Annotated in this window: 41 protein-coding genes (2 of these 41 cut by a window edge); 20 read left to right on the top strand and 21 right to left on the bottom strand. The window is 42.0% G+C overall.

Annotated elements, in window-relative coordinates:
* From OCU46_RS14380 to OCU46_RS14360, 5 genes are all read left to right on the top strand, one after another.
* Positions 1 to 2,034: the 3' portion of a heparinase II/III domain-containing protein gene (locus tag OCU46_RS14380; protein ID WP_141268847.1), read on the top strand. It extends 123 nt beyond the left edge of the window; the window shows 2,034 of its 2,157 coding nt (coding positions 124–2,157); the start codon falls outside the window, past its left edge; its stop codon occupies positions 2,032 to 2,034.
* Positions 2,034 to 4,175, top strand: coding sequence for a heparinase II/III domain-containing protein (locus OCU46_RS14375; protein WP_141268849.1), 2,142 nt, complete (start codon positions 2,034 to 2,036; stop codon positions 4,173 to 4,175). The genes OCU46_RS14380 and OCU46_RS14375 overlap by 1 nt, the downstream gene beginning before the upstream one ends.
* 257 nt (positions 4,176 to 4,432) lie before the next feature.
* Complete coding sequence (locus tag OCU46_RS14370) at positions 4,433 to 6,172, top strand: sodium:solute symporter family transporter (RefSeq protein ID WP_141268851.1); 1,740 nt, start codon at positions 4,433 to 4,435, stop codon at positions 6,170 to 6,172.
* A gap of 186 nt (positions 6,173 to 6,358) precedes the next feature.
* Entirely contained in the window at positions 6,359 to 6,964 is a 606-nt protein-coding gene (locus OCU46_RS14365; protein ID WP_141268853.1) for a c-type cytochrome, read from the top strand.
* A 9-nt stretch (positions 6,965 to 6,973) separates the two neighbouring features.
* Positions 6,974 to 8,032 (top strand): c-type cytochrome, encoded by a 1,059-nt coding sequence (locus OCU46_RS14360; protein ID WP_141268855.1) that lies wholly within the window; start codon positions 6,974 to 6,976, stop codon positions 8,030 to 8,032.
* Positions 8,033 to 8,100: 68 nt separating this feature from the next.
* Here OCU46_RS14360 and OCU46_RS14355 read toward each other — a convergent pair whose 3' ends face one another.
* On the bottom strand, positions 8,101 to 9,390 hold the full coding sequence (locus OCU46_RS14355; RefSeq protein ID WP_244311338.1) for an MATE family efflux transporter: 1,290 nt from the start codon (positions 9,388 to 9,390) through the stop codon (positions 8,101 to 8,103).
* Positions 9,391 to 9,603: 213 nt separating this feature from the next.
* Positions 9,604 to 10,314: a FadR/GntR family transcriptional regulator gene (locus OCU46_RS14350; protein WP_141268859.1), complete on the bottom strand. Its 711-nt coding sequence runs from the start codon at positions 10,312 to 10,314 to the stop codon at positions 9,604 to 9,606.
* Positions 10,315 to 10,915: 601 nt separating this feature from the next.
* Between OCU46_RS14350 and OCU46_RS14345 the strand changes: the two genes are divergently transcribed.
* The 3 genes from OCU46_RS14345 to OCU46_RS14335 all read left to right on the top strand — a co-directional run bounded on the left by OCU46_RS14345 (position 10,916) and on the right by OCU46_RS14335 (position 14,394).
* Complete coding sequence (locus OCU46_RS14345; protein WP_141268861.1) at positions 10,916 to 11,635, top strand: FadR/GntR family transcriptional regulator; 720 nt, start codon at positions 10,916 to 10,918, stop codon at positions 11,633 to 11,635.
* 182 nt (positions 11,636 to 11,817) lie between these two features.
* On the top strand, positions 11,818 to 13,683 hold the full coding sequence (locus tag OCU46_RS14340) for a DUF294 nucleotidyltransferase-like domain-containing protein (protein ID WP_141268863.1): 1,866 nt from the start codon (positions 11,818 to 11,820) through the stop codon (positions 13,681 to 13,683).
* A gap of 3 nt (positions 13,684 to 13,686) precedes the next feature.
* Positions 13,687 to 14,394, top strand: a complete 708-nt coding sequence (locus OCU46_RS14335) for a 3'-5' exonuclease (RefSeq protein ID WP_141268865.1) — start codon at positions 13,687 to 13,689, stop codon at positions 14,392 to 14,394.
* An 84-nt stretch (positions 14,395 to 14,478) separates the two neighbouring features.
* On the opposite strand, the gene OCU46_RS14330 is transcribed toward OCU46_RS14335, so the two are convergent.
* The 11 genes from OCU46_RS14330 to OCU46_RS14280 all read right to left on the bottom strand — a co-directional run bounded on the left by OCU46_RS14330 (position 14,479) and on the right by OCU46_RS14280 (position 29,646).
* Positions 14,479 to 15,162, bottom strand: a complete 684-nt coding sequence (locus OCU46_RS14330) for an oligogalacturonate-specific porin KdgM family protein (protein ID WP_141268867.1) — start codon at positions 15,160 to 15,162, stop codon at positions 14,479 to 14,481.
* 384 nt (positions 15,163 to 15,546) lie between these two features.
* On the bottom strand, positions 15,547 to 16,227 hold the full coding sequence (locus tag OCU46_RS14325; protein WP_141268869.1) for an oligogalacturonate-specific porin KdgM family protein: 681 nt from the start codon (positions 16,225 to 16,227) through the stop codon (positions 15,547 to 15,549).
* A 462-nt stretch (positions 16,228 to 16,689) separates the two neighbouring features.
* A complete protein-coding gene (locus OCU46_RS14320) occupies positions 16,690 to 17,412 on the bottom strand; it encodes an oligogalacturonate-specific porin KdgM family protein (RefSeq protein WP_141268871.1) in 723 nt (240 codons plus the stop codon).
* A gap of 786 nt (positions 17,413 to 18,198) precedes the next feature.
* Complete coding sequence (locus tag OCU46_RS14315) at positions 18,199 to 19,461, bottom strand: hypothetical protein (protein WP_141268872.1); 1,263 nt, start codon at positions 19,459 to 19,461, stop codon at positions 18,199 to 18,201.
* Positions 19,462 to 19,550: 89 nt separating this feature from the next.
* Complete coding sequence (locus OCU46_RS14310) at positions 19,551 to 20,309, bottom strand: oligogalacturonate-specific porin KdgM family protein (protein WP_141268874.1); 759 nt, start codon at positions 20,307 to 20,309, stop codon at positions 19,551 to 19,553.
* A 423-nt stretch (positions 20,310 to 20,732) separates the two neighbouring features.
* Positions 20,733 to 21,716 carry a polysaccharide lyase family 7 protein gene (locus tag OCU46_RS14305; RefSeq protein WP_141268876.1) on the bottom strand — a complete coding sequence of 328 codons (984 nt, stop codon included), beginning with the start codon at positions 21,714 to 21,716 and terminating at the stop codon, positions 20,733 to 20,735.
* Between the two features lie 113 nt (positions 21,717 to 21,829).
* Positions 21,830 to 23,620: a hypothetical protein gene (locus OCU46_RS14300; RefSeq protein WP_141268878.1), complete on the bottom strand. Its 1,791-nt coding sequence runs from the start codon at positions 23,618 to 23,620 to the stop codon at positions 21,830 to 21,832.
* A gap of 80 nt (positions 23,621 to 23,700) precedes the next feature.
* Entirely contained in the window at positions 23,701 to 24,456 is a 756-nt protein-coding gene (locus OCU46_RS14295) for an oligogalacturonate-specific porin KdgM family protein (RefSeq protein WP_141268880.1), read from the bottom strand.
* Between the two features lie 1,289 nt (positions 24,457 to 25,745).
* Positions 25,746 to 27,542: a hypothetical protein gene (locus OCU46_RS14290; RefSeq protein WP_141268882.1), complete on the bottom strand. Its 1,797-nt coding sequence runs from the start codon at positions 27,540 to 27,542 to the stop codon at positions 25,746 to 25,748.
* A gap of 71 nt (positions 27,543 to 27,613) precedes the next feature.
* Complete coding sequence (locus OCU46_RS14285; protein WP_141268884.1) at positions 27,614 to 28,363, bottom strand: oligogalacturonate-specific porin KdgM family protein; 750 nt, start codon at positions 28,361 to 28,363, stop codon at positions 27,614 to 27,616.
* A gap of 515 nt (positions 28,364 to 28,878) precedes the next feature.
* Positions 28,879 to 29,646 carry a carbohydrate deacetylase gene (locus OCU46_RS14280; RefSeq protein WP_141268886.1) on the bottom strand — a complete coding sequence of 256 codons (768 nt, stop codon included), beginning with the start codon at positions 29,644 to 29,646 and terminating at the stop codon, positions 28,879 to 28,881.
* Positions 29,647 to 31,279: 1,633 nt separating this feature from the next.
* Between OCU46_RS14280 and OCU46_RS14275 the strand changes: the two genes are divergently transcribed.
* From OCU46_RS14275 to OCU46_RS14265, 3 genes are all read left to right on the top strand, one after another.
* Entirely contained in the window at positions 31,280 to 33,061 is a 1,782-nt protein-coding gene (locus OCU46_RS14275; protein WP_141268888.1) for a sodium:solute symporter family transporter, read from the top strand.
* Positions 33,062 to 33,817: 756 nt separating this feature from the next.
* Positions 33,818 to 35,593, top strand: a complete 1,776-nt coding sequence (locus OCU46_RS14270) for a sodium:solute symporter family transporter (RefSeq protein ID WP_141268890.1) — start codon at positions 33,818 to 33,820, stop codon at positions 35,591 to 35,593.
* A gap of 82 nt (positions 35,594 to 35,675) precedes the next feature.
* The gene (locus tag OCU46_RS14265) at positions 35,676 to 37,247 is read left to right on the top strand and encodes a polysaccharide lyase 6 family protein (protein ID WP_141268892.1); all 1,572 of its coding nucleotides are present in this window, start codon (positions 35,676 to 35,678) and stop codon (positions 37,245 to 37,247) included.
* Between the two features lie 119 nt (positions 37,248 to 37,366).
* Here OCU46_RS14265 and OCU46_RS14260 read toward each other — a convergent pair whose 3' ends face one another.
* Positions 37,367 to 38,173 (bottom strand): hypothetical protein, encoded by an 807-nt coding sequence (locus tag OCU46_RS14260; protein WP_141268894.1) that lies wholly within the window; start codon positions 38,171 to 38,173, stop codon positions 37,367 to 37,369.
* A gap of 264 nt (positions 38,174 to 38,437) precedes the next feature.
* On the opposite strand from OCU46_RS14260, the gene OCU46_RS14255 reads away from it, so the two are divergent.
* From OCU46_RS14255 to OCU46_RS14245, 3 genes are all read left to right on the top strand, one after another.
* A complete protein-coding gene (locus OCU46_RS14255) occupies positions 38,438 to 40,249 on the top strand; it encodes a cation:proton antiporter (RefSeq protein ID WP_141268896.1) in 1,812 nt (603 codons plus the stop codon).
* Positions 40,250 to 40,351: 102 nt separating this feature from the next.
* The gene (locus OCU46_RS14250) at positions 40,352 to 40,825 is read left to right on the top strand and encodes a YbaK/EbsC family protein (RefSeq protein ID WP_141268898.1); all 474 of its coding nucleotides are present in this window, start codon (positions 40,352 to 40,354) and stop codon (positions 40,823 to 40,825) included.
* A 111-nt stretch (positions 40,826 to 40,936) separates the two neighbouring features.
* Positions 40,937 to 41,596: an NAD(P)H-dependent oxidoreductase gene (locus OCU46_RS14245; RefSeq protein WP_141268900.1), complete on the top strand. Its 660-nt coding sequence runs from the start codon at positions 40,937 to 40,939 to the stop codon at positions 41,594 to 41,596.
* Between the two features lie 161 nt (positions 41,597 to 41,757).
* Here OCU46_RS14245 and OCU46_RS14240 read toward each other — a convergent pair whose 3' ends face one another.
* Positions 41,758 to 42,375, bottom strand: coding sequence for an NUDIX hydrolase (locus tag OCU46_RS14240; RefSeq protein WP_141268902.1), 618 nt, complete (start codon positions 42,373 to 42,375; stop codon positions 41,758 to 41,760).
* Positions 42,372 to 43,298 carry a LysR family transcriptional regulator gene (locus OCU46_RS14235; protein WP_141268904.1) on the bottom strand — a complete coding sequence of 309 codons (927 nt, stop codon included), beginning with the start codon at positions 43,296 to 43,298 and terminating at the stop codon, positions 42,372 to 42,374. Before OCU46_RS14235 ends, OCU46_RS14240 begins: the two co-directional genes overlap by 4 nt.
* A gap of 118 nt (positions 43,299 to 43,416) precedes the next feature.
* Here OCU46_RS14235 and OCU46_RS14230 point away from each other — a divergent pair, with 118 nt between their 5' ends.
* From OCU46_RS14230 to OCU46_RS14220, 3 genes are read left to right on the top strand one after another with little or no spacing between them, the layout of a single operon-like run.
* On the top strand, positions 43,417 to 44,718 hold the full coding sequence (locus OCU46_RS14230) for a purine-cytosine permease family protein (RefSeq protein ID WP_141268906.1): 1,302 nt from the start codon (positions 43,417 to 43,419) through the stop codon (positions 44,716 to 44,718).
* Positions 44,708 to 45,835, top strand: a complete 1,128-nt coding sequence (locus OCU46_RS14225; RefSeq protein WP_141268908.1) for a DUF917 domain-containing protein — start codon at positions 44,708 to 44,710, stop codon at positions 45,833 to 45,835. The genes OCU46_RS14230 and OCU46_RS14225 overlap by 11 nt, the downstream gene beginning before the upstream one ends.
* Before the next feature lies 1 nt (position 45,836).
* Positions 45,837 to 47,399: a hydantoinase/oxoprolinase family protein gene (locus OCU46_RS14220; protein ID WP_141268910.1), complete on the top strand. Its 1,563-nt coding sequence runs from the start codon at positions 45,837 to 45,839 to the stop codon at positions 47,397 to 47,399.
* 114 nt (positions 47,400 to 47,513) lie between these two features.
* Here the strand turns inward: OCU46_RS14220 and OCU46_RS14215 are convergent, their stop codons facing one another.
* Positions 47,514 to 48,452, bottom strand: coding sequence for a polysaccharide lyase family 7 protein (locus tag OCU46_RS14215; RefSeq protein ID WP_141268912.1), 939 nt, complete (start codon positions 48,450 to 48,452; stop codon positions 47,514 to 47,516).
* A 750-nt stretch (positions 48,453 to 49,202) separates the two neighbouring features.
* Between OCU46_RS14215 and OCU46_RS14210 the strand changes: the two genes are divergently transcribed.
* Complete coding sequence (locus OCU46_RS14210) at positions 49,203 to 49,958, top strand: SDR family NAD(P)-dependent oxidoreductase (protein WP_141268915.1); 756 nt, start codon at positions 49,203 to 49,205, stop codon at positions 49,956 to 49,958.
* Between the two features lie 152 nt (positions 49,959 to 50,110).
* Here the strand turns inward: OCU46_RS14210 and OCU46_RS14205 are convergent, their stop codons facing one another.
* Positions 50,111 to 50,746 (bottom strand): MarC family protein, encoded by a 636-nt coding sequence (locus tag OCU46_RS14205; protein WP_141268917.1) that lies wholly within the window; start codon positions 50,744 to 50,746, stop codon positions 50,111 to 50,113.
* Between the two features lie 365 nt (positions 50,747 to 51,111).
* Between OCU46_RS14205 and OCU46_RS14200 the strand changes: the two genes are divergently transcribed.
* Positions 51,112 to 51,759, top strand: a complete 648-nt coding sequence (locus OCU46_RS14200) for a mechanosensitive ion channel family protein (RefSeq protein WP_141268919.1) — start codon at positions 51,112 to 51,114, stop codon at positions 51,757 to 51,759.
* Here the strand turns inward: OCU46_RS14200 and OCU46_RS14195 are convergent.
* On the bottom strand, positions 51,756 to 53,240 hold the full coding sequence (locus tag OCU46_RS14195; RefSeq protein WP_141268921.1) for a winged helix-turn-helix domain-containing protein: 1,485 nt from the start codon (positions 53,238 to 53,240) through the stop codon (positions 51,756 to 51,758). The two genes, OCU46_RS14200 and OCU46_RS14195, sit on opposite strands and share 4 nt — an antisense overlap.
* Positions 53,241 to 53,704: 464 nt before the next feature.
* Between OCU46_RS14195 and OCU46_RS14190 the strand changes: the two genes are divergently transcribed.
* Positions 53,705 to 54,184: a porin gene (locus OCU46_RS14190; protein ID WP_141268923.1), complete on the top strand. Its 480-nt coding sequence runs from the start codon at positions 53,705 to 53,707 to the stop codon at positions 54,182 to 54,184.
* Between the two features lie 114 nt (positions 54,185 to 54,298).
* Here the strand turns inward: OCU46_RS14190 and OCU46_RS14185 are convergent, their stop codons facing one another.
* On the bottom strand, positions 54,299 to 55,327 hold the full coding sequence (locus OCU46_RS14185) for a response regulator (protein ID WP_141268925.1): 1,029 nt from the start codon (positions 55,325 to 55,327) through the stop codon (positions 54,299 to 54,301).
* Positions 55,317 to 57,671, bottom strand: the 3' portion of a protein-coding gene (locus OCU46_RS14180; protein ID WP_141268927.1) for an ATP-binding protein. It continues 1,527 nt past the right edge of the window; only the last 2,355 of its 3,882 coding nucleotides appear in the window; the start codon falls outside the window, past its right edge; the stop codon is at positions 55,317 to 55,319. The genes OCU46_RS14185 and OCU46_RS14180 overlap by 11 nt, the downstream gene beginning before the upstream one ends.

Here is a 57,671-nt window from a genome sequence, read left to right as displayed (position 1 = left end):
AGCTTACCATTAGAGGTGCCGGGTCACGGTGATGGCGGGAGCTATGAGCATAACCGTCACAAAGACAACTATACCTACATGAACATTGCTGGTCGTCTTTTCCTCATCACAGAAGATCAGAAATACGCTGACTTTGTTACTGCATTGCTTGAAGAGTATGCGGACAAATACTTAGAGCTAGGCTTCCAAGTTCAAAAAAATACTAACCCAACGGGTCGTATTTTCCATCAGATCCTTAACGAACATGGTTGGTTGCTATTCACCAGCATCGCGTACTCTTGCGTTGCATCAACCATGACTGAGGCGCAACGTCAGCGCATCATCGATCGCATCTTTATCCCTATGATTGAGATGAGCATTGATAAATACTCACATCGTTTTGACCACATTCATAACCATGGTGTTTGGGCTGTTGCCGCTGTTGGTGCGTGCGCCGTAGCGATTGGTAAGCCAGAATACCTGGAAATGGCGGTTTACGGTAAAGACCGTGAAGCATCAAGTGGCTTCCTAGACCAAGTGTCTAATCTGTTTGCTCCTTCTGGTTACTATCTAGAAGGTCCTTACTACTCTCGCTTTACGATTCGTCCATTGGTTCTACTGGCTGAAATCATTCATCGCCACATGCCAGAAGTGGATATCTACAATTACAAAAACGGCGTAGTGGGTAATACAGTACAAGCTCTATTGGCTTCGGCATATCCAAACGGTGTATTTCCGGCAATGAACGATGCGTCCCAAAGCATGAGCATTGCGGACATGGGGGTGCAGGTTGCTGTGAGCATTTACGGCGCACACTACTCATTAGACGACAATATTTTGGGTATGGCGAAGATTCAAGATGGTGTTTGGATGCACCCTTGCGGGCTTAAAGTGTCTCGCGCTTATGAAAAAGCATCCGCTGAGCGCACTATCGGCATGCCTTTCTGGCCAAGTGTAGAGTTAAACGAAGGCCCTGATGGCGACAAAGGCGCTCAAGGCTTTGTTCGTATGCAGGACAAAAATGGTGATGTTACTCAACTAGTGATGAACTACGGTCAGCACGGTATGGGTCACGGCCACTTCGACACACTAGGTATTACTCTGTTTAATCGTGGGCACGAAGTACTTCGCGAATACGGTTTTGCTCGTTGGATTAACGTTGAGCCTAAATTTGGCGGTCGTTACCTTCCAGAAAACCCGTCATACGCGCGTCAAACTATTGCACACAATAGCGTTACCATCGATGAAACTTGCCAGAACTACTTTGATGTAGATCGTGCAGATTCAGTTCATGGTTTACCGCACTTTTTCCAAGTGAATGACGATAACCTAAAGGGTATGAGTGCATTCGCAAATGATCACCATGATGGTTTTGGTCAGCAACGTAGTGTATTCCTGCTTAACTTGGATGAGCTAGAAGCGCCGCTTCTTATTGATTTGTATCGCGTAGTGGGTGAGGGTGAGCATCAATATGATTACTCTCATCAGTACAATGGCCAGATTATTCGTACCAACTTCGAATATGAAGCATACAAAGAACTGGAAACACTTGGTTCAGATCATGGCTACCAACACCTATGGAAAGTAGCAGCAGGTGAAGCCAAAGAAACTGCATTGGTTAGCTGGCTGCAAGATAACAGCTACCACACTTGGCTTGGCACCAGTTCTAACAACAATGGCGAAGTGATCTTCACTCGCTCTGGCGCTAACGATCCTAGCTTCAACTTACGCAGTGAGCCTTCATTCATTCTGCGTAGTCGTGGTGAATCCACTCTATTTGCTTCAGTTGTTGAAACTCACGGTTACTTCAACGAAGAGTTTGAACAATCAGTGAACGCTCGTGGCCGAGTTCAGGATATTCGCGTGCTTGCTCACAATGAGACTGGATCTGCTATCGAAATCACTACACAAGATTCTATCGTGACTATGCTTGTCTCAAATCAAGCAGACGTTACCGAAAATACAAGCAATCAAATTGCAATTAATGATAAGACCTTCAACTGGACAGGACACTATTCAGTCGAAGTTAAAACACAATCTCAGGAGACAATTTAATGAGCTACCAACCATTGCTGCTTAACTTTGAAGAAGCAGCTGAACTCCGTAAAGAACTTGGCAAGGATAGCCTATTAGGTAAAGCATTAACGCGTGACATCAAACAAACTGACGCGTACATGGCTGAAGTAGGCATTGAAGTACCAGGACACGGTGAAGGTGGTGGCTACGAGCACAACCGTCACAAGCAAAACTATATCCACATGGATCTAGCGGGTCGTTTGTTCCTGATCACTGAAGAAGAAAAATACCGTGATTACATCGCCGATATGCTAACTGCATACGCGAAGGTATACCCAACGCTTGAAAGCAATGTAAGTAAAGATACTAACCCTCCAGGTAAGATCTTTCACCAAACGCTAAACGAAAACATGTGGATGCTTTATGCTTCTTGTGCGTACTCTTGTATCTTCCACACGCTTTCTGATGAGCAAAAAGCACTGATTGAAAACGACCTTTTCAAGCAAATGATCGACCTGTTTGTTGTGACTTACGGTCATGACTTCGACATCGTTCACAACCACGGTCTTTGGGCTGTAGCTGCAGTAGGTATCTGTGGTTACGCAATCAACGATCAAGAGTCAGTAGACAAAGCACTTTACGGCCTGAAAATGGATAAAGTAAGCGGTGGTTTCCTAGCTCAGCTTGACCAACTGTTTTCGCCAGATGGCTACTACATGGAAGGTCCTTACTACCACCGTTTCTCTCTACGCCCGATTTACCTGTTCGCAGAAGCTATCGAGCGTCGTCAGCCTGAAATCGGTATCTATGAGTTCAATGACTCAGTAATTAAGACAACTTCTTACGCAGTATTCAAAACAGCGTTCCCAGACGGTTCTCTACCGGCATGTAACGATTCATCTAAGACGATTTCTATCAATGATGAAGGCGTTGTTATGGCAACATCTGTATGTTTCCAACGTTACGAGCAAGCTGAGACTCTACTTGCAATGGCTAACCATCAGCAAAATGTTTGGGTTCACACTTCAGGTCTGACTCTATCTAACGCAGTTGAAGCTGCTGACGAAATCAAGCCATTCAACTGGGGTAGCCTGTACATCACTGATGGCCCTCAAGGCGAGAAAGGCGGTCTAGGTATCCTACGTCACCGTGACGCTCAAGACGACGACACAATGGCGTTGATCTGGTTCGGTCAGCACGGTAGTGATCACCAATACCACTCTGCACTAGATCACGGCCACTACGACGGTCTGCACCTAAGTGTATTCAACCGTGGTATCGAAGTCCTTCACGACTACGGTTACGGTCGTTGGGTAAACGTTGAGCCTAAATTTGGTGGTCGTTACATCCCTGAGAACAAGTCTTACTGTAAACAAACTGTTGCGCACAACACAGTGACTGTTGATCAGAAAACTCAAAACAACTTTAACACAGCACTAGCTGAGTCTAAGTTTGGTGAGAAGCACTTCTTCAACGTAGAAAATAGCAAGCTACAAGGCATGAGTGGCCGTATCTCTGGCTACTACGAAGGCGTAGATATGCAACGTAGCATCATCCTTGCAGAGCTTGAAGAGTTTGAAAAGCCGCTAGTGATCGATGTGTACCGCATTCAATCAGAAGAAGAGCACCAGTACGACTTGCCAGTGCATTACACAGGCCAAATCATTCGCACTGATTTTGAATACGAAACTCAAAGCACGCTTAAGCCAGTAGGTGAGTCTGACGGTTACCAACACCTATGGAACCTAGGTTCTGGTAAAGTTGAAGGTAGTTCTCTTGTAAGCTGGTTGGTAAACAACAGCTACTACTCGCTAGTGACAAGTGCTCAAGCGGCAGACAGCGAAGTTATCTTTGCTCGCCTAGGTGCAAACGACCATGACTTCAACCTACGCAGCGAGCCAGCAATGATCATGCGTCAATCTGGTAAAGATCATGTATTTGCTTCTGTTCTTGAAACTCACGGTTACTTCAACGAAGAATTCGAGCAATCTGTAAATGCTCGTGGTCTAGTTGAATCTGTAAACGTTGTTGCTGATACAGCAGACGGTACAGTTGTTCGTATTCAAACGACTACGGGTAACACATACCACTTCGGTATCTCAAACCGTGCAGAGGCGGCTCAACAATCTGAGCACACTGTAGGTGAGTTCACTTGGACTGGTTCTTTCGCTCAAATCTAATATGAGTAACCAATCTTAAAGATTGGCAGAACATAAAAACAAACGGATGTAGGGCTTAGCCTTGCATCCGTTTTTTTGTATCCGCGGGATAATTAGACATATTTTGTTTCATATTACGTCTGAAACGAGGCTTACAAAATTGTGAATTCGGTCATGCGCAACAAAAATCATATAGTTGCAATGTTAAAATATGGACCACCATTTCAATATTAATCGTCTTCTTTATAGCTATTGGAAGTCATCGATCCAGGAGCCCCATGGAACTGTTAGATCTCGTCATAGTACTCGCCTACTTTGTTTTCATTATTTTTGCTGCTCTCGTGTTTAAGCGCTTTGCGAAAACCTCATCGGGTTATATACGAGGTGGGGGAGCGATGATGTGGTGGATGGCCGGAGCAACCGCGTTCATGACTCAGTTTTCAGCATGGACCTTTACTGGCGCTGCTGCGAAAGCCTATGAAGATGGTTTGACGGTGTTGTTCCTGTTTTGGGGCAATGCATTGGGATTCTTTGTTGCTTCCTATTACTTTGCGGAGCGTTATCGAAAGCTTCGTGTAGATACACCTATGGAAGTGATAAAGCTACGCTTTGGCCAAGTATCAGAGCAGTTTTATACTTGGCTAAGTTTTCCGTTGGGGATTGTTGCAGCGGCTATTTGGCTCAACGGTCTTGCGATTTTTGTCGCAGCGGTTTTCAACATCGACTTATACATTACTATATTGATCGTTGGTGCTGTGGTGACCTTTGTTGCGGTCAGTGGCGGTTCGTGGACGGTATCTGCTACCAATGTTATTCAACTTATCTTACTTGTCTCTATTACCATGACGGTCGGGGCGTTTGCCCTGTATGAAAGCGGAGGTCCGGTAAAGGTGATCGATCAGTTCCCTGGTGATTTCTTAATGGGGAATGGGATTGAATACTGGCATATATTTGCCTTGTGGGTGGTTATTATCATGAGTAAACAAACCATCAACACCAACAATGCGCTTACTTGTTATCGATTCTTGGTAACCACGAATGAAAAAGAAGCAAAAAAGGCCGCTTTTGTTGCGGGTGTGCTGTTTGTTATCGGGCCGGTAATGTGGTTCATCCCCCCTTGGGTAGCCGCTGGTATGGGGGTTGATCTTCAAGCTTACTATCCAAACCTTGCAGAGAGTGCCAACAACGCAGCCTATCTATTCTATATCGACCACTATATGCCAACGGGTGTGCTTGGTTTGGTATTGGCTGCCATGATAGCCGCGACTGTCGCACCTATGACCACTGCTTTGAACCGTAATGCTGGCATCTTTGTTCGCAACGTCTATCAGCCTTTAATTAATAAGCAGTCATCAGAGCGTCAACAGATGAAGGTAGGTAAGATTGCGACATTGATTTCTGGATTGTTGTCAGTTGGCGCTGCATTGATGTTCGCATCTATCCGCGAATACAGCTTTTTTGATCTAATGATGCTGTTTGGCGCTCTATTGCAGATGCCTATTTCTATCCCATCTCTGCTGGCACTAGTTATCGTTCGGACGCCAGATTGGTCGGGTTGGGCGACTATTATGGTTGGCTTGTGTGTGTCTGCGTTCATGCAGTTTGTCTTCGAAGTCAATTGGTTGCTGCCAGTGCTTGGCGCAGAGTCATTTACACATCGAGAGTACGTAGATTTAACTGTGGTGAGCGCGCTTCTTGCGCAGATAGTGATCACCGGTGGCTTCTTTGCCCTTACTAGCTTGTTTTATAAAGAGCGCACAGGAAAGAGAGCAACGGAAACCAATGGCATGCTCAAAAACCTAGCCACGCCAATCAGTCTTGGTGAGCAAGCCAAAGTGGATACTAGGCAAGGGGAATACTTGGGCAAAATGACCCAAATTCTTGGTGGTCTAATTATGGTGATTGGATTTACCTTTGATAGTTGGGCCGATATGCTCACTTTCTTCATTATCGGTGGCCTTATACTGTTATCAGGCTTCCATTTATATCGAACGAGAAAGGTTCCTCAACCAGCGTGACGAGGGCAGAACTAGGTTAAAAATGGATGCAGAGGCTTGCTTGTTGCTAAAGATAATGACGCCTTTTATGTATTGATGCTTTTATTTCTTATGTCGACTCTAATTGAGTCGACTTTCTTTATTGCGCGAGTGTGGCGACAATAGATTCTTTCATCTAGGCTAAAAAATAAACTGATAAGGATTGTCATGCCTAGATTACGCGCGCTGCTCTTGAGTAGTTCTGTCTTCGTTTTACCCTTTTCATTGTTCGCTTCCCAAAATGCCAAGGTCTGTGAGGCTTGCCACGGTGCTGATGGTAAGGGCTTGCCCAATATTGCTCCTATGTTGGCTGGCCTAAACGCTGATTACTTAGAGAATCAACTCATCCTTTACTCCAATGGCAGTCGGCATAATCAATTGATGAAGCCTATGGCCGATCAATTGTCTGATCCGACACAAAGAAGAGAGATCGCAGAATACTTTTCAAACCTACCTTCCTACACCTTTGATAGCTTAGAGCAGCGTGGTGCAAGCGTTAAAATGGAAAGCCCTTATCGAAAATTGGTCTATCAAGGTGATTGGGATCGGGATATTCCTGCATGCGCTACCTGCCATGGTCCGAGTGGAATGGGAGTAGGGATGTTTCCACGTTTAGCTAGCCAGCATGCTGATTACACCAAAGCTCAACTACTCGCGTGGAAGAATGGGACGCGCTCCGGAGACCCATTAAACATGATGGGCAATATTGCTAAGAAACTGACAGATGAAGAAATTACGCATCTTGCAGAATATTTTGCGTCTTACCGATACTAAGGAGTGAGTATGAGAATTTATATCCTGTTCCTGACGTTATCAGGACTGTCTAGTTTTGTATTTGCCGCAAATGAGTTGCCAGATAAACAAGCAGAGATACCGGCGGTAAGTAAAAGTGCATCAGCAGATTACATTAAGCCTCGCTCTCTTGACGCAATTCCTAATAGTGAATTTGGTAAGAAAGTCGAGCTTGGGTACTCCCTATTTGTGAATTCACAGCAAATGCGAGGAGAGTTTGTGGGAAATGAACTCAACTGCGTGAATTGCCATATGCAAGCAGGGATGAAGGCAAATGCAGCGCCACTGTGGGGCGCATTTATGGCCTATCCTGCTTATCGAAGTAAAAATGACAAAGTAAACAGCTATGCGGAACGTATTCAAGGGTGCTTTACCTATTCAATGAACGGCAAAGCCCCTCAAGCAGAAGACCCTGAGCTTGTTGCAATTGCGGCGTATTCTTATTGGCTTGCGATGGGGGGAATACTGGATAAACATGGGATGCAAGATATGCCCGTTCCAGAGTTGTCTGATCAAGAAATCTTGCAAGGTGGTAAAATTGAGTCGTTTAAGCTTCCCGCAGATATCGCTCACCTCTATCCTGTGGATCAAAGGGGGAACTTAACTGGTCGCGGATATCCTAAGCTGGAAGCACCAGCACAAGAACCCGATCTAGAACGGGGAGCACTAGTTTATCAAGACAACTGCTCTGTTTGTCACGGAGATGATGGATTAGGAATCAAAGGCGCAGACAAACGTGCTTATCTTCCACCTCTATGGGGAGCCGGTTCGTTTAATTGGGGAGCGGGCATGCATAGAATTAATACTGCTGCCTATTTTATCTATGAGAACATGCCACTAGGTAAAAGCGTGCAGCTTACTGAGCAGCAGGCATGGGATGTGGCAGCGTTTGTAAACAGTCATGAGCGACCTCAAGATCCTCGTTTTTCTGGAGATCTTGAAGCTAATGCCAAAACCTATCACAAGCATCAAGGATACTATGGCAAGTCTGTTTCAGGAGAGACTTTAGGTGCTCACTCATTTCCTACAGGAGATGAGATCATAAAGTGAGTTCGGATTAAGTAGTAAACGCCTAGTAGCATCGACCCTTTCGAGTTGTGGCTACTAGGCGTTTTTGTTTAGTCGTACATCAACTTCTTTGCTTTTTCAGCATTAAACTCTTTCAACGACTTTCTAGCTAAGTGCCTAAAAGGTAGCGCCTTAACGATCTCTTCAAAGGGCTGGATTGCAAAAGCCCAGAATATTGAACCGTCGAACACCATAATAATCAACGCACATAATGGAATGGAAATAACCCACTGGCCGGTAAAGTTAATTTTGAATACTGCTGTGGTTTTTCCTAGGGCACGTAATACGTGGCCATGAACGGTGTTATAGCCACGCACTATCGGCAAGAAGATATAAAGCGGCGCTATTGTGGCAAGAGCGACGTAAGTTGCTGGGTCGAGATGCGGATAGATATCGGCAATAAACAGGCTCAAAATACCAAAGAACACGGCGCAAATAATGGAGATGCATACTGCGATATCTATGCTTGTATCGACATTTTTAGCGAGGTCGTCCATTTTGTTTGAACCAATCGCTTGGCTAATGGATATGGCCGAGGAGTGTGCCCAGGCTGTAATAAACTGAGTACCAGAACGAAGCCATGGCATAACAAGCGTTATGGCTACATAGGCATTAATATTGAGCTGAGAATAGAGTAATTGGTATACCGTCGCGCCAATTGACAGAATGGTGACGTTCGCTGCAACCGGAAATATTTCAACGAAGTGGTTTTTGATACTATGTCTAATACCATCTAAGTGCTTCCTAAATGGCAGATTCACTTCGTTAGAGAAGTGCATACACATCAACAAGTATGCCATTCTTATCGTAATCGCAATAAGGGTACCTGTCGCTGCGCCTTTTACGCCCATACCTTCAAATCCCGCAAATCCGTAAATAAGAAAGTAAGAGGTAAACGCATTGATTGGCATCTCGATGAGATAGCCTTTAAATGGGACTTTGGTACGCCCAAGGCTGTTAAACAGAGCAATGATGACCTGAGTAATAGCGTTGAATAGAACTAAGTACTGCGAGACGGAGAGGTACTGATTAATCTCGGCATAGAGAGAAGTATCATCGGTGAGTGCCTCAATTAATTGATGGTCAAAGAATTGTAATAACGTAAGAAATAACGCAGCTACCGAAAAGTTGATGATCATTCCTGACCAGAAACCTTTTGCCAGCGATGCTTGTACACCCGAACCAACAGCGCGACTAAGTACCAATTGAGTACCGTTCGCCAGCGCCATTTGAATACCTATGATGAAGGCAACGATGGTGCTTGCGATACCCATAGCAGCAAGGGAGACTTCCCCAAGAGGGGATACTAGGAAAGTATCGATCATTAGCATTGACTGCATTAAGAGCGCATTCAATGCTAGTGGCCAAGCGATAGAAATGTTCTTTCTTACATATGATTGAGCGGGCACAACATTACCTTGGTATTAACGAACAAAAGCGAATCAAGCCAAAGCTTGATTCGCTGGGTTTTAAGTAATACTTAACTTCTACAATGGTGCCATTGACTGCCTTAGCAATCAATAATTGAAACGTTAGTTTATAATTTATAGTTCCTAAGAAGCTTTAGCTAACGTTTGGTTTTCATCGTCTAGCAAGCTTTGAGAGGCGTCTCGTGCTTGTTGAGAGTTGCCTGACATAATGCCATCGTAGATTGCTTTGTGTTCTTCTAAGCAGAAACGTCCACCAACAGCAGAGTAGTCGATAAATTGCTTAAAGATAGTCGACAAAATATTGCTGAAAGGTACGTAGAATTGGTTACCAGTCGCTAGGAATACGGTCTGATGGAACAGGTGATCATTAATCGTCCAGTTCTCATAATCAAATTCGTTAGCTGCAACAGTCATGCGTTGGAAGTACTTAGATAATTCTTTACGCTGTTCTGCTGTAGCATTAGTCGCCGCTAGCGCACATGCTTCAGGCTCTATTGCCTTACGTAGGCCTAAGAACTGAGCTAGGAATGGTTTGTTGTCTTCTAGGTCTTGAATCCAATCTAAGAATTGAGGGTCTAGGAAGTGCCATTGGCTACGAGGACAGATTCGAGTTCCCACCTTAGGCTTAGATTCGATTAGGCCTTTAGCTGATAAAAGCTTGGTTGACTCGCGAAGAGCAGTACGGCTAACGCCGAACGCTTCACAAAGCTCCGTTTCACACGGAATTTTTTGATTTTCTTTCAGCTCACCAGACAGAATTTTTCGTGCAATCTGTCTCGCTACTTGAACATGTATTCGGCGGTCTGAATTCTCCACCAACGCAAAAAGCGACATTTTTCTACCACCTGAGTTATATAAAAAGCCAGTTGTAACTGGTCTTAAGGTCACCGTTTTGATGACAAAAGGTCTTTAGACCTATTTATTGTGTTGAGAGTGCTAGCATTAGTTTCGCGGTCATTAATCGACAATCGTGCCCATACTGTCGTACATTCAGCGGCATCGTAAGAGAGCGTAATCATCATTATTTATTAGAGTTTGTAGCTCACAAATCATGGTCTAATGCTTGGTTAGTTTAGAGAGATTTAACAACTGCCTCGTGACAATCACTATTCTTCTCATATGCACTCATCATGAATTAAAATAATACAATAACATTTTACAACATCAACTAAATACGAGATATAAGTCAAATTGCAAGCTTAAATTCAGACTTTAGTCACGAAAAACTCGCAGAAGCACAAACACTGCTATTCTGTATGTTAACGGTTTGTATTATAAAAGTGTGCGAAAGAACTGTTAGGTAGGCGTTATGTTATGGCTATGATTCGCCCATTAAACGGGGCATGTCACGTTTAGAGTACAGCTCTGTAGCGCAATTGAATCAAAGTGATATATTTACCCTTAGATAATACATTATTAAAAAGTAAGTTAAATTATGTCAGGTTCGTTTAATTCAATCGCAGGCTCAAAACGCAGTTTGCACGTACAGGTTGCTCGTGAGATTGCTCGCGGCATCCTTTCTGGAGAATTAGCCCAAGGCTCAATTCTACCAGGAGAAATGACCTTGTGTGAGCAGTTCGGTATTAGCCGTACAGCACTTCGTGAGGCGGTAAAACTTCTAACTTCAAAAGGTCTTTTGGAGTCACGTCCAAAGGTCGGCACCAAAGTTGTCGATAGAGCATACTGGAACTTTTTAGATCCTCAGCTGATAGAATGGATGGACGGTCTAGCGGATGTCGATCAATTCTGTTTCCAATTCTTGGGTTTACGCCGTGCCATTGAGCCAGAAGCGTGTGCACTTGCTGCACAATTCGCGACAGCTGAGCAGCGCATTGAGCTTTCAGAAACCTTCCAAGAGATGGTAGAAGTTGCTTCGGAGCCAGAGCTTAATGTTGAGCGTTGGACAGACGTGGATACTCGCTTCCATAGCTTGATCTTTAACTCAACAGGCAACGACTTCTATTTACCGTTTGGTAATATTTTGACGACTATGTTTGTGAACTTTATTGTTCATTCGTCTGAAGAAGGTAGCACTTGTATCAACGAACATCGTGAAATATACAATGCGATAATGGCGGGCAACAGCGACAAAGCACGTCAAGCTTCAGCCGATCACTTACAAGCGACAAATCACCGTCTTCCGGAAGTCAGTTAACCAAATCTCGACTAATATTGTAGAAGCACGCTTATGCGTGCTTTTTTTATGTGAAAAATTAGCGATTTATAGAAATAAATCACAGTCACATTAGTTACAATTTCGTTACTAACCCGTAAGTTAGATATATAATAAGACTAATTAGCCATTTGGTTGTCTCACCATAGTTTACGAGAACTTCTATGCCTCAATCTCTATTACCCAATATCATTCAGTTTATCAGTCAGATTGACCCTTTTGACAAGATCCCTAAGGCAGCGTTAAGAGAGCTCGCGTCTCAGGTTAAAATCACCTATTTAAGTAAGGGAGAAGATGTTGATCTCTGTGTAGAGGGTGATGAGAAATACCTGTATATCGTGCGTACGGGTTCCATGGAACAGCGCAAATCCGATGGTGTACTTCGTGCTCGCCTAGGTTCTGAAGACCTGTTTGGTTTTACGTTTTTAGACTCAGAGATCGATAGTGACAAAGGCTATAAAGCAGTCGCTATTGAGCATACGCTACTGTATTTGATTCCTCATTCGGCACTGCAGCAGCTGTTTAAGTCCTCTCCTGAAAGTGCAGAACACTTTGCGTCTCAAGCGCAAGTTCGTCTGAAATCAGCTTTAGATGTCGTATGGTCAGATCGTGAAAAAGGCTTGTTCATTAAAAGGGTAAGTGAGGTTGCTAGTGGCCGAGTTGCGGTCATGCAGGCGCACCACACAATCCAAGAAGTTGCTCATGAGATGCGTATTGTTAAACGTACTTCTTGTGCCGTTATCTATGAAAATGATGAGATTGTGGGCTTGATTACGGATAGAGATATGACCAAGCGCGTAATCGCGTTAGGCGCGTCTATCGACCAGCCGATTTCATCGGTAATGACTTATTCGCCATTAACCATCGCACCAGATGATTTAGTCTTACACGCTGCTTCGGTAATGATGCAATTTAATATTCGTAATCTACCAATTGTTGAAAACAATAAAGTGATTGGCTTGTTGACTACGTCTCACCTTGTGCAGAACCACCGCGTTCAAGCCATCTTCTTGATAGAGAAAATCAAATACGCTACCAGTATTAAGTCGCTGTCGAGCTTTACCTCAGAAAGACAAGCTATCTTCGAAGCATTAGTAGAAGGCAAGGTGGCTCCAGAGGTCATTGGGCAGGTAATGACGATGATCATGGATGCGTATACTCGTCGAATTATTCAGATTTCTATTGATAAACTGGGTCCTCCGCCGTGTGAATTTGCTTGGATTGTCGCGGGCTCTCATGCAAGAAATGAAGTTCACATGTTGTCGGATCAAGATAGTGCAATCGTACTGACTGATGATGCCACTGATAACGATAAGATCTATTTCAAACACCTTGCTAGTCAAGTATGTAATGGACTTGCGAGCTGTAGCTATCCACTATGTCCGGGTAATTACATGGCCGCTAATCCTAAATGGTTGCAGCCGGTTAGCATGTGGAAACACTACTATAAAAAGTGGGTAGCAAACCCAGAATACGAGCGTCTGCTTAATATCAGTGTATTCTTAGAAATTCGCTCCGTGTACGGCAATAATGACTTTGAAAAGATACTGCGCGATGAAATGCATATGAACATTCGCAATAGCAGAGAGTTCTTGGTTTCATTGACCAACGATGCAGTAAATACCAGCCCGCCGTTAGGTATATTTAATAGCTTAGTTTTAGAAAAATCAGGTGAAAACAAGAAGACTCTGAACGTTAAGAAGTATGCCATAAACTTGATTATCGACTTGGCCCGAATTTATGGGTTAGCAGTAGAGAGTGATACCTCAGCGACGGACAAACGTTTCCAGATTGCTTATGAAAAGGGCTTACTATCTGAGGATTCGTACAAGAACATTCTTGGTGCGTACGAGTTTATTTTGTCGTTTAGATTCAGCCACCAGTTAACAGCGCTGAAAAATGGTGAAGAGCCAAACAACCATATCGATCCAAATAGCTTTGGCAGTTTTGAGCGCGGACATCTAAAGGATGCGTTTAGGATCATCGCAGATCTGCAAGAGGCTGCAAAAGTGAGATTCGGGACCCGATAAATTATGTTTAAATTTTTTCATCCTTTGGAAAGTACCAAGCGCGCAAGAAAGACACTGTTAGATAGTAAGACTACTCCAAGATTGTTTAAGAGATTGCTAGAAAATCCGTCACCTGAAATAGACACGTTGCATAACGATCTGGATTACATTGTTCTGGATCTTGAAACCACAGGCCTAGACAGTGAAAACGATCTGATTTTGTCTATGGGGTGGGTAGTGCTATCTAAGAGAAAGGTAGATCTGACGAGTGCGTGTCATTTTTACATTAACCAAGAATCTCAGGTAAAGCCGGAAACAGCGATAATCAATCACATCACACCACAAATGCTGGATGAAGGGGTATCGATACACGATGCGATGCGAGCATTTTATGATGCCGCTTTAGGCAAGGTTATCGTCGCGCACGGCTGTGTGGTTGAAACCAATTTCATCAATCAGTATTTGAAGTGCAACTACCATGTGTGGGATTTGCCATTGATTTGGCTAGACACATTGTGTATCGAGAAGAAGATGGCCAAAGCGCGTAATGATGTTGAAGATGTTGATCTAACGCTGTCTGGTACTCGAGCACGTTATAAGCTTCCAGAATATAACGGACACAACGCATTGAGTGATGCATTGGCGACGGCAGAGCTACTGATGGCTCAGGTTAAACGCCTCGAACCTAACCATGATATGAAGTTTGGTTATCTCTATAAGTTAGGAAATTAAAGCTTAAAGCCGTTAGCTATAAGAATCAAAGCCAGCTTAATGCTGGCTTTGTTGTCTTTGAATACCCTAGTTTAAATATTGGAACTAGAAGCTGTACGTTACACCAACTCGGCTACGCAGTTCACGAGTCGACTTTTCAGGGCCGGTATTTACATCACCAAATTCCACGTAAGGTGCCCAGTTGCCAATCATGCGACGTGCTGTAAGGTTAAGTTCGTAGTCTTCTTCCGTGTTGTTATACAGGTCGTATCCGTCAGCGTTGTAATAGTTTCCTTCAAAACCAAAGCGCCAATCTGCCACGGCATAGTTGATGTTGGCAGTAAGTCTATGACGCAGATCAGTGCTCTCTCCGGTACTATACGTCTTTATATCGTAGCGATAACGAGCACTTACATTCAAACCTTCAACGGATTCAAACTCATAAGTTGCACGAATTTGCGGCTTGTAAGTCATGCCACCTTCACGGCCTTCAATAGGCATACCTGGCTGAATTTTCCAGTTACTTCCTTCGATCAAGTAGTTGTAACCTAGGTCCAGCTCCCAACCGTTGTTTTTTAAGTCCTTCATAAAGTCGCCGTCAGCGCCTTTGAATTTAAGTTCACCGCTATAGTAAAAGTTACCAATACTATCGCCCATTTTGATGCGACTTGAGTGTTGCTTGGTGTGACTCTTGTACTCATGTCGAACATCAAATGATGCTGCTGCAACAGACATTGATGTTGCTGTGCTAGCAACAAGTAATAGGGTAGTAGGTTTAAAGGTTTTCATTATGTGACTCAAAGGAACTATCTACTGTCTTAATTTCGGGCGGGCATCATAGGTGTTTTAGAGGATATATTCATGTGATCCCCGTCACTAATATTCCCAGTTTTAGAACTAGCGATGTTATTGATGGATCAGATACGGGTAACATGCTGTATTAGTTGAATTTTTATTATTCTCGATGACTTGTAAAAACAAATCAAAACGGCATTTCAACTGACTTGGGCGGTGCGATTTTTGTTACATTTGTCCATAGAGGGAATGAATTACTCATTTTTGACGGCAAAAAGCATGATGAATTGAATTTTTGTTAAGAAGAATAGGGGAGCTTAAAACGAAAAAGGTCACCCGTTTATAGGGTGACCTTTGAGGAAATTATTACAAAAGTAATTAGAAGCTGTAAGTTAGACCTACACGGCTACGTAGTTCACGAGTTGCTTTAGAAGAACTTGTGCTCACATCACCGAACTCTACGTACGGGTACCAGTCACCAAACTTACGACCAGCAGTTAGGTTTAGCTCGTAGTTTTCTTCAGAGTTGTCGTAGATGTTGTAACCATCAGCGTTGTAGTAGTTAGCTTCGAAGCCAAATTTCCACTCTGCAACAGAGTAGTTTACGTTACCAGTAATACGGTGACGGTTCTCTGTGCTGTCGCCGTTGCTGTAAGTTTTGATATCGTAACGGTAACGAGCACTTAGGCTAAGACCATCAACGCTTTCTAGAGCGTAAGTAGCACGTAGTTGAGGCTTGTATGTCATACCGCTTTCACGGCCTTCGATTGGCATGCCTGGTTGGATTGTCCAGTTGGTGCCGTCAATCTTGTAACGGTAACCTAGATCTAGTTCCCAGCCGTTGTTTTTAAGGTCTTTCATAAAGTCGCCGTCAGCGCCTTTAAATTTAAGCTCACCACTAAAGTAGAAGTTACCAATGCTATCACCCATTTTTACACGAGTAGAGTGTTGTTCAGTGTGGCTCTTGTATTCGTGACGAATGTTTAGTGAAGCAGCGCTTACTGAAGTAGCTGCAACAGTAGTAAGTAGAGCAAGAGTAACTTTATTTAAAGCTTTCATGTATAACCCTTAGGAGTCATTAGTTGGTGTTAATGTATGACAAATATATTAAGGGTGTTTTTTTAGATCTGCATGTGACGGCTGTCACCTTAAGTGTGTGTTTTAGGTTTTATGGCTGTTACCGTTAGTTACAGGTAATTTTAAGTCATTGTTTTTATTTCATTAATGTGGAATCGAAATAGTTGCATAAAAAATCATGTTCACGTTGAAAGTGTGTAATACATCATTGTTTATTTATATATATTAATAATACAATTGATTTTAGGTGTGCACAAAAGGTGATCTAATTCACAAGAGGTTGTTCTTGATGGAGTAGTGTTAGATAAAAATTGAACTTTAAGAAAAGTCTGTATTTTGGGGCTGAGGGTTTAAACGTATGTAAACTAACTAGTTTCGTTCAGCAACTAGTGAAAAACTAGGCGACAGATACCCTATCGCCTAAATATACAGAGTGCTTATGGTTTAAAAGCTGTAAGTTATACCAACACGTGTGCGAAGCTGGCGATCAGACGTCGTTTTACCTTGATCACCTTTAATATTCCAAAGCTCGACATATGGGCGGAAATTGTCGATCTTGTATCCGATTTTAACACCTAGATCCCACTCCCAATTGTTGTTGTCAGAAAGAATTACGTCGTCGTAATTGTGGTTGTAGTTTGCCTCATAACTAAGTTGAAGATTTTTCCATGCTTCATCTGAAAATTTGTAAGAACCAGTTAGAGTAATCTTTCCTTGTTGGATAGTATCGCCATTATTTTTACTTGGAGTGTAATTTTGGAACTCATGACGGTAACGTAGCGCAGTAGTTAAACCAAAATCAGCCTTATAACCGATACGTAGCTGAGGTTTGTAAGTGGTTTTGTTATCACCAAAAGTAATCGGCATACCAGGTTGGATGTACCAGTTTTTATCAAGGCTATACGCAACACCCCAATCAAACTCTGAGTCGCCACGCTCTACTTGATTAAAGAAATCTGACTTATCTTCACTGTTAAACTTTTGTTCAACGCTGAAGTAAAGTTTCGCTGGATCAGATAGCTTAACTGAAGAGCCAATCTTAATGCGGTGCGCAAATTCCTCACTTTCGTGTTTGTATTCGCCACGGTAGTCAAGAGAGCCAGCGTTTACAGATGCTGCTGCAACTGTAGTAAGTAGTGCGATTGTTACTTTATTCATTGTCTTCATTGGTCATTAACCTTTGCTTACGTTTGGTAATAAGTCGTAATGTATGACAAGCATATTAAGTATTTGCAGTGATGCGTGATGTGACTTAGATCTCTATGAAGAGTGTATTTATGATTTTTTTGAGTCAGGAATAGTGTTGAAACTTGTTGCAAAGCAGTATTTTAGGGAGTTTTGGAAGTTCAGTTTATTTTTCTAAAATAATCGGTATGCCGTTTTATTGTGCGAAACTGAAGGATAGGTTATATATTTTTATAATACAAATGGTGGGTGAGTGTGATCTGGTTAAAAGAAAAGTGGCACAAGCCTCTTAGAGGTGGTTTTAAAAAGAGAGAGTTACAGATGAGTGAGCATGATTTCATTGGAACTTATGTCGAAGACTTCAAAACAATCGGCAGATTTAAATTGAGGATAAATACCAGCCTTAAAGTAAAAACTGTTGCGACTATTCCTCTAGATCTCCGAAAGCGTATTGGATTGACCAATCCAATAGACACGTCCTATCCATTCTATCCATTCTATCCATTCTATTAATTCTTGCTTGCTCGCGGCTTCAAGAAGAAGACCAATATCATGACTTAGAGCGTTAGGTTTGGTTGTTTAACTTAGTGAACTATTACATCCGAAGAGACCAATAACTACGGCTAGATAACCAATTTTTATGTGGTTCAAATTCCTTAATTCGTAATGTCAGGGCACATCCGTTATTCAACACAGAAAAAGCCATAGCGGACAGCTATGGCTTAGAGGGTAAAGTTCCAAATCATCTCTCTCGAGATAAGCTGATTCCTATTTTAGAATGTTTTCTTTACCTGAATCAGTTACTACAGCTTCTAACCAAGCGTGAATAGCAGTTTGCTGAAAGTCGTCACCGTTATCGTAACTTTGAAGGGTTTTGTAGCCGTTAAATGTATTTTGTTCGATTCTCATGTTGCAGTCTTGGTTGCTTCCAACTTTGATTTTACCACTAGAAGAATCACCAACTTTAATTCCGCCTACTTCACTTCCACCCGACGCTATTGTAAATTCGTTATTTGTAATAGAGCTGTTGTAGCGAGCATTAACACTACTACAGTTGATTCTAATAGCATTATTTTGGAAGCTACCACTTAAATTGATAAACTCACTATCGTTAAGGGTAAAGTACCCGCGGGAGAATAACCAACTCGCTTTTTTAGGACCTATGTCATCTTTAGTGATATTTGCGGCATTGAATGTTAAATTCTCTAGAACAACGGGTTTATCTTCATCTTTGCCAAATTGGCCGATAACAATCACGCCTGATTCGTTGTCTGAATTACCAGCCGCTGTTGTACCCGTCGGGTTTTCATCTGTGTTTCTATTTTCGTAACATGTAGTTATTTGTTCATTTTCAAATATAAGATTCTGCACTCCTGCACCTGCGACTTGTATATCAATACATGTGTCACCGGTTATTTTTGCTAACCCTGCTCCGTCAATTGTAACTTCTTTATTTAATTCAATAATTCCGGTATCAAACGTGCCACTTGCTGACAGACCGATAGTGTCACCGTCTTGAGCTGAGGCGATTGCTGCGTTCACTTCTTCGACTGTTGTCGGTTTCCCATCAGTGGCATTTTCCAAAGCCTCAATGACGTCTTCATCTTCAATCTCTGTCCCAGAGTAAGTGGTTGCAACGCCACCTTTAGTACAAAGCATATCTAGTACGCTATCCGCTACAGTATAGGTACATTGATTACCATCAAAGGATACTGAGCCTTCTTCCTCTGCAGAATATGAAGAGCTTTCGAAAGTGTAGCCGTTAGCTACATCACCTGTGTAGATGCTAAGAGCACGAGTACCTTCTTCATCGTTAGCAAAAAGATAAGGTTGCGTTCCACTTAAAGATAAAGCAGTGGTGTCACTGACCATATCCCAGTAAATATTTTCAATAGAGTAAACTTCAGATGGTGGTGGTGTCACCTCTGGTGGTGGGGTTGTTTCATTATTTTCATCACCAATATCGAAATCACAACCAAACAAAAATGCACTGGAAATAGCTACCGCAATAGCAGTCTTTGAAGCTTTCATAAATTTCTCTCTTTTATTTCTCGTTATGACTTATCTGAGACGAGGTTTAGTGCTCCGCTAAGTCATTATTATTATTCTTGTTTGCTTGATTAGAACGAGTAAGCAACGCCTATACGAGTTCTAAGCTGACGGTCGTCGCTAGTAGACCCGGCTCCTTTAACGTTCCAAAATTCCATGTATGGGCGGATGTCGCCAAATTGGTAACCGATGATCGCACCTAAGTCCCAGTTTTCATTGGTGTTGTTATAAAGGCGAACATCATCGTAGTTGTGCATGTAGTTTGCTTCATAGCTTAGACGAAGGTTCTTTAAGGATTCTTGTGAAAAACGGTACGAACCTGTCAACGTCCACTTACCTTCTTGGAAGGTTTTACCTGCAGAAGCTACGCCGGTGCCATCAACTAAAGCGCGGTCACCATTACTGTCGCTACTAGAGTATTCTCTAAATTCATGACGGTAACGAAGTGCCGTAGTTAGACCAAAACTCGACTTGTAGCCAACACGTAGTTGCGGTTTATAAGTTGTACGCTCGTCACCAAAGGTAATTGGCATACCTGGTTGAATGTACCATTGCTTGTTTATATCGTAACGAATACCCCAATCAAACTCGGAATCGCCACGTGTCATTTCATTCCAAAAATCTGTTGCATCGCTACTGTTGAATTTTTGCTCAACGCCAAAGTAAAGTTTTGTGTTATCAGCAATAGTAACCGAGTCGCCGATCTTGATACGTTGAGCGTAAGTTTTCTCATCGTGCTTGTATTCAGCACGGTAGTTAAGAGAACCTGCGCTAACTGAACCTGCGAATAGAGAAGCGATAACTGCCAATGCGATTTTATTGTTTTTCATGTAATTTCACTTTCCTTAGTGTGTTGCCTGTCTTGACTTAATGTATGACAAATAGATTAAGTGGTGTTGCCAAAACATGCATGTGACCGGCATCACTTCAAAGGTGTGTTTTATACTTTTTGGTGTAATGTGTTGTTACATAGTTGGCTAAGGTGCTGTTTAATATAGGGTTTAATTGTCATGATGATGTTTGCAAATAGAGCGCATGGAATCCAGAAGTGTGTAATGCGTCATTCATTCTTTATGATTATTGATAATTAAGATGCGAGCATGCAGTTCTGAAAAGTGATCTATTTCACGCATGTGATTGTTGAAAGAGGTAATAGCCTTTTAGGATAATGGCCATACAATTGAGAAGGGTATGCTAACAAGTAAAAAGAAAAGCGGCACGAGGCCGCTTCATTCAAGTGATAACTGTGACGATCAGTGGTGAGTAATTTTTATCTCACTGAAGCTTACGTCGAAGATTTGGCCAGACAATGAAGTACTTGGCTCTATCTGTGGGTAGATGCCAGCTTTGAAGTAGAAGCTATTTCCTGAGTCAGCCCATGCAGGGTCGAGTGAATAGCCTGTATTTTCAATTCTTTCACCCCAGGCAAACGACTTTTTGATGCCAGCAGCTTCCAATACTATCCCTTGCTCGTTTACTTCAATGTTGTATCTCCAGTCGGTGTTGGCGCTAGCCGTGCCGAGAGCAACACTGAACGACTTGCAATGATTGCAAGATTGGTCGTCAGGTAAGAAGGTATTGTTTAAGATAGCTCTGATTGGCGTATTTCCGCCTTCCCACTGCAACTTTATAAGAGCTTGTTTAATCTTATAGCCATGAACCTGACCAACTATGACCTGTGGTAACTTTCCAGAGATGTTTGGATGGTCTTCTATCTTTAGCTGTGCTTCAAGCTGGTGGTTATTGTTATCGTCAACTGTCCAGTTTTGTGTAGATGAAGAACAAATGCTTGAAGCGTTGTAGTTATATAGCTCGCGTAGTTCAGAGCGAGCATATTTAGTGTTGGTAGTAGTTGCTATTCCGCTATCGCCTAGATCAACAATGAAGTGCACATCTTCGTTGTCTGCAACGTAGAAATAAGGCAGAGAGGTACCCAGTGAGAACACATCTTTGCCACTGCATTTCTCTGGAAGCAGTTCAGTAGCGCTGTCGCGACTATTCAAACCTGAACTTACGCCGTGGTGTTCTCTGTAATATGACTCACTGACAGGAAGTGTGATTTTCCATTTATTGATGTTCCAACCATCTCCTGGTTCAGTGATATCGGGTGGAGTAGTTGGATTGCTCGGGTTAGTAGGGTTCGATGGAGTCGACGGTGAATTGCTACCGCTGGAATTCGAGTTACAGCCAACCAACAATATAGAAAGTAGACTGACAGCAAGTATGTTCTTTTTCATATTTGTTTGTGCCAAGTAGTGGTTTACCCAATTTGTGCATTGAAAAATTGGCTTAAAGCCATAGCATTTTTGCTATGGCTTTAGGTTATGTGATAATTAAACGTGTTGAAAAGTTACTCTTCAACAATCGCGTTGTATCCACTCTTGTCATAGATAGTAGTGCTTGGATCAGCACCTAAATCAGTTCCTAGTTCAAAGCTTTCAAAGTCATCTTTGTGCAGGGCAGTTGTACCAGCTGTATCTGAATAAAGAGCTAGATTATCTATATCAATAGTACCATATCCTTCACCAATCACATTGGAACTACCTGTACCAACTTGTACAGCAATATATCTTGTTGAAATGCCAGCTTTAGTAATACGACGCTCATATTCACCGATTAAATTACCATTAACAAATAACTTATAATCGTTTCCGGCATTTGTATCCCATTCAACACTTAGTTTGTTCCACTCTAAAGGATCGACTGTCGTTCCTGTTTCGATCCAACTTGACCCTGCCGATTCTGGACGGTGAACAATCTTGCCATTTTCTCTTAGTCGTACTTGAATAATTTCACCTTCATCCAAGCCATAAACATTCATTAAAGCTGTTTGGTCTGATTTGTTTTTTATATAAACTGAAGCTTTACCTTGCTCATGAATACGCTGGCTTGTAGGCAAAGAGTAACGAATCTCGCCTGCATCATTAGCATTATTGTCATAAAGAGCTACAAACTTACCAGATGGAGTGTCGACAATTTCGTTGTCGTCACCACCACCAGGAGGTGTTGAGCCACCTGACCCATCAACAACAATCGCTTCCTTACTATTATTGTTGTAAGGATTACCTGATAGATTGTGACCTAAAGAGTAACCATCAAAGTTATCTTCAAATACAAGTTCCTCATCTGCACCTTCAATGTTGTAAACTTTAAAGTTATCGGCAAGTAATTCAAAGTTTGTGGTATTTGTGGTGTCACCTATCTTAAGAGAGATAACTTGTACCGCTGATTCATCTGCAACAGGGAATGGGCCATAGGAGTTGCCATTAACAACAAATGAGAATGTAGTTTCGTCCCAGTTAGCTTCAACTGTTAGAGGCTCTCCTAGCTCGAATGTGTCCCCGGTTTCCTGCATGGTACCAGTGTTGTCGCGATACTTAATCTTACCGATGTCATTTCCGAAATCGTTTTCAAAGATCACCTCACCGTGTAGGTTCGAGTTTGAAGTGCCTGAGGCAAACAGAGAAATATATGCGTTTTCACCTTTACCGTCAGCGGCACCACCGGTGTCTCCATCTTGGTAGGTTAGATCAACAGTCAATTTACCTACCTGAATATCGCTTACAGCAGCATTGGTAGATGAGTCAGACAGTTTTAGTCTTAGCTCACCACGGGCTGAGTCAGATGTGTCACGAATTTGAACAAGGCGGTTAAAACCTGAAGCGTCATTAGCTGCTTTTACTGCTGCAGCGATATCCGCGTTGGTTGCTTCATCATTGCCAGTTAGTTTGCCAAATGAAGATGACTCTACCACTAATTTACCTGCTTCAACGGTATATGAACCGGTCACTTCAGTTTCAGCACCTTCGTTGTAGTAGGTGAAGGTAATAGTTCCGGCCTCAATATCATCGCTATAAGGGGTTGTAGTGATTTTATATGTGCCCGGAGTCGCGTCATCATCGTAATAATGAGAATTCTTACCATCAAAAATGTACACATTTGGCAGGTCGACTGTTTGAGTTGCGCTTGATGTATGGCCAATATCCCAATAAGGACCAACAAGCGCTGAAGTTGGGGTGCCGCCGTCATCGCCACCTGTACCTCCGCCAGTAGAGCTATTTTCACTACCAACATCAAAATCACAACCAAATAACAATGCACTAGATAGAGCTACTGCTACAGCTGATTTAGAAACTTTCATAATATTCTCTCTTTTGTTTCTTGATGTGACTTGGCTTGTTATCAGGCCAAGTCACTAATTATTATTTTTGGGTAAATCGATTAGAACGAGTAAGCAATACCTACACGAGTTCTTAGCTGACGGTCGTCGGTAGTAGAACCAGAATCTTTAACATTCCAAAATTCCATGTATGGACGAATCTTGCCAAATTGGTAACCAACGATTAAACCTAGATCCCAGTTTTCATTGGTGTTGTTGTAAAGACGAACATCATCGTAGTTGTGCATGTAGTTTGCTTCGTAGCTTAGGCGAAGGTTTTTCAAAGATTCTTGAGAAAAGCGGTATGAACCTGTTAGCGTCCACTTGCCCTCTTGGTATGTTTTACCGGCTGTAGTTGGTTGCGAACCGTCGACAAGAGTACGATCACTACCACTGTAGTTGCTCGAATATTCTCTAAACTCGTGGCGGTAACGAAGAGCTGTAGTTAAACCAAAGCTTGCTTTGTAGCCCACACGTAATTGTGGTTTATAAGTTGTTCTCTGATCACCAAAGGTAATTGGCATGCCTGGCTGAATGTACCATTTGTTTAGATCCCAACGAACGCCCCAGTCAAACTCAGAATCACCACGAGTCATTTCATTCCAAAAGTCTGTTGTGTCACTACTTTGGAATTTCTGTTCAACGCTGAAGTAAAGTTTTGTCTTATCGGCAATAGTTACTGACTCACCGATTTTGATGCGTTGAGCGTAAGTTTCTTCATTGTGCTTGTACTCTGCACGGTAGTTAAGAGAACCAGCGCTAACTGAGCCTGCGAATAGGGAGGCTACCACTGCTAATGCGATTTTATTATTTTTCATGGAATTTCACTTTCCTTGGGATGTCTTTGTAATTGACTTAATGTATGACAAATAGTTTATGGAATTGAAACGCTAGAAACTGTGACGAATGTACAGATTATTATTGAGATAGGTGTTTTCTAAAAAAAAATGAGAGCGAGATCTCTTAAAAATGTGCATTTTTGAGCAAAAAGCAGTCGACCTTCATGTTTTTTTGTGAGGATTATTGTCTGTTTTATGTTATTTGTTGGTTTGTTATGCCATCAGTATCACTGTACTTGGTGTTATTTACTACTAAATGAAGATGGAAATTATATGAGTGTGTAATTAGTGCATTTAGTGGCATATTTTGCAGCTAATTTTAGAGGGTTTTATGCCAAGCCGACCAGTTCTATTTGGTAGTTCGTTGCGCGGCTAGCTTTGATGCGTATAAGCTTGAACTTCGCAATAAATAGTATTTTTATGGTTACAATTGCTTACATATAAATCTGCTATTTGTATGACTAATTAGAAGGTTATTGTTAAGTTTTGCTTCATTTTGAATCTTCATGAGCTTGAAGTGTAAATAAACCTGGGTCAGATAGAGAATTAATGAAGTGTTGGTATCTAGATAGAACGACGCTTTATTGGGAGGCAAGAAGCCTAGTTAGCGGGCCTGTACTCTATTACATGAGCGATGGCTTTCAAATGGGGCGGATCATTTAGCTACTTAAGTGTTATTGCGTAGGAAATTAGCTGAGATTTTTTAAAGCCCATGGCGGGATGTTGCCTTTAAAGCAATCATAAAAGTGTAAGTAATTACGGCTGGGATTTCACCGGTTCCTTTGGCTTTAAAGACCGAGATAGCCTCATAACTCTAGTTTTTATCGCCATAAGTATTGAATATTAAGTGTCAAAAAATATAAATGACTGTGTTTTTCACTATTGGAGGGGAGGCCTTCAATGAAGCTTGTTTAAGATATACAGTTCGTAGGGTTTTTTGCTTTCGAAGGAGACTTCTGAAAGGCTAGATTGCAATTATGCGCGTAGGTTTATTTGTTCAGGTATAAAAACCATTAGCTTTGAACAGAACAAGAGTATTTTATTGTCTCTAAATAGCTAAAGTTTCGAATTGATGTAGATAAATTTTGAGCCTATCAAGCTGATATCGGAGGGATGATAAAGTTGCTTTGCAACGAGATTTTGGATCACTAACGAGCTATAAAACTGTAGGGTAGTGTTGACCTCGACGGGGAAGACTTGGTGGTGGTTAAAGTTATAAAAAAGCCATAGCTAATGCTATGGCTTAGATTTAAAGCAGCTGTTTTAGATTAGAACAAGTCTGAATCTAAGTTGTCAAAGTATGAATATGTACCTTCAGAGCTGTTATCACCCACGTAAACAGCGAATAATGATGGCCCTGCTGAATCTTTGTTTTCTGCAGTTAAACCAGTGTACTCTGTACCATCAATGTCTAAAGTAATCGCTGTTCCGCTCCATGAAATAGTAACGTCTACCCAAGTATCTTTAGTGTAGCTGTGACCTTCACCTAGCTCTACTTGACTTCCACTTTCATTTCTAAACTTCACTGTGTTTGCAGTGAATACAACTTCAGTGTATCGGTTACCTGAAGAAGCGCTGCTAGAAGAGCCTAAGTATAGGTAAGTAGATTTAATGTAGCCATCTGTAGGGATGTATACAGAAGTTGTCACAGATCCTGTATCTGCTGCACCAGCTGAGAACGCTCGTGATACTACTGGCTTAGCACCTTTGTAGTAATCTAAATCGGTAGAGATACCGTTTACTGGGCTATTATCAATCAAATATAACGAATTAGCGCCAGATTTAGCAAAGTCATCACTAACCGTAGCAATCAAAGGATCGCCATTGATATCAGAACCTGAAACACCATATGCATTATTTGCAGCGTCGATCTGAGTACCAACAGTGTAAGAGTCAAAATCGTCAGTGAATGCACCTGGTGCTGGTGGATCAACTGGATCTACAGGGTCTGTAGGCTCTGCTGGAGTATCACCTACAACTACAGCTTCAGAACTGTTGTTGTTGTACGGCTTGCTGTTAAGAACAGTACCTACAGCATAGCTGTCAAAGTTGTCTTCGAAGACTAACTGCTCAGCACCACTATCGTTTGAGTACACTTTAAGGTTGTCAGCAAGTACTTCATAGTTATTGGTACTTCCATTGTCACCAAGTCTGATAGAAATAATTTCTACAGGTGCATTTTCAGGGATTTCATTAGGTGCGTACGAGTGCTCTACATCGTTCACTTTGAAGTTAAAGACGCCATCGTCCCAATTAGCTTCGATGCTTAAGTCTTCACCCTCTTCATAAGAACCAATAACCTCAACCAATGCTTTGTTGTTGTCACGATATTTAATTTTGCCAGCTTCTAAAGCAATCTCACCGTGCATATTGATTGTTGAAGTGCCTGAAGCATAGAATGAAACGTAAGCGTTCTTACTGTTAGCATCTCCAATTGAATCTTCGTCTTCTTGATAAACAAGATCTACAGTTAACTTACCAGAGGTAATAGGCTCTAAATCATTGTCCGCAAGTTTTAGCCTTAGCTCACCAGTATCAGTATCCAATGTATCAATAATTTGCACATAGTTATTAAAGCCTGCATCAGCATTCGCTGCATCTACAGCTGCCTTGATATCTGCGTTGCTTGCATCATCGGCACCAATAAGAACGCCTTCAGATGCAGTGTCTACTGTGAGCACTCCGTTTTCTACTGTATATGTACCTGAAACTTCGCTACCAGTACCTGCTTCATCGTAGTACGTGAAAGTAATTTCACCAGCTTCAATATCATCTGTATAAGGAGTTAGTTTTATTTCGTAGGTGTTAGGGGTAGCATCATCGTCATAATACTTTAGATTTGTGCCATCGAAGACATACACATTCGGGAGGCCAATAGCCTGAGTTGAAGCGCCTGATGCGTCTTCAAAGTTCCATAGTGGACCAACAATTTCGGAAGTAGGGGTATTACCACCGTCACTACCACCTGGGGTGGTGGTGCTGCTATCCGCTGTTGTATCAAAATCACAACCAAAAAGTAAACCAGTAGATAGTGCTACTGCTAGAGCTGTTTTAGAAACTTCCATATTATTCTCTCACGTTTGCTTTGTTTTATTATCACCACCGTCTTATAGACGGTGGCTGTTTAAATTTCTTATTAGAACGAGTACTTAATACCAGCACGAGTTCTTAGCTGGCGGTCGCCAGATGTTGAACCATAGTCAACTGTCCAAAATTCCATGTAAGGTCGGAAGTTATCGATTTTATAACCGATAATTACACCTGCATCCCACTCCCAATCTTCTCCATCCGCAAGAACGATACCATCGTAGTTTTTGGCGTAGTTTGCTTCGTAGCTAAGTAGAAGGTTTTTCAAACTAGGATTTGAAAACTTGTATGAACCAGTAAGAGTCCATTTACCTTGTTGGAGTGTTTTTCCATCTCTAACTACAGTCTCGCCATCTGCACCAGTTTTATCAGTAGTCCCGTCTACGAAGTTTTGGAACTCATGGCGGTAACGAAGTGCAGTCGTCAAACCGAAATCTGCTTTATAGCCAACACGGAATTGTGGTTTGTAGGTTGTTTTTTCAGATGAAAACGTAATCGGCATACCAGGTTGTAACCACCAACCACCGTCTAATTGGTAACGCACACCCCAATCAAACTCTGAATCACCAGCAACAGTTTGTTTCCAGAAATCGCCAGCGTCAGCACTTTTCCATTTTTGCTCGATGCTGAAGTAGAGTTTTGCTGGGTCTGCAATCTTCACCGATGAACCAATTTTTGCGCGGTGTGCAAATGTTTCATCTTTATGTTTGTATTCGCCGCGGTAATCAAGAGTGCCTGCAGAAACCGTGCCTGCGAAAAGTGTGGCTACCACTGCCAGTGCAATTTTATTGTTTTTCATGGGGAGATTTACCCTTTTTGTCCGTTTGAGTAATTGACTTAATGTATGACAAATAGTTTATGGTAACACTTGGTTACAAACTGTGACGTAAGTACAATTTGATGCTCTGTGTGTATGCGCATAAAAAGAAATGAGGGTGATCTCTCAAAATTCACATCTAAACGACCAAAAAGTGAGCGTTTGGTTTGTGTTTTTAGGATTTTACAGCTTAAATTTTGCCTTTTTTGTGCTTTTAGAGGTGTTTTTAAGATGAAAAACAGGGTTTAAACTGCACTTGCAAGTCATGATTTGTAACTATGTATTGCCATTTGTGAGCAAAATGGCAATGGGAGATGGTGAGTTTGAGTATTGTTGATTAAGTGTTCTTGAGGAGTGTTTAGGTAACTGAAGAGTTATAAAACAATACAATTGGTGAATAATAATGGTGCAATTTGATTCATAGTAGTAATACAAGAGGGCAAAAAAGGGGTAGATGTGAGTGAAAGTAGCGTTGCTTTGCTAAGCAATAAGACGCTTTATTTAGTGAGATGATTAAAGCCAACCGGGTGTATATCGTTGTCACATAACCATTTTTCCAGCTCAATAGAGGTCAATATCTCTAATTCTTTCTCTCTAGAGGACACATAGCTAGAGAGTGTTTCTAAAGTTTTGTCTTGTTTATAGCCTGGGTGGCACATGAACTCGACGCTCTCTAATTGCTTGTTAGTTTTGTGCATCAGTAGCCGCCTTTTAAGCCACTCTATATTTACACCTTCATCATAAAAGCCAATATCAAATGCATCAGGGAAAGGAACTTTTAAATCTTGTTGACCTTCGCATATTACATCGGCACGTCTTACCGGTAGCGCAACTTCATTAGCAAAGCTGATAAAGGTACGCTTAAGCACAGGGTAGATAGCAGCAAAGTGATGGCTGTCTATGTGGTTGATCTTCAGGCCTGACTCTACAGCCAGTTGATACTGGGCGACAAACTCCCGCATGATTTGTTCAGAAGGTATATTCGGTTTTGCTGCTAGTTCCTTTCTAGTTAAGAAATAGCCGTTACTGTCGACTAGCTCGGGAATTAGCTTTGGATCAGAGATAGGTTTTCCACTCGTTAATGTGAGATGTAGTCCTACTTCAGGGATCTGTCCCTCTTTATATAGTTCTATAGCATGGGCAGTGCCGGGTTGATTCATCATTATGGTAGTTGAGCGCACAACCCCAAACGCCATTGCTTTTTGGATGGCTAAGTTTACTTGTTCAGTTAAGCCAAAGTCGTCGGCATTGAAGATCAATTTCATTAGTTGTTTACCCATTCTCATGCGATGCAGTTGTAGCGTAACAGCAAAATGTTCAATTAATTGTCCTGATAGAACGAGTTAGGGAAAGAAACTTGCCACTCTGTGATCTGTAATTGCTTTAAAGTGATCCGCTCAAAGCTCACTGCTATCAGAAAAATAAAAAGCAAAGAATATTAGGGTTTAGAAAAGGTGTTGTTTACTTATAACTTGCCTAGACTTTTTCAAACTAACTATAACGACATGAATTTGGGCGGGTAGGGGGGAAATAAGTAAGGACCCAAGCTTAGCGCGTTAATACTTCTATAGCTCATTGTTCCATTGAGCATGTTATGTCTTACAATTAGTAGGTGTTAAATCGAACGTTGAGTGTGAGTCTGATCTCATTTCTGGAACATTCAGTTCTCGTTATATTGTAAACAGTCCTGTTTATGTCTAATTGTATCGTATTGTTATATTTAGTTTTTCTGTCGTATCCATGATTGACAGGGAGCAAATTAATCAACTTTTATTGCCCAAACAGGGCATTTAAACTTGCTTTTCCTATTTGTAATACAATATACTTATTGGCATAGCAGGAAACGATAACCACATGCTTTTAAAGAGTTTGATAGGTTTGTAGCTAATGTTTCCGTGCGATTCAATAGAGCTTAATAGCCTTATTGAAGCAGAATACTAAAAGATGAGACTCAATGAGTGTCACCTTTGTAAACAATTACTAAAGAGAGTGGGTTCGTGGATGGAACCTGCTTTTAATAGTGAAGCTCCATAACTACTAATAATAGCCTAAGCATACCCTTCTAGTGTTTAGGCTCGGTACACCACCGATTTACCCATAGGCTATGCACTTGCCTATGGGTTTTTTTTTGCCTTAGATATTGCAGTTAACAGGGGACTTTTTCTAACAACTCAAAACTCAGCTATAAAGGTTTTTTACTGTTATTAGTTAAGTGTCGCAGTTAACACTTACTACAGGCGCCTCGCAATATCTTCTCAATTACTCATCTCTTAAAATGCGTAAATGTCTGTTCGGCTCCTAATCATCTTGAACTGCTTTGCTTGCCAATGTTTAGTAGAGCGGTTTCTTACTTACTTCCGGTTTGTAGTTTAAATGTCTTAAAAATGTGCCCTACCAAAACTTTATGCACCTCTGCAAAGCCTCAACAACAAATAGACAAGTAAGCTAATATAAGAGGCTATTTACTATTTCCCGCGCTTGTATTGCTCACTTTTACATTCTGAAAAGGACGTGGTTTTGAGTGATTATCGATAGATTTGAATGAAATGGCGGTTCAATTAAGTAGTATTAATTGTATGAATGTGTGTCATCTGCAACATGTTTGAGTTGTATTTTCCCCGACTCATTTGATCGAAACATTCGTTGTAATGGCCAACTAAGGGCGAAGCGCTGTTACTTCAGGCCTTATATAACGGGCTTGTAGAAGCTTTTAGTTACATTTGTGGTTATTTTGTAGCGATAAATGCCTCTTTTTGCTCTTGATCACTTGTATGATTTAATCTAGCGCTAGTCTTGAGTCATGTGTCACATTTATGAAGTATTGTAATACAAAAGATAGGGATATCTGTTTAGACTGAACTGGATTTGAAATAATTATTTACAGTTTAAGGTAATGCAATGGATCTCAATACTCTTATTGTTGGCATCTACTTCCTATTCTTGATTGCGATAGGTTGGATGTTTAGAACGTTTACAAGCACTACTAGTGATTACTTCCGTGGCGGCGGTAATATGCTTTGGTGGATGGTTGGTGCAACTGCGTTTATGACTCAGTTCTCAGCTTGGACATTTACTGGTGCTGCTGGTAAGGCATACAACGATGGTTTTGCAGTAGCAATCATCTTCTTAGCAAACGCTTTTGGCTACTTCATGAACTTCGCGTACTTTGCGCCTAAGTTCCGCCAGCTGCGCGTTGTAACTGTAATTGAAGCAATTCGTATGCGCTTTGGTGCAGCGAACGAGCAAGTATTTACTTGGTCTTCAATGCCTAACAGTGTTGTATCTGCGGGTGTTTGGCTAAACGCACTAGCAATCATCGCTTCTGGTATCTTCGGTTTCGACATGACAATGACCATCTGGATTACAGGTTTGGTTGTACTTGCTATGTCTGTAACGGGTGGCTCATGGGCGGTAATCGCATCTGACTTCATGCAGATGGTTATCATCATGGCGGTAACAGTTACGTGTGCTGTAGTTGCTGTTGTTCAAGGTGGCGGTGTTGGTGAAATCATCAATAACTTCCCTGTAGGTGACACAGGTTCTTTCGTAGCGGGTAACAACCTGAACTACCTAAGCATCTTCAGCATCTGGGCATTCTTCATCTTTGTTAAGCAGTTCTCTATTACTAACAACATGCTTAACTCATACCGTTACCTAGCGGCGAAAGATTCTAAGAACGCTAAGAAAGCTGCACTTCTTGCATGTGTACTTATGCTTGGTGGTGTATTCATTTGGTTCATGCCTTCTTGGTACATCGCTGGTCAAGGTGTAGACCTATCAGCTGCTTACCCAGATGCAGGTTCTAAAGCTGGTGACTTCGCTTACCTATACTTTGTACAAGAATACATGCCAGCCGGTATGGTTGGTCTACTTGTAGCGGCAATGTTCGCAGCAACAATGTCTTCAATGGACTCAGGCCTAAACCGTAACTCAGGTATCTTTGTTAAGAACTTCTACGAACCAATTGTTCGTAAGAACCAAGCTTCAGAAAAAGAGCTAGTAACAGTATCTAAGCTCACGTCTACAGTGTTCGGTATCCTGATCATTCTTATCGCACAGTTCATTAACTCACTTAAGGGTCTGAGCTTGTTCGATACAATGATGTACGTTGGTGCTCTAATCGGCTTCCCAATGACTATTCCTGCGTTCCTAGGTTTCTTCATCAAGAAGACTCCAGACTGGGCAGGTTGGGGTACACTGATTGTTGGTGGTATCGTTTCTTATGTTGTTGGTTTCGTTATCAACGCAGACATGGTATCTCACGCATTTGGTCTTGAAGAGCTAACTAAACGTGAATGGTCTGATGTTAAGGTTGCTATTGGTCTTATCGGTCACATCACACTAACTGGTGGTTTCTTCATCGCATCTACTCTGTTCTACAAGCCTCTAACTGCAGAGCGTCAAGCAGACGTAGACAAGTTCTTTGGTAACCTATCAACGCCTCTAGTTTCAGAGTCAGTAGCTCAGCAGAAACTAGATAACAAACAGCGTCAAATGCTAGGTAAACTAATCGCAGTAGCTGGTCTTGGTGTAATGCTAATGGCATTCCTACCTAACCCAATGTGGGGCCGCGGTGTGTTCATCCTTTGTGGTGCTATCGTAGGTGGTGTTGGCCTGCTTCTAGTTAAAGCGGTAGATGATTCTGTTGAAGACCTTCAAGAGAGTGTTGCGACTAAATAATCATTTAGATTAAAGCAAACGTAAATGATAAAGCGGGCCTAGTGCCCGCTTTTTGTGTGTATGGGGTTTATAAAGCTAGAAGCTTTGGAATAACAGCTAAAAAAGACGGTACTAGAGCTGACTTTGAAGGGGAGGGTTGAGGATTAACCTATCTCAAAAGGGCAACAGTTCTTAAGTAAAGAACACAGGGAGCGACGCAGTTTAGTTCGCGAGGCTAGGGAAAGGGGAATCTATGCTTTGAGCCCGTTGCGATGGCATGCTGTCTTCGAAGTGCCAAATAGAACATCTTCGATAAAAAGCCCTACATTTCAACTAGGTATGTATCGTGCCTAAAGTTCGATTTAGATTAATAGCCGAATCGATTTAAGAGATGTCACGAATAAATATGTTAAGCCATTTGAAATCACGTCAAACCCAAATAAGTAATACAAATCGCCTTGTTATTTAACTTTCTACTAAATGCATCCACATCCTCAGTTAAATGTTCATATCATTAAGTTGCATAGATAATGAGATGTAAATCAACCTATGGTGGCTGTAACGACAGATTTCAGTGTGTAACAGGGTGTTTCTAGTGCCATTTCTGCAAGTTTTCAAACGTTACTTAATGTTAGATCTAGATCACTTGTATGATTTATTCGTTAAGAGTTCACGAGGTATTCGTCACATTTAAGCCTTATTGTAGTACAAGATGCTGTTTGTTCTGGTTAGACTTTTCGGACTTAAACAAGAAAACAATCTCACAAAGGGTTAATGATGGATCTCAATACAGTTATTGTTGGTGTCTATTTCCTATTCTTAATTGCAATAGGATGGATGTTCAGAACGTTTACAAGCACAACAAGTGATTACTTCCGAGGCGGCGGTAGTATGCTTTGGTGGATGGTAGGTGCAACTGCCTTCATGACTCAGTTCAGTGCTTGGACATTTACTGGTGCAGCTGGTAAAGCTTACGCAGATGGTTTCGCAGTAGCGGTAATCTTCCTTGCGAACGCATTTGGTTACCTAATGAACTACCTATACTTCGCTCCTAAGTTCCGTCAACTACGTGTTGTAACGGTAATCCAGGCGATTCGTATGCGTTTTGGTTCTTTCAACGAGCAAGTATTTACTTGGTCTGGTATGCCAAACAGCGTTATCTCTGCAGGTATCTGGCTAAACGGTCTAGCTATCATTGCTTCAGGTATCTTCGGTTTCGACATGACAACGACTATCGTTCTTACGGGTCTTGTTGTACTTGTAATGTCTGTAACGGGGGGTTCTTGGGCGGTAATCGCATCTGACTTCATGCAGATGGTTATCATCATGGCAGTAACAGTAACGTGTGCAGTAGTTGCTATCATCCAAGGTGGTGGTGTTGGTGAAATTATCGCTAACTTCCCGACTGACGAAGGCGCATCTTTCGTTTCGGGCAACGACCTTAACTACCTAAGCATCTTTGGTATCTGGGCATTCTTCATCTTTGTGAAGCAGTTCTCTATCACGAACAACATGCTTAACTCTTACCGTTACCTTGCAGCTAAAGACTCTAAGAACGCTAAAAAAGCAGCACTTCTTGCTTGTGTTCTAATGACTATGGGTCCTGCAATTTGGTTCATGCCTTCTTGGTTCATCGCAGGTCAAGGTGTTGATCTTGCTGCTATCTACCCAGAAGCAGGTTCTAAAGCTGGTGACTTTGCTTACCTATACTTCGTTGAAACCTTCATGCCAGCAGGTATGGTAGGTCTACTAATTGCTGCAATGTTTGCTGCAACTATGTCTTCAATGGACTCAGGTCTAAACCGTAACTCAGGTATCTTTGTTAAGAACTTCTACGAGCCAATTTGTCGTCCAAACGCGACTGAAAAAGAGCTAGTAATTGTTTCTAAACTGACGTCTACCTTCTTCGGTATCGCAATTATCCTTGTAGCACTATTCATTAACTCGCTAAAAGGTCTAAGCTTATTCGATACGATGATGTATGTAGGTGCTCTAATTGGTTTCCCAATGACCATTCCAGCATTCTGTGGTTTCTTCATTAAGAAGACTCCAGACTGGGCAGGTTGGGGTACGCTAGTAGTAGGTGCAATTGTTTCTTACTACGTAGGTTTCGTAATCACAGCTGACATGGTTGCTAACTGGTTTAACCTTGAGCCTCTTACTGGTCGTGAGTGGTCTGACCTTAAAGTTGCTATCGGTCTAATTGGTCACCTAGTGTTTACAGCAGGTTTCTTCTGCCTAACTACACTGTTCTACAAGCCACTTACAGCTGAGCGTCAAGCGGACGTAGATAAGTTCTTCGAGAACCTAAACACTCCACTAGTTGCTGAGTCTAACGAGCAGAAAGTTCTAGATAACAAACAGCGTCGTATGCTTGGTTCACTTATCGCAGTTGCAGGTGTTGGTGTAATGCTAATGTTCTTGCTACCTAACCCACTGTGGGGCCGCTTTATCTTTGTATTGTGTGGCGCGATTGTTCTAGGTGTTGGTCTACTACTTGTTAAAGCAGTTGATGACACGGTTGAAGAACTACGTGAACAAACCGCTGAATAATAGAATTTTATAATTATTTAATGCGGGCGCTTTAAGCCCGCATTTTTTTGCTTTGCAATCCCTATAAAGAAGAGACAACAAAATGAAAAAAACTGCCATTGCCTTAGCTGCTACGTTAGCTTTGTCTGGATGTAGCCTTTTCAATAACTCTCAATCAGAAGAGCCGATGACGGTTGCGGATGTCAACCGCAGCATGCTTTTAGAAAGTGATCGTCTAACCGTTATCGATACTGAGTCTATGGAAGAGGCTTATAAGGGTGAAGTTGATGCACTTCGTGAGAAGATCCTCAACGCGAAAAACGGTGACGTAATTGAAATCGAACCAGGTAAGTATCGCAACCTTGGTCAGCTGACTATTGAAGCGAATAACGTAACGATTAAAGCGAGAAAGGCAGGTACTGCTTGGATCACCGGTCTAGTTCAGTTTGAACTGAAAGGTGATGGCATTACGTTAGACGGTTTAGTCTTTACTGAGGGTGGTCCTAACGAACGCTTTGGTGGCGTACGCATGATGGGTGACCGAATCACGCTGAAGAATTCAACATTCTACTACTTCAATGATGATTATGCGTATGAACCAGACGAGCGTCGTTCTGAATACCCTAAGTACCTTTGGGTTTCTCTATGGGGTAAAGACGGTCAAGTGATCAACAACCGTTTTGAAGGCAAGCAAAAACGCGGTACTTTGATTGGTGTTCAGAAGAATGAAACGCCTGATAACCATATTATCAAGCACAACATTTTCTTGGATCAAAAGCCTAACCAGTATAACGAGTTCGACATTAAAGAAGCGATCCGTTACAACGGTAATAGCTGGGAAGCGATTCGTATTGGTGATTCAAAAGCATCACAATGGCCTTCAAACAGCCAGTTTGTTGAAAACCTAATGATTAATATGGACGGTGAGCGTGAGCTTATTTCTATTAAATCAGGCGGTAACATCATCGGTGGCAACACTATCTTTGAAAGCACAGCATTGATTTCTCTTCGCCACGGTAAAGCAAACGTGGTTGAAGACAACGTGATTCTGGGTAACGGAAAGCGTCTAACTGGTGGTATGCGTATTTATGATGAAGACCATGTCATTCGTAATAACTACATTGCTAACACTCGTGGTCGCGATGGTTTAATTGAAGGTAACGCAGATCTTCGTGGCGGTATCGTGATCAACACCGGTATTATCGATGTAGCGAACGGCGAGGAGCTTGACCAATCTGTTAAAGGTAAAGAGCTCAACAAGCAGTGGACTCCTAAGAACATCGCTATTGAAAACAACACCTTAGTTGATACAGAGTGGGGCATTGTCTACGGTAACCAGACTCACCGTGTAAGCCTATTCGACAACAAAGAAGTTGAAAGTATCTTTGGTGGTGTAGATGTACACTTTAGCAAAAACCTTGTAGACAACTCTGCTAATCCTGAGTTTGTTGCGGTTCGTGCGACTGTTGACTTCCCACTTGATGGCGCAACTTATGCTGATGAAGTGTATGTTGGCCAAATTACAGACGCTGAGTTAGTGTCTAACTACACAGCTGAATTGCCAGAAATCACAAATTTGAATGGCTTTGAATCAGCTGAAAACGTGGGTGCTGACGCTTCTAAACTGAAGATCATCACTGCTGACGTTGCAGGACCAGACTACGTAATCAAATAAAATATAACAACGTAGATGGCTAGGTAAACTAAAGGCGAGCATTGCTCGCCTTTTTCTTTATATGTAGATTAACGATTAATAAAGGTTCGATAATCATCAGAAGTTACTAATGCTTTAGTTCAAGCCGGCATTTTGGTGCTGTCTTGCTTGGTTTTGCATCGGTTTAACTGATCCCTAACGATTTGCTTGTAAACCTTAATCAGTTCAAACGACATGAAACTCGTATCAAGATAAAGTAGTGGGGCATAGATAGAGCTTCCCTTGGTGAGGTCGTGCATTGAGTCTGATAGACGAGCTATGGCTTCATCGAGAGTGCACTGATTAATGTAACCTTGATCCTGAAAACGTTTAGCTTTATTAAGTAAATTGCTAGCGCGTCCAATTAACAGTTTTGGATTTCGTAACCCATTTTGAACCACAGAACTAATACAGATTCTATATTGGGTCAGTGCATCCACAGTATCCATGAGTGTTTGCCATTGTTCGTTGTAGCGAGTCATGGATAACTCTTGACCCTTGAGACTCCTAAGCACAGCGCAATCACAGCAAAAGAACAATAAACGTATGGTTTGTCCGTGAACCACGAGTTGTTTTGATAGAGATTGTTCTTCACTGTTTTGGCTCAGCGCTTCTAAACGCATACTCAAGATGTGTCGCTCAGGTCGACTTCCTAGGTAACTGAAGGTGCTGACTTTATTGCTTAGGGAAAACAGCGTTGATTTCACTTCGCCAAACGCCTCTTGATCAATCTTTTCCCCAGTCATTTCCTCGTAGACAAACGAACGATGAAGTCGCACTGCGTCTATCGCATCAAATACAAACTTAACGGCTTGTTGCCCTTGCGTAATAGGGGATTCAAAGGGTGAAGTGAGCGCGTTTGTGAGTCCTGCTCGATTGATCAGTAGCATGTTGCTTGATATGTCCATAATCACATCCTTATTTATGAAGACATTTATCACTTTTAATCAAGCAACTATGATGCCAATTAATAAACTTTTGTTTTTATTGGTATTTTCTGTTTTTGTATCGACTGTTTGTGCTTTTATTTTGTGCAGTTAGCACTAATTCAGTGCACAAGTTTATGGGGCTGTATAAATAGCGGTTGGTCCTGATGATTCATTGAATAAAGTGGCACAAGTGATTGAATCTACTAAGGTGTTTACAGGTAATCACAAAGTTGAAGAGTCACTATGCACGAAGATTGGGCTGCGTTGGGCATTGCTGCTGTAGGTATTGTGGGGCTAGGGTGCCAATGGTTAGCTTGGCGTATGAAACTGCCAGCTATTTTGTTTTTGCTCATAGCAGGTATTGTTGCCGGTCCCATTATGGGATGGATACAACCACAAGCGGTGTTCGGAGAGCATTTCTTTGCACTAGTATCACTGGCGGTTGCGGTGATTCTTTTTGAAGGGAGTTTGACCCTAAAGTTCTCGGAAATAAAGGGTGTCAGCAATACCGTGTGGAGCATTGTCTCTATAGGCGCGTTGGTATCTTGGGCGGTTACAAGTATTGCCACACACTACTTACTGGGTTTTGAATGGTCATTGGCACTACTGTTCGGGAGCTTGACGGTAGTGACAGGGCCTACTGTGATTGTGCCTCTTTTAAGGACGGTCAGGCCCACTTCGCGTCTATCCAATATTCTTCGCTGGGAGGGTATTTTAATTGATCCCCTTGGCGCGTTGTTTGTGGTTATGGTGTATGAGTTCATCATATCAAGCAGTTCGGCGCAAAGCTTTGAAGTGTTTGGATTCATTCTCGTTATAGGGTTTGGCATTGGGGTTGCTGCAGGCGCAGGTGTCGCTGAAGTACTAAGACGGGGTTGGCTACCAGAGTACTTACAGCCCTTTGGTGTATTAACTATTGTCCTTGCCGTGTTTGCAGGTTCGAATCACCTTGAGTCCGAATCTGGTTTATTGACAGTGACGGTGATGGGGATGTGGCTAGCCAACGCTAGAGATGTCAATATTCAGAGCATTCTGCATTTCAAAGAGAATCTTACGGTAATGTTTATTACCGGCTTGTTCATCATACTAGCGGCTCGTATCGACCTTGAAGATTTCCAAGCGCTCGGCTGGAGCGCTGTAGCTTTATTCGTGGTCATTCAATTGGTTTCTCGTCCTTTGTCTATATTTGCTTCGACATTGCGCAGTAATTTAGGCTTTAAAGAGAAGGTTTTTTTGGCTTGGGTTGCCCCTAGAGGTATCGTTGCTGCGTCCATCTCTGCACTGTTTGCGATTAAGCTGTACAACATTGGTATGGAGGAAGCTAAGTTACTTGTTCCTTTGGTATTTATGGTGATCATTGGCACCGTGGTTTTACAAAGTTTTTCAGCCAAACCCATGGCAAAACTATTGGGCGTGGCAGAGACAGCTCCGCGTGGTTTCTTGATTGTGGGGGCGAACGATGTTGCGCGCGCTGTCGCATTAGCTCTGTCTAAGTATGATCTAAGAGTTGTGGTGACAGACTCAAACTGGGATTACATTAGCCAGGCGAAAATGGCAGGGTTAGAGTATTACTACGGCAATCCAACCTCGAGTCATGCTGATGAATACCTCGATCTTATTGGTGTTGGGCATGTTGTGGCTATGAGCCCTGACAAACACTTTAATATTATGGCCTGTATGCAGTATTTGTCGGACTTTGGTGTGAATCGAGTGTTCTGTCTAAGGGATACAAAGAACAACAATGGTGACAAACACATTGTGGGTAAAAAGTCCTTCGGACAAACGTTATTTTCTGGAAAACACAGCTTTAAAAAGCTGGCCAGTCTGATCAACCAAGGGGCAGAAGTTAAGCACACCAAACTGAGTGATAGCTTTACTTATCAAGACTACCTCAAGCAATATAACGAAAGCCTCATTCAACCTTTGTTTGTGGTTACTGCTCAACAACGAGTGCATATGGTCGGAGATGATAGCGAGTTTGCCCCACAAGCTGGCGAAACGGTGGTTTCATTAATTAAGAAGCAGTGGACAGGAGAAGATAGGCGAGGAGATTGAGCCCAGTTTCAACTGTACCTATTTTAAGCCTCGCAAGTTTGAAGTTGCGAGGCTTTTTAGTTTCGGGCAATTTGGTTCTATATTGTCAGGAGGACAACAACAATGGATATTGAGCACTTTTTAAAACAGCAGGAAGTGGACCATCAGCGCTTTGAACATTCTGCTGTATTTACAATCGAACAAGCAAATCAGCTGGATATGAAGATTCCGGGTTTGCCTACGAAGAATTTGTTCTTGAGAGATGGAAAAGGAAAACGGCATTGGTTGTGGATAGGGTCAGAGAGTGATGAACTGGACCTAAAATCCTTGTCAGAGCGGCTGTTAACAAAGCGTCTGAGTTTGGCGTCCGCGGAGCGCTTGGCGATACATCTTGATTCTGAGCCAGGTAGAGTCTCTTTACTTGATATCTTTAAAGCCCAGGCAAATAAGGTAACTTTGTTGGTGACTAGAGCAGTTTGGGATTCTGAGACTATGCATTGCCATCCTTATGAGAACACGGCCACCTTGCAAGTGAATACCCAACAGCTTAAGCCCTTACTGCTTTCCTTAAACAATGAGGTGTTGATCTTAGAGTGATGATTATTGTGGAATAAATTATCCATAATGATTGGAAGTATTGGCTCTTTTTAAAGTGTGATGAACCTCTTATTATGCTCGCCATCGACAACGCTTATGAGGAATTTCATTATGTCGCACCCAATCATTAAAGATCTAAACAGCCGCTACACCGCTAAGAAATACGATACAAAAAAACGCATTTCGGCTGAAGATATGGAAGTGATCAAAGAAGCAATCCGCTTGTCAGCGTCTTCTATCAACTCACAACCTTGGAAGTTTATTGTGATTGAGAGTGATGCGGCTAAGCAGCGTTTTCATGACACTTTTGCCAATATGCACCAATTTAACCAGCCTCACGCTAAAGAAGCGTCACACGTTATCTTGTTTGCACATAACCCTAACTATACAAAAGATGACTACCGCAAAGTTGTTGATGTAGAAGTAAGCTCGGGTCATCTGCCAGCAGACATGTATGACAACATGTTAAACGGTGCATACGGTTTTGCTGAGCTGAACACTGATGAGAGTGGTTTTAACGGCAACTGGACTAAAGCTCAAACCTACATTGCTGTAGGTAATACGCTACATGTTCTAGCTCGTATGGGCATCGCATCTACTCCAATGGAAGGTGTTGATCCTGAGCTTATTGGCGAAGTGTTTGCAGAAGAGTTAAAGGGTTATCAGTGTGATTTTGCACTTGCTATTGGCTACCACCTAGAAGGTGAAGACTACAACTATGGTAAGCCAAAAGCCCGTCTTGCGACAGAAGACGTTATCACGGTTGTATAATCGTAATTAATTGAATTTAATAGAAAGGCTAGGTGAAAACCTAGCCTTTTTTCGTTGTGTTTGGAATGTAATTTATGAAGCGTTCAGCGTTATAAAAGTCGCAAGCATAAAGGCAACATTCATGCCGAGTAATTTTCGGAATACTTAGCTATCACCAACCATTAATCTACATAAACCGCGGTATTCGGGTTGGCCGAAAACTCAAAGATCATTTCAATGTCTTCTTTCATCGTTCGCCCTTTAGAAAGCTCCGGCAATTCATCGATAGAAAAGAACCCAATCTCAGAGATTTCAATGTTAATTGTCGGCTCACCCGACTCTAACTCACACAAGAAAAACATCTTGTAAATGTGAAAGGGGTAGGGAGGAGTGTAGGGGTGAACCGCCCTGTCTTTTATCGCCACGAGTTGAGGGTTAGAAACTACATAACCAGACTCTTCAAATACTTCTCTGACAACGCCTTGTGTTGGGGTTTCACACACATCGCCCCATCCACCTGGCAGGGTCCAGCAATCGTCTTCGCGCTCACGAACCAGTAAAATCTTTCCGTCCTTTATTACTCCGGCCCTAACGTCAATCTTTGGTGTTGGATATCCACTCTCACCGATGAATAGATTTGATACTTTTTCTACTGGTTGCTCACTCAGTTCTGCAAACATTTTATGCGAGATATCAGCTACTTGATCAAAACGTTCCAGATCAAATTTATCTATGGAATAGGTTTTTCCCGCTTGGCTTATCGCTTGTAACTGTTTAGCCCATTCTAACCATTGGCTCATGATGATTCCTTTGCCGCAGCAATTAAACAGTCATAGAAGGCTGATGCGGCAGGAGATAGCCCTCTAAGATGATTTCTTAGTACTATGGAAAACTGGCTACTAAAGTGCCATTGTTCTGGTTTTAATGCAGTAAATTTGTCGCGATAGTCATGGTTTTCAATGAGGTGTGTCGGAAGAAAGCTAATGTGTGTTCCCGCTAGCGTTAGCATTAAGCCAGACTCTACATGCCAACCATCAATAAGCTTTAGGTCTTGATATTGGCTAACATCAAGCAGGGCGTACATGGTATCTGCGGCATAGCCGCCGACATTGATTCGCTGTGATTCTAGCGAATAGTTGTTGTTACGTATTTTTTCGGCAAGATCTTTTCTGGCATATAAACAACTTTCTTCAGTAAAAATAGGCTCTACGTGAGGGTAAGAATAGGTTTGATGATCGTCCAGTACGACGATCATCATATCCAGTTGGTTTTTCGCTAATTTTTCGTTGAGAACGGTAAAATCAGCAATCTCAAGTGTAAGCTCAACATCATCACTGAGTTTATAATAGGCTTCGATTGCTTTTGATAAAGGGTTGGATGACAGAGAAACAGTATTGTCCAAGCAACCAACCCGAACATGACCGATTAACTTAGATTGAACGCCTTTGAGTTTAGCCGCGTAGTCTGACAGCAAGCTATTGATCTCATTTGCATAATTATATACTTTGCATCCTTCATCGGTTAACACAAAACCACTTCTTCCTCGGTTACAAAGTACTACTCCAAGACTTTTTTCTAGGGTGATAAGCTCTTTACTTAACACTGGTTGACTAAGGCCGGTGGTTAGGGTGGCATTGCTGATTCCTCCCTGCTCAACGATCTCTGAAAAAAGCTCTAATCGACGCAGGTCACGCTTGTCTAATTTTTCTATGTTAATCGACATAAATCTATTACATGATAATTTTAGAATGTTTAGATTCAATAATATGTATTTATTTACATGTAACAAGGTGCTAACTTTTTTTATGTGACCAATATGGATAAATATGTAGGAGAGAAGGATGTCTGAAACACCTAAGTCAAAGATTGACGATTTCGAATTAGAGCCAGTGCCTGATAGTGCTAAGCGTTCTTGGTGGGTAATTAGCTTAATTTGGTTGGCTATTGGTATTGATATTTCAGGCTTGTTCTTGGGAGCGATCTTAAGTGAAGGTATGGCAATCAACGACGCTTTGCTAGCGACCTTTATTGGTTCGTCCATTCTTGCCGTTCTTGCCATGCTTTGTGCCAACATTGGTTTTCAATCAGGCGTATCTACTCCGCTAGTGAGTAGCGCTGTGTTTGGTCGTAACGGTGGCAAACTGTTGGGATTGATTACCGGTGTTTCTTTAGTTGGCTGGTTTGCCTTTCAAGCGGACTTCTTTGCTTTGATTTTGGTGGAAGCACTGGCCAAATATAACCTTGAAGTACCTCATTTTGCAGCTTTAGTTGGTGGGGGAGCACTGATGATGGTGACTGCCATCTATGGTGTTCGAGCACTTGGTAAACTTTCAACTTACTCAGTGCCGCTAATGGTAGGTCTAATTACCCTTGGCCTTATTATGGCATCGGGATCGCAACCTGCAGGAGAGCGAGAGTTGATTGCTCCTATGTCTATGGGCGAGGCGATTTCCTTTGTTATGTCTATTTGGATTTTGGCTGCAATTGCATCTCCAGATATTGCTCGCTACGCCAAGACACGTAAAGATGCCATTCTAGGTGCTGGCTTTGGTTTCCTATTAGGAAATAGTGCCACTATCGTTGTCGCTCTTTTGCTTACTCAGATGACAGGTACCGATAACCTCGTTGAAGTATTCTTTACGATTGGACTAGGTATGGTGGCGATTACCATTTTGGTTTTCGCACAATGGACAACCAACAGCAGTAACTTAGTATCCGGTGCACTCGGCATGTCTGTTGCCCTTCCGCGTGTACCGCGCCCTGTATGGGTTATCTTGATGACTATTATCGGTCTTGCCATTGCTCAGTTTGGCATGGTCGATAAGTTCACAGCATTCTTGACCTTGCTAGGCGTCACTATCGCACCATCTGCCGGTGTGTATCTGGCTCAGTATTATTTCATTAATAAGCAAGATTTTAGCTTTGAAGCAATACAAAACGTGCCTTCATGGAAGATCAATGGCTTGTTAGCGTGGGCATTTGGTAGTGCTATCAGTGCGTGTACCGCAGGCGAGTTCTTCAACTTATTCTCAATTACTACCATTTCAGCGATTGATGGCATCTTGGCTTCATTTGTTGCCTACATGGTATTAGTAAAAGTGATGTCTATGGGAAAGAATAAGGAGACTGTCCGTGATTATTAATGAGCAAATGATTGATGATATTGCTCTAGGCGCGACGGTGCTTGGCACTGGTGGTGGCGGTGACCCTTACAGTGGCGCATTAATGGCTAAGGCTGCAATTGCGCAGTCTGATAAACCGGTCGAGATTATTTCCTTAGAAGAGGTGGATGACAACTGCATGACGGTTCCTTCTTCAATGATTGGTGCGCCGACCGTTGCCATTGAGAAGATCAACTCGAAAGACCAGATGCTGGTGGCTTTTGAAGCTATGGAAAAAGCTTTAGATGAAGAAATTGCTGTAACGTTTCCAATTGAGGTAGGTGGCTTTAACTCTCTTATCCCAATCTTGGTCGCGGCGCAAAAAGGCATTCCGGTTGTAGACTGTGATGCAATGGGGCGCGCATTCCCAGAGTCGCAGATGGTCACCTTTTATCTTGATGGTTTACCTTCTGCGCCTAATACACTCGCAGACGAGAAGGGTAACGTAGTCACTCTTCATCCATTAGATGGTGTTTGGTCTGAGCGTTTTGCTCGTCCAATTACCGAGGAGATGGGCGGCTCTGCTGCTATGTGCGATTATCCAATGCGTGGCTTTAACTTAAAGAAAAGTGCTCTTGCTGGCACTCTTACTAAAGCAATGGAAATTGGCAAAGCTATTCGTAAAGCCAATGCTGATGGCGAAAATGCCGTAGATGCGGTGCTGAATATCGTTGGCGGAAGGCGCATAGTCACAGGTAAGATTCTCGATATTCATCGCACCACTGCCGGTGGCTTTGTGACAGGTGGTGTGGTCATAGAGAGACTGCAATTTAGCGATAATGACGGTGAGCCTAAGTCAGTGTTTGTGCACTTTCAAAATGAATTGCTACTTGCTCATAAAGGAAGCTCTGCAGAAGAGCTAAGTCAAGAGAACTTGCTGGCGACAACGCCAGACTTGATCTCTATCTTAGACCATGAAACCGGACACCCTATTACTACTGAACAGTTGCATTATGGACAACGAGTCGATTTGATAGCTTATCCTTGCGACCCGAAATGGCGCACGGAGAAAGGCATTGAAGTCGCAGGTCCAAATTACTTTGGCTATGCGGTAGATTATCAAACAATAGAAACCTTGCTGGAATCAGGTGGTAAGTAGTATGCAGGATCAAGTTTTTCGTTTAGGTATTGATGTTGGCGGAACCAACACCGATGGTGTCTTACTCGACAATACCTTGAACTGTATTGCAAAGGTAAAAGTTGCAACCTCTGAGGATATCTTTACGGGTATAGATGGCGCTATTACCGCACTACTTAATCAAAGTGGTATTAAGGGTAGCCAAGTAAAGCACGCAATGTTGGGAACGACTCAGTGTACCAACGCCATCGTAGAGAAGAAAGCACTCGATCGCGTCGGTATGATTCGCCTTGCTCTGCCAAGCGGAAGTAGTGTTCCTCCTTTGTGTGGTTGGAGCCAGTCGTGGCAAGAATTGCTAGGTGAGCATTTCTATGAAGCGCACGGCGGCTACGAATACGATGGCAAGCTAATTGCTGATATTCAGGAACAAGAGATCCGTGCGCTTTGTCAAAAAATGAAAGGGAATGTGGACTCTGTTGCTATTTGTGGTGTGTTTTCTCCAGTCAATGGTGATCAAGAAAAGCAAGTTGCACAATGGGTAGCAGAAGAGTTAGAAGGGGTGAAAATCTCTCTGTCTCATCAGGTGGGTAGCCTCGGCATTCTTGAGCGTGAAAATGCGACTATTTTAAACGCTGCTCTGCAAGGTACAGCGCAAAGATTCGTGCAAGGCTTCTGCCATGCATTAGAGAGTCATAGGATCTTAGCGACGCCTTATTTTGGGCAAAATGACGGAACTTTGATGTCGCAAGAATTTGCGCTTAAGTATCCAATTTTGACGGTAGCATGTGGGCCAACGAATTCTATCCGTGGTGCGAGCCATCTATCGAAACTATCAGATGCCATCGTTGTTGATGTAGGTGGTACAACGTCCGACATTGGTGCTTTGGTTCATGGGTATCCGCGCGAGTCGAGCATAGCAGTCGAGCTTGGAGAAGTTCGTACGAATTTCCGTATGCCAGATATTTTGGCTCTTGCCGTAGGTGGCGGCACTATCGTTAGAGAGCAAAACAGTGGCTATAAGCTAGGGCCTGATAGCGTTGGACACAAGTTGCTTTCTGAAGCGAAAAGCTTTGCCGGGGACACTCTAACCTTAACTGATGTCGCCTTAACACTAAATCACATGGAGTGGCACAACGCTGAGCAACTTCAACCAGTAGATCTTAGCGAGATAAACGCAACTACTATCTACTCGCAAATGGTGAGAGATGTAGAAGAGGGCATAGATAAGATGAAAACCTCATCTGCGTCAGTGCCTGTTATTCTCGTGGGGGGGGGGAGCGCACTAATGCCAGATCACTTTGAAGGTGTCAGTGAGGTAGTGCGACCAGAGCACTATGAAGTCGCCAATGCCATTGGTGTAGCTTTGGGAGAAATATCGGGCCAGTTCGACAAGATTGTCCCAATAGCACCTGAAAAACGTTTGGAAACCATGAAGCGACTTGAAGAGCAAGCCAAGCAAGCGGCTGTCGATGCTGGCGCATGTGTGGAAAGTGTTGCTGTGATTGAACGCAGTGAGATCCCTCTAAGTTATCTTCAAGGCAATATGGTTCACGTGAAAATCAAAGCTGCTGGCAAAATAGCCTAGATTCCATTGCTCGAACCACGGTTGATTTATCCATTGCGCTAAAAAAACAAAAGCCCTAAGTCATCGACTTAGGGCTTTGTGTATCACAGTGGATCTTGACTAGACCAAAGTCAATTAGTCGTGCGTTACTTTAAGATCGTAGATAGTAGCCGCAGTCATGTCATCTGCATCACCTGTACGGTTTTGCACGTAAACGCCAGCCTTAAAGTAGTTCCAGCTGTCTTCTAGGCTAACACCGTAGATGTCTAGATCGACAGAAACCTTACGTGGATCTTTGCCTTCTTGATACAGTTCGAAAGTCAGCATGCTTCCTTGAACATCAATTGCGTAAGAGAATTTCTCGCCAAGTGCGATACCATCGTCATACGATTTTGGTGTGTTCTTCTCACCTTGTCTCCAGAAGTTTGGTTTAGTTGAACCTAGAACAGGGAAGGTGATGTCACCATCGCGAAGGCCAGAGCGGCGATCAGGTTCTACGTTAAACCAGATAGAGCCAGTTTTGTGGTTTGGCATTTTGCGGTAGTAAACCTTGATTGGCTCGTCATTAGGAGCATGGATCTGGCCAATGATTACACGGCCTTGCTGCCAATCAACACCCGTAGTCGTTACTTCATCAACAGACATGGTAACTTCCATACGACCATTCACACCGCCCACTTTAGCGTGATCGCTTTCAGGTGCAGAACCGAATACCCAGTTGTTCTTATTAGTACCGCGAGTACTAATAGATGTATCACCACAACGAAGCATTTGGCGAAGTTCAGAGCGGATATATTTCGTATTTTCTGAAGTCTTTACACCAGAAACAGGTGAACGGAAAACAACACCATCACCCGCTTCGTTTACATAGAAAAATTCAGAGTGCTGAGCACCTTGTGCGATTTCTTGTTCGCTGAACTCTGTAGGTTTGTCACCGCCAGTAAGTGATACTGGTAATGTTGTTTTCCAGCACGCTAGGTCTAAAACCTCATTAGGAGTAGGTGCAGCTACTGCAGCAGAAGAAAGGGCAAATGTAGATAAAACGCCAATAGCAATCTTGCTAAAAGAAGACATTAAGTTTTCCTGTTAATTAGTAATTATGTATGACAAATATGCTAATAATGCGCAAAACCTTTGTCTGTGACATAGATCGTGTCGAAAATTGACTATTTTTAATTACCTTGTGAGTTGTAGAGGCTTACTTTAATCTACTTGATTGTTTTAAAAGAAGTTTTTAGTTAAGTGTCAATATTGTGCCTAATATGATTAGTAATGACTTGTTACATATACTGCCTATTTTAATGATTATTCGTGTGTAAATTGAGCGAATTTTCGAGGGCTATTCATAAGATCAATCGTTCGCGCTTCAGTAAAAATGTTAGGTACGTCAAATTGATATGCTGTGTTGGCGTATTTATTTGGGTATAACTTGGTGAACTAGTGGTGTGAGTTTTGAGGGAAGTCGGTTTTAAAACTGATATTTCTATAATGGGCACGGTAGAGCAAAGGTGATAACAAGCGTTAAAGAGAACCATTTGAAAATTGCCTTTTGGTATTGTTTTTTTGTATCGATGGCATTTGAATGCTGACAGTTAGGATCTGACTTTTTTTGAGGTTTCTTAAACGGTATCGAAGTGTGGGCTACTTCACGAAATTAGTACCAATAAGGTTATAGAACCCAGCTGTATGACCTCCGCCTACTTGATTCTTTCCCAGATATAATTACAATAGCCTTATTGTAATACAAATGGTTTTCCGGATAGGAACGAATTATTCGGCCTATGAAGGTTTAGCCAATTATCAACTCACATAGAGAATATCAATATGTCTACTAAAGTTGCATTTATCTCAGGCGCTACTGGCGGTATCGGTTTTCAAGTAGCTAAGCGTCTAGGTCAAGACGGTTACACAGTAATCCTTAACGGTATCGAAGATGCTAAAGGCGCTGAGCGTCTAGCTGAGCTTAAAGAAGCAGGTATCGAAGCTGAGTACCACGGTTTTGACGTAACTGATGAGCACGCTGTAACTGCTGCTATCACCGCTGTTGGCGAGAAGTACGGTAAAATCGACGTTGTTGTTAACAACGCTGGTGGTCTTGGTGGTCGTAGCCCAATCGAAGGCATGGAAACTGATTTCTTCCGTAAGGTAATGGCTCTTAACCTAGACAGCGCATTCTTCGTATCTCGTGCTGCTATCCCATTCCTTAAGAAGTCTGACAACGCGTCAATCATCAACTTCACTTCGAATGCAGCTTGGAACGCAGGTGGCCCAGGCGCTGGTATCTACGGTACTTCTAAAGCAGCAGTTCACACTCTAACGCGTGCTCTTGCTAAAGAACTAGCTCCAGCTAACATCCGTGTTAACGCTGTATCTCCAGGTACTATCGATACTCCGTTCCACGCACAAATCAAAGAAACTAAGCCAGAAGTATTCGCTTCTTGGGCTAACAGCATCATGCTTGGTCGTCTTGGCCAACCAGAAGAAGTTGCATCTGCAATCTCTTTCCTAGTAAGCAAAGATGCTTCATTCATCACTGCTGAAACTCTACAAATCGGTGGTGGTCAAGCTCTAGGTATCTAGTACCTAAGTAAAACTATTTAAGTTTTACGGTTTGAACTGATTTATAAACGGCAGATCTCGAAAGAGGTCTGCCGTTTTTTTATGTTGGGTCCTAACATTTACAGAGTTATCTTTTTATGTAGACGAGAGGGTTAACGTCTAGATTTATAGATTCAATAAAACCCCATTAAGTAAGCTTTTGAGCCGGAATAGACGCTCTCTAGTGCGATAAACAATACTACTACCTTCATCGCACTGCTAATTATCTTTATCCTAGCTTCACCAAGGAAACTAGCTATCAAATCAGCTCGTATTAGTACCATGGCGGTTACTGATAGAACCAGTGTGAGTGTTAATGCTGTTATAAGGTCACTGGTTCCTGATAAATGTGCGTTCCCCGTGATAATAACGAGAGTAAGAATTGCTTGCGGCGATACAATAGAAGGGATAGCCAAAGGGTATATTGCCTGCTGAGCAACCATATCTAATGATAAATCTGCGTTATGTTTTGTATCTGTTGTTTTATATTCAGATAATGGCTGAAGTCTCGTGCTTATTACATATAGTAAGGAAAAGCCTGCGATTATTTTAAACAGGGCTTGAGGAACTTGTACAGTTTGAAAGAACACTTGGATTACTAGCAAGAAAAAGAGTAATACCCAGTAGGATAACATTACCGAATTAAGGGCCAATTGACGCCTTTGAAAGGCGTTTAGAGTATCGCTTTGTTTCAAGTAAACAGGGATATTTCCAATAGGGTTAATAACAGCAACTATTGCTAGAAAATTAATATAGAAGTATGTGTTCATATAGCTCTTCTCACTTTACAACAGGTAAGTGAAAGTCTCTACTTTTTCGCTCTCGGAGCTTTGCTACACAGAGAATAATAAGTTTTACTAGTATAAATATCATGGTTATTTGGTCTGTCGATTGAATTGGCTGACTATCCTATAACCTACAACGATATTCGCATCATTAAAGGGTTACGGATAGATAAGGATGATATAACCAAGATATAAAACCTTAATATACAATAACTTAGTGGATTGCTTGTGTGAAATTCATTCTATAAAGCTTTAAAGGTGATGTTCATTTTTATGTAAGGATTAGGATGTTGTGATGATTTAAAATTGCCACTGTTACACTATGAGACCTCTTGAAATAAGAGGTCTTTATGTCACATTACATCGAAGCAATTTTTGAAGATTTAAAAGAGTATGATCTCATTCTTGCTCTATTGTTTCTATCAATTTATTGGGTTCTAAAGCGAATTTCCCAAACTGCAATTACTCGTCTTGCTTATAAAAAGTCAGTCTCTGAAACACGTAGCGCCTTTATTGTCCGTTGTGTGAATATGTCTAGTGGAGTGATTCTATTTGCTACTTTCTTAATTGTGAGTGGAATAGGCTATGGGAACTTTGCGATCTTCATTTCTTCAGTTTTTACTGTTATTGGCGTTGGGTTTATTGCTCAGTGGTCAATATTGAGCAATGTCACAGCAAGCTTTCTTATATTTTTTGTTTTTCCGTATCGGATAGGTGATTATATTGTGGTGGCAGATGGTGATGGAATTGAAGGTACTCTATTAGAAATAAAGATTTTCCATACCCTTATAAGACACCCAAATGGCAATATTATTACCTATCCGAACACTTTGTTATTACAAAAGTGCGTCACTAAGGTTCAAAAGGAAAATACAGGTGAGAGTCATGGTGTATCATCTGGAATTTGTCATAGGGTAAAGCGAGCAAGGCGGTCTGTGAAACGTGCAGATGCAGCGCCGGGCAGTGAACCCGACGGTAAGGAAGTCATTTTCTATTAGTGGCTTTTTTCTGTGGAGCTTTTGAGCTCGTTTATTAGACTATCTAGATTGCTATCGAAAAAGAGGGGGCTTGCCAATTCAAGGGCGGTAGGAGAAGAGGTGTTTTGTGTGCCTTGCAAGTAAAGTTCTTTTGCTGCATCGATATGACCTTGAGCTTCCTCAGCCTTTGCCATTAATAGGTAGGTTAACGGGGTGTATTGATTGTACGGTATAGAAAACAATACTTTAGATGCCATTTCAGCATCACCGTTGGCCAGTGCAAGTATTGCATTTGCCTCGCATACTTTTGCACTGCTCTTTTCATCCAAGCTCTTCGCTAGTGATGAAGAAAATTCCTGATTAAGGCTCTGTATTATTTGGCCTCGTTCGCTTTCATCTTTAGTAAAAGCATTCAATACTTCGCCGATGTAGTTAACCGCAATAGTATAAGCATTGTTAGGGGCTAAAGTTTTAGCGTGTCTAAAGTGCTTTAACGCACCATCAAAATCAGAACCAATATAGGTCATACCAGTACCAGCCATTAGTGATCTAGTCGCTTCACTATTCTCTGGAAATACCCCGATATTTCTTTGTATCTCTTCTTCCGACACCCCTATATACATAGCTCTAAGTAGATCATCTATGATTGATGTGAAAGTCTCATTGAATCTAGAGAAGTTTGTAGAGTAGCGCCTGTTGAGATGTAACTGATCTGATACACGATTACGGTATTGAACTAACAGTCGTAGTTTCTTTCCATCTCGGCTAGGAGTCGTCGAAATATTAAACTCAAGAGCAGCAAGTTGTTTGTGGCGTTCAGATTTAACAATTCTTACATTGCTATAAAAACCAATATGTTCAACCAATTTAATTACCATGCCGTATAGCTCAGGTTTCGCCTTTACGTCCTCGCCCACATTTAGCACTGCATAACGAAACTCATAGTGACTAAGGTGCTTATTGTCACCTTGAGTCGTAGGTTGGTCAGTTTGATACTGAAATAGCAACAAACCAGTCAATATGACGACAAGTATGGAGAGAACCGTTAAAGCAATGCGAGGTTGTTTAGGGGGGGAGATTTCTTGCTCATTTTTATCTATAGGCTTTTCTGGCTTTAGTGCGCTCTCGTTCGGTAGCGCTATTTTGCTGCTATCTGGCTTTTTTATATCTAGTTTTTCAACGCTTACCTCTCCGTCGAAGCGATAACCTCGCTTTGTCACGGTCACAATATAGCTACTTCCTGCGACGCTATGTTGTTTTAGTAATTTACGTAATTCAAACACTGCTTGGGTAACAGCTTGGTCGGTTAATACTGTTCCGCCCCAAACATGGTCTATCAGTTCATCACGGGTATGAGTTAATCCAGGATTCTGACACAAGAACTCAAGCAATTTAGTTAAGCGATTATCAATAGTAACGATTGAGTCTGAAAACTGAATTTGCCCTTCGTTAGGCACAAACCGCCATTCATCCACGATAAAGCTGATATTTTTGTCTGGCATCGAGTGATAGAGACCTTAGTTACACTTGTATATGTCTAAACATAGTCCTAATAGAATGATTTTTCTTACTTTTTATCGAAATCTGTGCAGAGTTGATAAGTGAGTTGTGAGCAAACTATCATCTCACTCACTCGAAGTAGCTCAAAGCACAACTGGGTGACTAAACCACTAACAAAGATACGCTGATTTCAACTAAATATTAGAGGAAATATTCCCTTAACCTATTGTTTTTATGCGTTTTATACTTTTGTTATGAGAATTGTTATTAACTGCTTAGCTTTCGTTTATGCCACCTCATTCACTCTCGAGCATGATATGCCCACAAAACGGGCTATGAGCAAGTAATCTTGTGAAAACGAAATCAAGATGCTTGTTTGCCTGTCGCAGGAAGCGGATGACAATTAGGTCACCTTTAACTCAAGGATATTGAGGCTTATTAACTTATGTAATGAGAATTTTAGACAATGAAACTGAACAAACTTATCCTTCCAATCGCAGCTGTATTTTTTATAACTAAGGTATCTGCGAACCCTTATATTGGTGCGAGCTACCTTTATTCTGAATACCAAGCCCAAAATGAAAATACAGATTATAGCGATGAGAACAGTGGATACAGTTTATTTTTGGGTTATCAAATCCATGACATGTTTGCAATTGAAGCGGGTTACGCTGACTATGTTGATACACACAAGGACTATGAACACGTTTATTCTGATGCTTGGTTAACGAGTGCGAAGCTAATGCTGCCTATCACAATTTTTGATCTATATGGCCGAGTAGGTATAGGGCACTTTCAAACCAATTTAGGTGATACAAATGATGTCTACTATGGCGCTGGTGCAGGTGTCTCTCTTGGTCCAGTGAGGGTTGCTCTGGAATACAATATTTATGAAGCGAAGTTGGTTGAAAACAGCTACTCATTAAGTGCGGAATTCCACTTTTAAATATCGCTAACTCAGCCGCATACAAGAAATCTATTTTTACTAAGAAAAGTAGTAGGTACCTTAGATACCTACTACTATGCTTCTTGTTGAGGGGATACTATCTAGTGAGTGAGTTTATAGGTCTGAAAGGCGCTCTTTGATCTCTAATATCTCTTGTTTGTGCTGTAGGAAAATATCAACCAGTCTTGGATCGAAATGCTCTCCTTTCTCTTCAATGAGCAGAGCAAAGGCATCCTCTGTATCCCAGGCTTTTTTGTAGGGGCGAGGGGAGGTTAGGGCATCAAACACATCAGCTATGGCAGATATTCTGCCGACAAGAGGAATATCCTCACCAGCAATACCTTCTGGGTAACCATTACCATTAAATTTTTCATGGTGCGTCATAGCCACAGTGTGGGCAAGTTGCAATACTGATGAGTTATCTGGACCGAAAAGAATATCACCACCGATGTTGACGTGAGTTTTCATCACTTCCCATTCTTCAGCCGTTAATTTATCGTCTTTAAGCAATATTCCATCGGGAATACCTATTTTGCCTATGTCATGCATCGGTGCCGCGTCCCGAAGAAGGTCTGCATCCGCTTCGTTCATACCTGCTGCAATGGCCAATAAATGGCAATACTGCGCCATACGTTGTACGTGCAAACCTGTTTCATTGTCCTTGTACTCTGCGGCGCGACCGAGACGCTGAATGACCTCAAGTTTTGTTTTATTGATCTCTTGGGTTTGGTTTTTAACTTGTAAATAAAGCTCACGATTTTGATTGGCAAGAGCAAGGTGTGTTTTGACTCGCTGTATCGCAACCAAAGGAGTAATAGGTTTGGTAATGTAATCAACGGCCCCAAGACGAAAGCCCTTAATCTCATCTTCGGCGGTGATCTTTGCTGTAACAAAAATGATAGGGATATGGGCAGTGTTTGGCTGACTCTTTAAGATGCTACAGACTTCATAGCCATCCATTTCTGGCATCATAATATCTAATAATATGATATCTGGAGCTGGAGTCATTTGGGCTATTTTAATGGCGAGTTTGCCACTGTTGGCCACTTTGATACGGTAGTCTTGCTGAAAAGTACCGGCTAAAACATCAATGTTTGCAGGAGTATCGTCAACAATTAAGATCGTTTGTTTATTATCTGTCATGGTCGCTTTGTTCCCCTATTAAATTTTTCAGTAACTCTGCCGCGCCTTCGTAGTCGAAATTGGTCATGGCTTGCTTAACCGCTTCTAATTGCTGACGAGTCGTAATGTTTAGTGATGCCGCAAGCAGTGACTCTAGAATCTCTTGCGCCTCGAATTCATAGGCTTCAATAGCCTTGAGCAAATTCACCAATTGATTATCTACATCGATGATTTTTGGTGGTGTTAAATCATCATTGCAATCATGGATGCTTTCTAAATACAGCTTAGCTTGTTGACTCGCTTCGCTTAGCTGCGTTTTTAGCAAACCAGATTGTTGATTTAGGTAATCTATATTGGGTGCTTGTGATTGTAGCTCGGATTCAATAGCTGCGGCTGTGCTCGATAGGTTAGGCATGCCAAGACTTGCAGCTAGTCCTTTCACGGTATGCGCCGTTATCTCTATAGCTGGAAAATCTAGAACTTGTAGATTCTGCTCTATGGACTCCAATTGCTCAGGTCCGGAATCAAGGAACTGGCTTAACAATTTAATGTACAGTTGTTGGTTCCCATTGACTGTGCCCATTCCAATGGTTGCATCAAATACTTCAGGCGCGTTTGAATGGGAAACCGACGGTTTTGAGGAAGTATCAGCAACGGTTCCGCCCTCTAGATAACGGCTTAATACGGACTTTAATTTATCCATATTGATTGGCTTTCCAATATGGTCATCAAAACCGGCTTCTTTAGCCCGTTTTATATCTTCATCCATAACATTTGCAGTCATTGCCACAATCGGTGACGGATAGCCGGATTGTTTGAGTATTTTCGTTGCCTGGTATCCATCCATGATTGGCATTTGAATGTCCATTAGTACCAACTGGTATTCATTGCTTTGTGCTTGTTCAATGGCTTGCTGGCCATTACTGGCAACATCTATGTCAATGCCAAAAGGTTCGAGAAGGCCTATCGCTAACTCTTGGTTAATTTCATTGTCTTCGACCAACAGTATGCGAGCATTGTTGAACACTAACTTAGACTCTTTGTATTCTCGGTTAGGCTCAATGATCGACGACATTTCAAACACCGCATCATAGATTTCGTCAGGCAATGATGGATTCGCTAGACAGCGCCAACCTGCATTCAGAAACTCTTCTACTCGAGTATCTTGATCGGTAGAAACCACCACATTAAGGTTTAGCTTTTTAGCAAAAATTTTCAGGTCGTGAATGTTTTCTGAGCAGGCTTTATCGACGGTTAACAACGTATTTCGCTCAGAATCAACAATGTTATCTTCGATCTCTTGGATAGAGTCAAAGAAGGACACATTGGCATTTAGTTCATTAAACGCAGATTGAATAAGTTGATTAGATGTGCTGTTTTCTTTTTGAATCCAAAGATGATAGTGAGAGCTTTTTTGGACTGACTCTTGCCATTGTCGCTTGTGGCTTAAATCTATATCTAAGGTCACGTCAAAGTAAAAGGTACTGCCAACTCCCAACTCACTATCGAGTTCCAGTGAGCCTCCCATTTTCTCTACCAATTGTTTTGAAATTGACAGTCCAAGACCTGTTCCTCCAAAGTTGCGCGTTGTTGAGGCATCCGCTTGGTGGAAGGATTGGAATAGTTTTGATTTTTGCTCGTTACTGATACCTATACCCGAGTCAACAACACTAAATCTAAGTTGTTGCTGGTTTTCAAGATCCGTTAGCAGTTGTACTTTCACAATCACTGAGCCTGTTTGAGTAAACTTGATTGCGTTGCCCGTGAGGTTGAGCAGTATCTGGAATAAACGCGTATCGTCTGAAACTAGGTAGCGTTCAACGTTAAAACCGATGTCAAAATAGAGTCGAATCGACTTCTCTACCGCTTTTATTGTGCAAATATCAGCAAGTCTTCGTAACAGTTCTCTGAGAGAGAAAGGTTGATTGTCTAATTCAAGTTTACCAGCCTCTATCTTGGATAGATCCAGAATGTCATTGATTAGATTGAGCAGGGTAGAGGATGACTGTTCCACTTTTTGCAGATATCTGGCAACAGCAGGTTCTTGATTTCGAGTGAGGGCTAAATGAGTCATACCGATTATCGCATTCATAGGCGTTCGGATTTCATGGCTCATATTGGCTAAGAACTGGCTTTTGGATTGGTTAGCTTGCTTCTCTTGCTCTCGCGACTGCTCTAGCATTGTGGTCAGTTCAATCATATCGCTGACATCATAAGCCCAGAAGAGAACGGCTTCTTTATCGTTGAAGTGCGTTCTGTAATAGCTGACACGTCCCGTAAATTGCTCACCATTTTGTTTTCGAAGTTGCATTTCCTTATCAACGACTGCGCCATTGGCGATCAGTTCTTCATAGACCTTGGCTCT

Origin of the sequence: Vibrio comitans (genome assembly GCA_024346835.1) — a bacterium.
GTDB classification, from domain to species: Bacteria; Pseudomonadota; Gammaproteobacteria; order Enterobacterales; family Vibrionaceae; genus Vibrio; species Vibrio comitans.
The sequence above is the reverse complement of the archived record's forward strand: the minus strand, read 5'-3'. Positions and strand labels throughout refer to the sequence as shown.

What these genes read in the sequence shown, in the direction of transcription:
- OCU46_RS14375 (WP_141268849.1), top strand. Translation starts at nt 2,034, where the DNA reads ATGAGCTACCAACCATTGCTGCTTAACTTTGAAGAAGCAGCTGAACTC.
- OCU46_RS14370 (WP_141268851.1), top strand. Translation starts at nt 4,433, where the DNA reads ATGGAACTGTTAGATCTCGTCATAGTACTCGCCTACTTTGTTTTCATT.
- OCU46_RS14365 (WP_141268853.1), top strand. Translation starts at nt 6,359, where the DNA reads ATGCCTAGATTACGCGCGCTGCTCTTGAGTAGTTCTGTCTTCGTTTTA.
- OCU46_RS14360 (WP_141268855.1), top strand. Translation starts at nt 6,974, where the DNA reads ATGAGAATTTATATCCTGTTCCTGACGTTATCAGGACTGTCTAGTTTT.
- OCU46_RS14355 (WP_244311338.1), bottom strand. Translation starts at nt 9,390, where the DNA reads ATGCAGTCAATGCTAATGATCGATACTTTCCTAGTATCCCCTCTTGGG.
- OCU46_RS14350 (WP_141268859.1), bottom strand. Translation starts at nt 10,314, where the DNA reads ATGTCGCTTTTTGCGTTGGTGGAGAATTCAGACCGCCGAATACATGTT.
- OCU46_RS14345 (WP_141268861.1), top strand. Translation starts at nt 10,916, where the DNA reads ATGTCAGGTTCGTTTAATTCAATCGCAGGCTCAAAACGCAGTTTGCAC.
- OCU46_RS14340 (WP_141268863.1), top strand. Translation starts at nt 11,818, where the DNA reads ATGCCTCAATCTCTATTACCCAATATCATTCAGTTTATCAGTCAGATT.
- OCU46_RS14335 (WP_141268865.1), top strand. Translation starts at nt 13,687, where the DNA reads ATGTTTAAATTTTTTCATCCTTTGGAAAGTACCAAGCGCGCAAGAAAG.
- OCU46_RS14330 (WP_141268867.1), bottom strand. Translation starts at nt 15,162, where the DNA reads ATGAAAACCTTTAAACCTACTACCCTATTACTTGTTGCTAGCACAGCA.
- OCU46_RS14325 (WP_141268869.1), bottom strand. Translation starts at nt 16,227, where the DNA reads ATGAAAGCTTTAAATAAAGTTACTCTTGCTCTACTTACTACTGTTGCA.
- OCU46_RS14320 (WP_141268871.1), bottom strand. Translation starts at nt 17,412, where the DNA reads ATGAAGACAATGAATAAAGTAACAATCGCACTACTTACTACAGTTGCA.
- OCU46_RS14315 (WP_141268872.1), bottom strand. Translation starts at nt 19,461, where the DNA reads ATGAAAGCTTCAAAGACTGCTATTGCGGTAGCTATTTCCAGTGCATTT.
- OCU46_RS14310 (WP_141268874.1), bottom strand. Translation starts at nt 20,309, where the DNA reads ATGAAAAACAATAAAATCGCATTGGCAGTTATCGCTTCTCTATTCGCA.
- OCU46_RS14305 (WP_141268876.1), bottom strand. Translation starts at nt 21,716, where the DNA reads ATGAAAAAGAACATACTTGCTGTCAGTCTACTTTCTATATTGTTGGTT.
- OCU46_RS14300 (WP_141268878.1), bottom strand. Translation starts at nt 23,620, where the DNA reads ATGAAAGTTTCTAAATCAGCTGTAGCAGTAGCTCTATCTAGTGCATTG.
- OCU46_RS14295 (WP_141268880.1), bottom strand. Translation starts at nt 24,456, where the DNA reads ATGAAAAATAATAAAATCGCATTAGCAGTGGTAGCCTCCCTATTCGCA.
- OCU46_RS14290 (WP_141268882.1), bottom strand. Translation starts at nt 27,542, where the DNA reads ATGGAAGTTTCTAAAACAGCTCTAGCAGTAGCACTATCTACTGGTTTA.
- OCU46_RS14285 (WP_141268884.1), bottom strand. Translation starts at nt 28,363, where the DNA reads ATGAAAAACAATAAAATTGCACTGGCAGTGGTAGCCACACTTTTCGCA.
- OCU46_RS14280 (WP_141268886.1), bottom strand. Translation starts at nt 29,646, where the DNA reads ATGAAATTGATCTTCAATGCCGACGACTTTGGCTTAACTGAACAAGTA.
- OCU46_RS14275 (WP_141268888.1), top strand. Translation starts at nt 31,280, where the DNA reads ATGGATCTCAATACTCTTATTGTTGGCATCTACTTCCTATTCTTGATT.
- OCU46_RS14270 (WP_141268890.1), top strand. Translation starts at nt 33,818, where the DNA reads ATGGATCTCAATACAGTTATTGTTGGTGTCTATTTCCTATTCTTAATT.
- OCU46_RS14265 (WP_141268892.1), top strand. Translation starts at nt 35,676, where the DNA reads ATGAAAAAAACTGCCATTGCCTTAGCTGCTACGTTAGCTTTGTCTGGA.
- OCU46_RS14260 (WP_141268894.1), bottom strand. Translation starts at nt 38,173, where the DNA reads ATGGACATATCAAGCAACATGCTACTGATCAATCGAGCAGGACTCACA.
- OCU46_RS14255 (WP_141268896.1), top strand. Translation starts at nt 38,438, where the DNA reads ATGCACGAAGATTGGGCTGCGTTGGGCATTGCTGCTGTAGGTATTGTG.
- OCU46_RS14250 (WP_141268898.1), top strand. Translation starts at nt 40,352, where the DNA reads ATGGATATTGAGCACTTTTTAAAACAGCAGGAAGTGGACCATCAGCGC.
- OCU46_RS14245 (WP_141268900.1), top strand. Translation starts at nt 40,937, where the DNA reads ATGTCGCACCCAATCATTAAAGATCTAAACAGCCGCTACACCGCTAAG.
- OCU46_RS14240 (WP_141268902.1), bottom strand. Translation starts at nt 42,375, where the DNA reads ATGAGCCAATGGTTAGAATGGGCTAAACAGTTACAAGCGATAAGCCAA.
- OCU46_RS14235 (WP_141268904.1), bottom strand. Translation starts at nt 43,298, where the DNA reads ATGTCGATTAACATAGAAAAATTAGACAAGCGTGACCTGCGTCGATTA.
- OCU46_RS14230 (WP_141268906.1), top strand. Translation starts at nt 43,417, where the DNA reads ATGTCTGAAACACCTAAGTCAAAGATTGACGATTTCGAATTAGAGCCA.
- OCU46_RS14220 (WP_141268910.1), top strand. Translation starts at nt 45,837, where the DNA reads ATGCAGGATCAAGTTTTTCGTTTAGGTATTGATGTTGGCGGAACCAAC.
- OCU46_RS14215 (WP_141268912.1), bottom strand. Translation starts at nt 48,452, where the DNA reads ATGTCTTCTTTTAGCAAGATTGCTATTGGCGTTTTATCTACATTTGCC.
- OCU46_RS14210 (WP_141268915.1), top strand. Translation starts at nt 49,203, where the DNA reads ATGTCTACTAAAGTTGCATTTATCTCAGGCGCTACTGGCGGTATCGGT.
- OCU46_RS14205 (WP_141268917.1), bottom strand. Translation starts at nt 50,746, where the DNA reads ATGAACACATACTTCTATATTAATTTTCTAGCAATAGTTGCTGTTATT.
- OCU46_RS14200 (WP_141268919.1), top strand. Translation starts at nt 51,112, where the DNA reads ATGTCACATTACATCGAAGCAATTTTTGAAGATTTAAAAGAGTATGAT.
- OCU46_RS14195 (WP_141268921.1), bottom strand. Translation starts at nt 53,240, where the DNA reads ATGCCAGACAAAAATATCAGCTTTATCGTGGATGAATGGCGGTTTGTG.
- OCU46_RS14190 (WP_141268923.1), top strand. Translation starts at nt 53,705, where the DNA reads ATGAAACTGAACAAACTTATCCTTCCAATCGCAGCTGTATTTTTTATA.
- OCU46_RS14185 (WP_141268925.1), bottom strand. Translation starts at nt 55,327, where the DNA reads ATGACAGATAATAAACAAACGATCTTAATTGTTGACGATACTCCTGCA.